The sequence below is a fragment of the Pseudomonas morbosilactucae genome, from assembly GCF_023241715.1.
GTDB lineage: Bacteria > Pseudomonadota > Gammaproteobacteria > Pseudomonadales > Pseudomonadaceae > Aquipseudomonas > Aquipseudomonas morbosilactucae.
The window spans coordinates 1-57,125 of the sequence record NZ_JALQCW010000090.1 but is presented as its reverse complement, the minus strand read 5'-3'; the positions used below and the strand labels follow the sequence as shown (position 1 = coordinate 57,125).

Here is a 57,125-nt window from a genome sequence, read left to right as displayed (position 1 = left end):
GCAGCCCGTAGAAACCGGCGCCGTCCTGGATGACCGCTGGCAGCAGTTCCAGCACATCCGCGCGACGCATCAGCGCCGAACTGAAATTGCCGAGGAAGTTTCGCGGCGACAGTTCGAAAATCGCCAACATGTCATCGCCCTTGAGCACGGCATCGGTCGGCACAAAGCGGCAGTTGGTGATCCGCGACGGCAAGATGAAATTGCCGGCGTCGCCAAAAATCCGCAGGCCGAACACCAAGTTGACCTCCGGATGCTCTGCCAACACCTGCGCTTGCAGCTCAATGCAGGGCGCAAACAGACGATCATCGTCGCAGAGGATCTTGATCAACTCGCCCTGTGCCAACTCCACCGCCCGCAGCACATTGCCTTGCAGGCCGAGCCGCTGCGGATTGCGCACATAACGAATGGGGTGAGGCGCCCCCGCCAGGTCGTCGACGACCTGGCGGATTTCATCACCGGCACTGTCATCACAGACCAGGATTTCCAGGGACGGGTAACTTTGCGCCAAGGCACTTTCCAGGGCCTGGCGGAAGAAACGCGGATTGAACGCCGGGATGACGATACTGACGAGCGGAGTGTGGTTCACGTAGAAAAACTCTCGAGCGGCGAGCCCCTGCCGGTGATCCGGCAAAGGCTCCAGAACCGCTTGGAAAAGACGGTTGGCGGCTCGACAGCGCTATGCGAGGGCAAGCGCTGTTTGACGACGGACTCAGACCTTGTTGAACAGGCCCAATTGCGCGATTTTGCTGAACGCCAGTTGCGAGGCCTGCAGCATGGTTTGCTGCAGGGTCAAGCGGGTCATCACTTCTGCCGGGTCGGAATCACGGATCGCCGACTGGGTCTGGGTGTTGGCCGCACGCAGGCTGGCGTTGGTTTCCACCTGAGTGTCCAGGGACTGGCCGCGACCACCCACCGAACTCAAGCCATTGCTGACCTGATCAGTACCGGCGGCCAAGTTAGCCATCCCCGTATCCAGGGCCGCGACCAGCTTCTGCTTGGCAACCGGATCACCGTTGATGGGTGTCGACAGTGCGGTGCGCAACTGGCTGATGGTATCCAGAATGTTTTGGGTCTGGTGATTGTTCACCGCCACCGAAAACTGGTCATTTTGGTTCGGAGTACCGGTCAGGGTAAAGGTCACTCCGGCGGCGACAACGGTGTCCGGCGGTGTGCCGGTCAACGGACCATTGGCAATCGGCTTGCTCGACGACGTGAGGGGGGACGCGTACAGCTCGAACGTGTCGCCCGCGCCGATCTTCAGAATCGCCCCACCATTCGGGAAGGCTGCGTTGTAGGCCGCAGAATCGGTAACTTCAGTGCTGAGGATCTGCGCCGTGCTCGGGTTACCCGGGCTACGGGAGGCGTTAAAGCTGTCGGGCTTGGCTTCCAGCGTGAAAACCTTGCCATCGAGCACTGTCGCCGGATCATCACCCGTCTGCAGGTTGACGTTCAGTCGAATGTCCACCCCACGGAAGCTCACGGTCTGCGAGTCGGCGCCACCGTCCGCCTTGAAAATCCCGTTGGCGCTGGCATCCGAGGTCACATCATTGAGAGCGGCATCCTGGATCTTCAACTGGTTACCGTTGGTCACGGTGATGGTATAGGGCGCACCGCTACGAAACGCGGAGTTATAGGAGGCGCTGTTGCCAACCTGGCCATCGGACAACACCAGACGCCCGTCATCCACCTGCCCCGTTGGCAGGCTGATCTGGGTACGACTGGTGTTGATTGCCTGCTGGAACACATCCCAGCCGGTGCTGTTGGTGGCCATGGTCATGCCATCGCCCACGGGCAGGCTGAGGCTGGTCTGGTCACCGTTGTAGCTGTAGGTGCCGTCGGAGTTGCGGCTGAACGGCGGGGTATCGCTCTTGGAACCGGCGAAGATGTACTTGCCGTTTTCGTCCTGGGTGTTCATCAGGCTGAGCAGTTGCTCTTCGATCTGACCCAGTTCAGCAGCGTTGGACAGACGGTCGGCATCGGTGAACCCGGCGTTGCCGGAGCTGACCGCCAGCTCACGGGCGCGCTGCAACACGTTGGTGATGCTGGTCATGGCCGCTTCGGCCTGGCCCAGGGTGGCCTTGATGGTAGTGGTGTTGGCGTCGTACTGATTCAACAGCGAGGCTTGCTGGCCCAGTTGCAGCAGGCGCGAGGCACCTACCGGATCATCGGCCGCGGTGTTGACGCGAACCAGGCTGCTGGCCTCTTCGCTGCTCTTGACCACGTTGGCGAAGTTCTTCTGGTAGTTGGCAGCCGAAGACTCGTAAAACTGGGCGGTGGAAATGCGCATGGGTTACGACTCCTTAAAGGCTGTTGATCAGCGTGCTGAAAATTTCCTGCGCAGCCTTGATGATCTGCGAAGAGGCTGTGTAGTACTGCTGGTATTTGACCAGGTTGCCGGTTTCTTCATCCAGGTCGACCCCGGACAGGGAGTCCCGGGCGCTCTTGGCGTTGGCCAGGATGCTCTCGGTGGCGGCGCTGTCGAGCTTGCCCTGGCTGGCCTTGGCGCCGACGTTTTCCACCAGCTTGCCGTAGGCGTCCACCAAGGTGATGCCTTTACTCGCCGAACCAGTGTCCACGGTCTGCTTGGTCTGCAGGTTAGCCAGGGCCAGGCCGTTACGGTTGTCGGTGGAGCCCGCACCGTTAACCGAGATGCTCATGGAATCACCGCTCGCTGGCGAGCCGGCGACGGTCATGGCCACAGTGAAGGTCTTCTGCACCGCTGGAGTGCCGCCATCGGTGATCGGCGCACCGGTGGCATCGACCATGTTGATCTGCAGGTTCAGGGTGTTGCTCTGGCCCGGCACGATGGAGCCGCTGCCCATCAGCGTGCCCTTGGCGTCGTAGTACTTGTAGCCCTGGCTGCCGCTGGCGGCGTCATCGAATACCAGCTTGACCGGACCCGAGTTCTGGATCGCCGTCTGCATCTCAATTTTTGCCGCACTATCGTAGATGTCCACCGGCACCGTCAGCGAAGGCTGGGCGGCGATGGTCAGGGAGCCTTGGGCGCCAGGCAGGATTTCAGCCTTCAACGGCGCGGCGACCGCCAGACGCTTGGCGTCGGTCATCTCGGTCTGGATGGTGGTGGCGGCGTTGCGAGTCGGGGTGATCTTGAAGCTGTCACCGGCAACCGAACTGCCGCTGAACACCATGGAGATACCGTCGATCACCGGCGCCGGGTTCGGCGGTGGCGTCGTGGTGAAGGTGCCCATGTCGGTGCCGTCGGAACGCTTGACCGAATAGTCGGTGGCGGTGGTGAAGGTCACCTGGTAGTCGTAGGTGGTCAGCTTGCCAGTGTCTTCGATGGTGACCGCGAAGTTGCCCGAGGTCGAATCGTTGCCGTTGCTGGCAATGCTGCGCTGGTTGACCAGCGCGGCGCTGTTGATGTCGTTGAACAGGTTGCCGCCAAACTCACCGTTTTTGTCGATGCCTTGGGCCATCTGGCTGTTCATCTGATCGGCGATCACCAGGGCCACGCGCCCCAGTTCATTCATCGCCGGGTCCAGCACTTCACTGCGATAACGCAACAGGCCGCCGATTTCACCGCCGGTGGTCACCGAAGTGATGTCGATGGTGCTGGAGCCGCGATTGAGTTGCAGGGCGGAACGGCTTGGGTCGGTCTTGCCGGCCACCACTTCCAGGGTGTTGGAGGTGTTGCCCATGACCAGCGGCTGGCCGCTGCCCAGGTACAGGTCAACGTTGGAACCGCGCTCCGATACCTGCACCCCAATGAAGGTCGACAGCTGGCGTACGGTCTCGTTACGCGCGTCGAGCAGGTCGTTGGGCATGCCCGAGCCGCTGCTCGATACTTCGGAAATTTTCTGGTTCAACTGAGCCACGGTCGCCGCCAGCTTGTTGACCTGATCGGCCATGCTGGTGAGGTTACCGTTGATGCTCGCGTTCTGCGCATTGAGCTGAGTCGACACCGAGTTGAAGCGGTTGCTCAAGGCCTGGGCGTCGCTGAGCAGCAACTGCCGGGCGGCCTCGTCGGTCGGCTTGGCGTTGAGGTTCTGCACCGAGGCGAAAAATTTGGTCAGGGCGCCGTTGATGCCGGTGCCGCTGTCCGACAACAACTGATCCACCGGCGTGACCTGGCCCAGGTAGGCCGCCGCGTCGCTGTTCAGGGAAGTGGTGGTCTGCAGCTGGGCGTCGATGTAGCTGTTGTACACCCGACGCACATCGGCCAGGGTCGTGCCGCTGCCGATGAAGACGTTGCCATACTGGTTCGAGGCCTTGGTGCCCTGCACGGTTTGCTGACGCGAGTAACCGGCGGTGTCGGCGTTGGCAATGTTGTTACCCGTGGTCATCAACGACGTTTGGCTGGCGGACAGCCCCGACATCCCGATATTGAGCAAACTCATGATTCAGACCTTATAAATTCGTGGAGGCGCTCGCCGCAGCGTAGTTCTGGTAGTTCTTCATCTGTTTGGCTATCTGCGAGATCTTGCTTGCGTAGTCCGGGTCGGTTGCATACCCGGCTTTTTGCAACTCACGTACAAACTGTTCTGGTTTATCGGCAGCCTTCAACACTTCTTGATAGCGATTGTTGCTCTGCAACAAGGTCACCAGGTCATGGAAGCTGTCCTGGTAGGAATCGTAGGAACGGAACGCTGCCGTCTCCTTGACCATCTCGCCATTTCGGAACTCGCTGGTGATCGCCCGGGCCTGCGCGCCCTTCCAACTGCTGCCGGCCTTGATGCCGAACAGGTTGTGACTGCTACTGCCATCCTGCTGACGCATGACCGATTTGCCCCAACCGGTTTCCAGGGCCGCCTGGGCCACCAGGTACCGCGGATCGACACCAATACGCTCGGCCGCTTCCTTGGCCATGGGCAGCATGGTGGCGACGAACTCGTCGGAGGAACTGAAGGCTTTCTTCGCCGGAGCCAACGGCGGCTGGGCCACGGCGCGGCTGTAAATCTGCAGCGAGTTGCGAGATGCGCCACGCCCCAGGGCAGTCAGCGACTCGCCTTTGATCACGGCATCGGTGGCGGCCGTGGTGCGACCTGGCGCGGCATTTTTTGCCGCAGCGTCGGTAGCAGCCGAAGGCACAATGCCCGCCAACAAACGATCCGTCAGCTTGCTTGGCAGGGAAATTCGCCGCTGGTTAAGCAACGCCATATCGTTGTGACTGGTGCCGGAGGTCTGCGGGTCCACCGCACGCGAAGCCCACAGCGGACGCTGGCCGTTAACCCGAGTCAGTGGACCGCCTAAGGCCGTGGTACCCGCGGCAATCGCGGTGGGTGTGGCGACCGGGGCCTCACTGCTGGCTCCCGGCAAGGCCGAAGCAGCGCCTGGCACTGCCGGCTTATTCTTCATCATCTGACGCATCAGCACATTGGCCAGGCCGATACCGCCGCCTTCACGCGACAGCGACACGGCCAGCTGCTGGTCGTACATTTCCTGGTACTGCTTGGCCGCTGGCGTATTGAGCGGGTTGTCCTTGCCCAGGGCCTCGGTGGCCGAGCGCATGGACTTGAGCATTTCCCCCAGGAACAGCGACTCGAACTCCTGCGCCACCTTGCGCATGTTGCCTTCGCTGTTCTTGTCGCCGACCTTGAGCTGGTTAAGCCGGTTGAGGTCGGAGTAAGCCCCCGAATCCCCACTGCCAAGCACACCGCCCTTGCGAATATCCATGACCTCTACCTCAAATCACAATCAGGTCGGCTTGCAACGCGCCAGCCTGTTTCAGTGCCTCGAGGATCGCCATCAAGTCACCTGGCGCCGCCCCCACCTGATTCACCGCTCGAACGATTTCATCCAGAGTGGTGCCGGGGCCGAACTTGAACATCGGCTTGGCTTCCTGCTGAGCGTTGACCCGCGAGCGAGGTACTACTGCGGTCTCGCCATTGGACAGAGGCCCGGGCTGGCTGACGATCGGGTCTTCGGTGATGGTCACGGTCAAGCTGCCGTGGGTCACGGCGGCCGGCGACACCTTGACGTTCTGACCGATCACGATGGTGCCCGTGCGCGAGTTGATGATGACCTTGGCCACTGCCTGGCCTGGATCGATTTCGAGGTTTTCCAGGATCGACAGGTAGTCGACACGCTGGCTCGGGTCCAGGGGCGCCGTGACGCGGATCGAACCGCCGTCGATGGCCTGGGCCACGCCAGGGCCGAGCATGTCGTTGATCTTGTCGACGATACGCTTGGCCGTAGTGAAGTCCGAACGATTGAGGTTCAGGGTCAGGCTGTTGCCCTGATTGAAACCACTGGGCACGGCACGCTCCACCGAGGCCCCGCCGGGAATTCGACCCGCCGACGGAACGTTGACAGTGATCTTCGAACCGTCACGACCCTCGGCATCGAAGCCACCCACCACCAGGTTGCCCTGGGCAATGGCATAGACGTTGCCGTCGATACCTTTGAGCGGCGTCAGCAGCAGGGTGCCGCCACGCAGGCTCTTGGAGTTACCAATGGACGACACCGTGATATCCACCTGCTGGCCCGGCTTGGCAAACGCCGGCAAATCAGCACTGATCGACACCGCCGCGACGTTCTTCAACTGCACGTTGCCGGAACCGGCCGGCACCTTGATGCCGAACTGCGACAGCATGTTGTTGAAGGTCTGCAGGGTAAACGGGGTCTGAGTGGTCTGGTCACCCGTACCGTTGAGCCCCACCACCAGGCCATAGCCGATCAATTGGTTGGAACGTACGCCCGAAATACTGGCGATGTCCTTCAACCGCTCGGCCTGAACGCCCAGGGAAGTGGACAGCAACAACACGGCCGCCATCAGGTGCTTGAAATTCAACGTGGCCACCTAGAAAGGGAAAAGCGGGCTGAGGAAGAAACGGTCGAACCAGCCAGGCTGATTCGCATCGGCAAACGAACCGGTGCCCGAGTAGGTGATGCGCGCATCGGCCACACGGGTCGACGACACGGTGTTGTCGGTGGCGATATCGTCAGCCCGGACCAGGCCGGCAATCCGCACCAGCTCATCACCGGTGTTGAGGGTCATCCACTTCTCGCCCCGCACGGCGATGATGCCGTTGGGCAAGACGTCCGCTACCGTCACCGTGATCGAGCCGGTCAGGCTGTTGCTCTGGGCAGCCTTGCTGTCGCCCTTGGTGGCACGGTTGCCGCTGTAGCCAGCGTTCAAGGTCAGGTCGCCATCGCTCAACGGGTTGTTGGTATTGGGCACGGCGCCAAACAGCGAGGTCAGGCCGATGCTGTTGGTGCTGGTCTTGGTCAGGGCCGAGTTCGCGCCTTTGCTGGCCGCAGTCCTTTCGTTCAGGGTGATGGTGATGATGTCACCGACCCGGAACGCCTTGCGGTCACCGTAGAGGTTCTGCTCAAAACCGGCCTGGTAGATCGACCCGTTGTTGGCGGCCGCAGGCAATGGCGTACGCGGCAACACTGGCGCGTAGTAAGGGTCATTGGGTTTTGGCGGCGGCGAGACACAACCCGCAAGCACGGCAATCCCACTCAGTGCTAGAAGACAAACGTACCGATTCATGACCCTTCCTCACGGTGTTGCAGGCGCGCCATTGAGACTCATGGCCGCCTCAAAGACTTGATTACAGATTCTGCGTTACGAACGAGAGCATCTGGTCGGCGGTGGAGATCACCTTGGAGTTCATCTCGTAGGCACGTTGAGTGGTGATCATGTTGACCATCTCTTCAACGGTGCTGACGTTGGAGGTTTCCAGGGTGTTCTGCAGCGTGGTGCCGAAGCCGTTCAGGCCCGGCGTGCCGATTTGCGGCGCGCCGCTGGCGGCGGTTTCCAGGAACAGATTGTTACCCACGGCTTGCAGGCCGGCCGGGTTGATGAAGTCGGCTGTCTGCAGGTTGCCGATCACCTGGGAAGCCGGGTTGCCGGCGATGGTGATGGACACGGTGCCGTCCTGGCCCACGGTGAAGGTCTGGGCATCGTTAGGCACGACGATCGCAGGCTCCAGGGCGAAACCGTTGGCCGTTACAATCTGGCCGTTGGAGTCGAGGTGGAAAGTGCCGTCACGGGTGTAGGAAGTCGTGCCATCGGGCTGCAGGATCTGGAAGAAACCGCGACCGTTGACCGCCATGTCCAGCGGCTGCTCGGTGGTCTGCAGGCTGCCGGCGGTGAAGTTCTTCTGGGTGCCGACAATGCGCACACCGGTACCCACTTGCAGGCCCGACGGCAGTTCGCTGTCCTGGGTGGACTGAGCACCCGGCTGACGCTTGATCTGGTACAGCAGGTCCTGGAACTCGGCGCGATCACGTTTGAAACCCGTGGTCGACACGTTGGCCAAGTTGTTGGAAATCACGGTCAGGTTGGTGTCCTGGGCGGACAGACCGGTTTTGGCAACCCATAGAGCCGGAAGCATTCGATTCTCCTCGCGCGCCTGTTTTACGGCGCTACGTACTGGTAATTAGCTGATCTGCAAGACCCGAGCCATGGCCTGGTCGTCTTCTTTAGCGGTGTTCATCATCTTGATGTGCAATTCGAATTGCTTGGACAAGGCCAGGACCGAGGTCATCTCTTCCACAGCGTTGACGTTGCTCGACTCCAGGAACCCCGAGACCAGCTGCACGTTGGCATCGACAGGGGCCGGTTGGCCGTCCTTGGTCTTGATCGAACCGTCCAGGCCCTTGGTCATGCTCTTCAGGTCAGGATTGACCAGCTTGATGCGGTCAACCTCGGCCATGACTCGCGGCCCTTCGCCCATGGCGCGGATGCTGATGGTGCCGTCTTGGCCGACTTCGACCTTCTGCTCCGGCGGTACGGCGATCGGACCGCCATTGCCCATCACCGGCATGCCGTTGCCGGCACGCAGCACACCCAAGGCGTCGACATTCAGGCTGCCAGTGCGCACATAGCTTTCCGAGCCATCAGCGCCCTGCACGGCGATCCAGCCATTGCCGCTGACGGCCACATCCAGGTCACGCCCGGTTTCCACCAGGGACCCCGGAGTGAAGTCGGTCGCTGGACGTTCGCTCATGGCGAAGGCCCGCGCCGGAAAGCTGTCACCGAACACCGGCATCGAGCGGGCCTGTTCCAGGTCACGCTGAAAACCGTTGGTGGAGATGTTCGCCAGATTGTTGGCATGAGCCTTCTGCGCCAGTGCGTTCTGGCTGGCGCCGGTCATTGCCACGTAAAGGTACTTGTCCACAGTCTTTCCTCTATCTGCCGGACGTTTGCCGCCCACCGCTGTACTGATGAGCCATAAGCAATAAGCGCACCAACTTGATTTCCATGTGCTCGTACCCAAGCGGGCCAGGCCTTTGCAAGGATCGGGCGATTTTTCAGGCGCACACCCGAGACGGAAAAACGGCGGACTTATGCCGCTTACGGCAAGTAACCTCCCTGATACACAGGGCCGACTCGCCGCCCTCCGCCGCCCTCCGTCACCCTTCGCCTGCCGCCCCCTTGCCCAAGTCATATTCACGCAGCTTGTTGGCGATGGTGGTATGGGACACGCCCAGCCGCTTGCCCAGTTGGCGGCTGCTGGGGTGCTCGGCGTACAAGGCCTCCAGCACGGCCTTTTCGAAACGCCCGACAATCTCATCCAGGCCGCCGTCCAGGGAGAATTCGCCAAGGGGCTGACGCACGCCGTAATCGGGCAAGCGGATGTGCTCGGCCTTGACGGTGCCGCCCTCACACAAAGACACCGCCTGGAACAGCACGTTTTCCAACTGCCGCACGTTGCCCGGCCAGTGATAGTGGCCCAGGCGCTCCAGGGCCGCTGGCGCCAGTCTCGGCAAGGCACAGCCAATCTGCCGGCTGGCCTGATCAAGGAAGTGCTCCACCAGTGGTGGCAAACCGTCAAGGCATTCGCGCAAGGGCGGAATATGCAGGGACAGCACGTTGAGTCGGTGGTACAAATCCTGGCGAAATTCGCCCCGGGCACAAAGCTCCGACAGGTCCACCTGGGTCGCGCAGATCACCCGCACATCCAGGTACACCTCTTCGTCACTGCCCACTCGGCGAAAGCAACCGTCTTGCAGAAAGCGCAGCAGCTTGACCTGCAAGCGCGGGCTCATCTCGCCAACGCCATCGAGAAACAGGGTGCCGCCCGCCGTCAGCTCCAACAGCCCCAGCTTGCCTTCGGCCCGCGCGCCCTCGAACGCCCCCGGGCCGTACCCAAACAACTCGGTCTCGGCCATGGATTCCGGCAAGCCGGCGCAGTTGAGCGCCATCAATGGCGACTGCCCCCGCGGGCTGGCCAGGTGACAGGCACGGGCCAGTAATTCCTTGCCGGTGCCGGTCTCGCCCTCGATCAGCAAGGGCGCGTCCAGCGGCGCCATGCGCCGCGCTTCCCGAACCACCGCAGCCATGACTTTGGAGCTCTGGAAAATGCTGTCGAAGCCACGCAACTCTTGCTTGCGCACGTTATAGATGCGCTCACCGACCCGATCCGCCCGATGCAGCGTCAGCACCGCACCGGCCATGGCCTCGCTGTCATCGTGCTCGGATTGCAAGGGCGCGATATCCGCCAGGAACACGTCACCCTTGACCTTGACCCGCATGCCATTGATCCGCGACTGGTTGGCCCGCACCAGCTGGGGTAAGTCGAAGTCCTCGGCATAACGGGACAGCGGGATACCAGGCACCTCATCGACCCGCACCCCGAGCAACTGCGCCGCCGCCCGGTTGGCGGCAACAATGGAGCCGCCCATGTCAATGGACAGCACCGGAAACTCCAGCGCCCCCAGCAAGGCGTTGAGCTCCATGTGCCGGCGCTCACTGGGCATCAAACCCACACGCTTGACCCCAAACACCCCGGCGATGGACTCGAATTTCGGACGCAGGGCCTGGAACTGCAGGTTGATCAGGTTCGGACAGTACAAATAAATGGCATTGCCGTGCTCACCGCCCACTTCGCCACGAGCCACGTTGATGCCGTACTCCACCAGCAGGTTGAGCATGTCGCGCAGAATGCCGATGCGGTTCTGGCAGTGAACTTTGATACGCATAGAGAGAAGGCCCAAGAGAGTGGGAAGGGACAGGCAAGGGAAAAAGGCAGTCCGACGACCATGTTTTTACGGGACGACGCAGAAAGTCGTCAAGATTACGTGACAGCCATAGCCTTTTCCAAAGCGCCAAGCCTCGACATTCCGGGCATGAGGAGTATTTCGTAACGAAAACTTTACAAAAAACATTCCACGGTACGATCAGGCCACTCAAGACCTGCTGCGCCGAGGGGCACCCTGGGGTATCTCTAGGGTCACACATAACAAGAACGCATCTCGGCAGGAGAGCAGCATGAAGCAGACGCAGTACGTGGCCCGCGAGCCCGACGCGCACGGATTTATCGAGTATTCAGCCGAAGAACACGCGGTGTGGAATACCTTGATCACGCGCCAACTGAAGGTCATTGAAGGCCGCGCCTGCCAGGAGTACCTGGACGGCATCGACAAGCTAGGCCTGCCCCACGAGCGCATCCCGCAACTGGACGAAATCAACCAGGTGCTGGGCGCCACCACCGGCTGGCAAGTGGCCCGGGTGCCGGCGCTGATCCCCTTCCAGACCTTCTTCGAACTGCTGGCCAGCAAACGCTTCCCGGTCGCCACCTTTATTCGCACCCGCGAAGAACTGGACTACCTGCAAGAGCCGGACATCTTCCACGAGATCTTTGGCCACTGCCCGCTGCTGACCAACCCCTGGTTCGCCGAATTCACCCACACCTACGGCAAGCTCGGCCTACAGGCCACCAAGGAAGAACGGGTGTACCTGGCGCGCCTGTACTGGATGACCATCGAATTCGGTCTGCTGGACACACCCCAGGGCCAGCGCATCTATGGCGGCGGCATCCTGTCCTCTCCGAAGGAGACGGTGTACAGCCTCTCCAGCGAGCCAGAGCACCAGGCGTTCGACCCATTGGAAGCCATGCGTACGCCGTACCGTATCGATATCCTGCAACCGATCTACTTCGTCCTGCCCAGCCTCAAGCGCCTGTTCGACCTGGCCCATGAAGACATCATGGCCCTGGTTCACCAGGGCATGCAGGTGGGGCTGCACGCGCCGAAGTTTCCACCCAAACCCAAGGCCGCCTGAACCGGTAGCCCTCCCGCGCTGCCTGCCAACCCCATCATCGCCAACCAGCATTCAACCCAGGAACCCACCATGACCGCTCTCAACCAAGCCCACTGCGAAGCCTGCCGCGCCGACGCACCGCAAGTCAGCGACGAAGAACTGCCGGTATTGATCAAGCAGATCCCGGACTGGAACATCGAGGTCCGCGACGGCGTGATGCAACTGGAGAAAGTCTTCCTGTTCAAGAACTTCAAATTTGCCCTGGCGTTCACCAATGCCATGGGCGAAATCTCCGAAGCCGAAGGCCACCACCCGGGCCTGCTCACCGAATGGGGCAAAGTCACCGTGACTTGGTGGAGCCACTCGATCAAAGGCCTGCACCGCAACGACTTCATCATGGCCGCCCGCACCGATGAAGTGGCCCAGACCGCCGAAGGCCGCAAGTAATACTCTTCAAGGGAATTGCCCGCGCGCCCCTTGAGGATGAAATCCCTTTCATCCCCAAGGGGCGATAAAAAATCTAATTGTCATTTCCAGTGCTGTATCCTGCCCAGGCTTTTTAAAAGCGCGGATCTACCCAGCGATTTAAAAAACAGACCTTGCGAGGAGCAACGAACATGCACGAGATTCCTAATCTCCCCTTCCCAAGCCTGCACGAAACTGAGCAGACAACCCCGCAACAAGCCGGCGCCCAACAGCCCGAGCCGAAATCTGCCGACAGCCGCAAGGCCGACAGCGAAGACTGAAAAAGCACTCCAGACCGTGTGGAAAGCGCTCCTTCATGCGCTTTCCACACCGCCTGAAACACCTGCCAATGAGCCCGACCATGACCGACCACTCCAGCGAAACCCAAGCCAGCGTCCTGATTGGCACCGCGGAAAAAATGATCGACGTCTGGAACCGTCTCAGCAAAGAAAAGCAGGCCGTCCTGCTGGCCCGTTTCGGCACTCAGGAAAACGCCCTTGCCGCCCTGGTCACCACCCAATTGCTGGCACCCGATCAGCCCTGATCGTCTCCACGCACAGAAACATCTGAACAGCGCGTCGATTTCTACCCCAGATTCCCCCCAAGCATCGGTATCATAAGCAGCCTATCTATCCTGCTGCGCCAGTGGACCTTTACCCATGCCAGATACCCAGCGACCCATGGCGGTCACGCTGCAAGTCGTTTCCATCGTCCTTTTCACCTTTATCGGCTACCTGAACATCGGCATTCCCCTGGCCGTATTGCCGGGCTACGTCCACAGCGACCTGGGCTTCGGTGCGGTGATCGCCGGCCTGGTGATCAGCGTGCAGTACCTGGCCACCCTGCTCAGCCGACCCTACGCCGGCAAAATCATCGACAACCTGGGCAGCAAGCGCGCAGTGATGTACGGCCTTGCCGGTTGCGGCCTGAGCGGCGTATTCATGCTGCTTTCGGCATGGCTGCACAACCTTCCGGCACTGAGCCTGGCGTGCCTGTTGATCGGCCGACTGGTGCTGGGCAGCGCGGAGAGCCTGGTGGGCTCGGGCTCCATCGGCTGGGGTATCGGCCGGGTCGGCGCGCAAAACACGGCCAAGGTGATTTCCTGGAACGGTATCGCCAGCTACGGCGCACTGGCCATCGGCGCGCCATTCGGGGTTTGGCTGGTGGACCGGCTGGGACTCTGGAGCATGGGCGTGAGCATCATCCTGCTGGCGGTGATCGGTCTGGCACTGGCCTGGCCTAAAGTCGCTGCGCCCATCGTTGCCGGTGAACGCCTGCCCTTCATGCATGTGCTGGGGCGGGTGCTGCCCCACGGTTGCGGCCTGGCCCTGGGCTCCATCGGCTTCGGCACCATCGCCACCTTTATCACCCTGTATTACACCGCCCAGCACTGGTCCAACGCGGTGCTGTGCCTGAGCCTGTTCGGCGCCAGCTTTATTGGCGCACGGCTGCTGTTCGGCAATCTGATCAACCGCCTGGGCGGTTTTCGTGTGGCCATCGCCTGCCTCTCGGTGGAAACCCTCGGGCTATTGCTGCTATGGCTGGCGCCTGACGCCCATTGGGCCCTGGCGGGCGCAGCCTTGAGTGGCTTCGGCTTCTCCCTGGTGTTCCCGGCCCTGGGGGTCGAGGCGGTAAACCTGGTGCCGGCCTCCAGCCGCGGGGCTGCGGTGGGTGCCTATTCGCTGTTTATCGACCTGTCACTGGGGATTACCGGCCCGCTGGCAGGAGCGATCGCCGCCGGCTTCGGCTTCGCCTCGATCTTCCTGTTCGCCGCCATCGCCGCCCTCAGCGGCTTGCTGCTCAGCCTTTACCTGTATCACCAGGCGCCGAAGTACCGCGAAGAACGCGACGCGCGCTAGAAATCCACCTTGCCGCGACCGGCCTTGATGCTGCCGCGCTTGGTCTTGGATTCCAGGCGACGCTTCTTCGAGCCCAGGGTCGGCTTGGTCGGACGGCGTTTCTTTTCCACCTTGGTGGCACTGAGGATCAGCTCGGTAAGGCGCTCCAGGGCATCGGCGCGATTCTGCTCCTGGGTGCGGTATTGCTGGGCCTTGATGATGATCACGCCGTCGCTGGTGATACGGCTGTCACTCAGGGCCAGCAGGCGTTCCTTATAGAACGGCGGCAAGGACGACGCGGGGATGTCAAAGCGCAGGTGCACAGCGCTGGAGACCTTGTTGACGTTCTGCCCACCGGCGCCCTGGGCACGAATGGCAGTCAATTCGATCTCGGCATCGGCCAGGTGCACGTTGTTGGAAATCACCAGCATGGAACGGGTATCCGTGTTAAGGGCCCACAGGATACGCCAGAAATGACAAACCCGGCCGGGGCCGGGTTTGTCGGGGTAAGCTGAGGCGCTATTTCAGCGAAGTGTTGGCCGCCGATTGTGGGCCCTGGGCACGGCGCGTGTTCTTGATCCAGTAGCAGCCCCACATAAACACCAACCACACCGGGATCGCGTACACGGACACCTGAATGCCCGGGATCATCAGCATGATGCCGAGGATAAACACCACGAACGCCAGGCAGAAGTAGTTGCCGTAGGGGTACCACAAGGCCTTGAACAACGGCGTTTGCCGGGTGCGATTCATGTGCTGGCGGAACTTGAGGTGCGAGTAGCTGATCATCGCCCAGTTGATCACCAGGGTCGCCACCACCAGGGACATCAGCAGCTCCAGGGCATGCTGCGGAATCAGGTAGTTGAGCACCACCGCAATGAACGTCACCACTGCTGATGCAAGGATCGACAGCACCGGCACGCCGCGCTTGTCGATCTTGGCCAGGACCTTCGGCGCATCGCCCTGCTCGGCCATGCCCAACAACATGCGGCTGTTGCAGTAAGTGCCGCTGTTATAGACCGACAGGGCTGCAGTCAGGACCACGAAATTGAGAATCTGCGCCGCGGTGCTGCTGCCCAGCATCGAGAACACTTGGACAAACGGGCTGCCGCTGTAGGCATCGCCGGACGCATTGAGGGTCGCCAGCAGGCTGTCCCAAGGCGTCAGGGACAACAGCACCACCAGGGCGCCGATGTAGAAAATCAAGATGCGATAGATCACCTGATTGATCGCCTTGGGAATCACGGTCTTCGGCTGGTCGGCCTCGGCAGCGGTAAAGCCAAGCATTTCCAGGCCACCGAAGGAAAACATGATGATCGCCATGGCCATCACCAGGCCGCTGACCCCATTAGGGAAGAACCCGCCGTGCTCCCAGAGGTTGCTCACCGAAGCCTGCGGGCCGCCATGGCCGCTGACCAGCAGGTAGCTGCCCAGGGCGATCATGCCGACGATGGCCACCACCTTGATGATGGCGAACCAGAACTCGGCTTCGCCGAAGACTTTGACGTTGGCCAGGTTGATCGCATTGATCATCACGAAGAACACGGCGGCCGAGACCCAGGTCGGCACGTCGGGCCACCAGTAGTGCACGTACTTGCCCACTGCCGTGAGCTCCGACATGCCCACCAGGATGTAGAGAATCCAGCAGTTCCAGCCCGACAGAAAACCGGCGAAGCCGCCCCAGTATTGATGGGCGAAGTGGCTGAAGGAGCCGGCTACGGGCTCTTCGACAATCATCTCGCCGAGCTGGCGCATGATCATGAAGGCGATAAAACCGCAGATGGCATAGCCGAGGATCATCGACGGGCCGGCGGACTTGAGCACCCCGGCAGAGCCGAGGAACAGGCCGGTACCAATCGCGCCACCGAGGGCGATCAATTGGATATGACGATTTTTCAGGCCGCGCTTCAGCTCGCCTGAAGCAGCGTTGGGTCCACTCATGAAGGGGTCTCACGCAAGGGTTGATGATGTTCGATAGACGTTGCTGCCGCAGGACGGCTTAAGCAACGCGGATCAAACCCCAGCGCAGGCACCAGGAGTTCAACGTGTTATGAACGGTCATGCATCAGTTGGGTGACCGTTAAAACGCCGCGCATTGTACACGCCTGAACCCCAGCTGCCAGACGCCGACGCCTCAACCCTCTCGCCCCACCACGCACCCCCAAAAAAAACGCCAACCCTGAGGTTGGCGTTCTTCACTTGCCGCTCGAAGCTCGAAAGCTTACCGCGAGCTTACTCCGGCTTCCGCCGACCAAAGCCCGGGCGCTGGCCGGAACCGGCCGGGGCGCCACGGCGCTTGCCCGACGGTGCGTCCTTGTCCAGCACCAGGCTTGGCCGCTTGGACTTCGGCGCAGGCTTGGCCGGACGCTTGTTGTCCGCTGGACGATCAGCCACCGGCGTACCGCGACCCGACTCGCCACGGCCCGCAGGACGCGGTGTACGTGGGCCACGCTCGCCATCTTGGCGTGCAGCCGGCTTGCGCGCCGGACGCTCGCCTTCGATCTGCGGCTCGCGGGCCGGGCGAGGTGCGCCGGCTGGCGCGCCATTGGCGGGACGCAAAGTCCGCACGCGCTCGCTCTTGCCCACCGGACGCGAGGATTTACGCTGCATACGCTCCAGCTTGTCCTTGCTCTTGGCGTTCAGTTGCGGCATTGCCACCGGGGTCAGGCCGACTTCAGCACTGAGGATATCCACCTCGTACTGAGTCATTTCACGCCAGCGCCCCATCGGCAGGTCGGAATTGAGGAACACCGGGCCGAAACGCACGCGCTTCAGGCGGCTGACCACCAGGCCCTGGGACTCCCACAGGCGCCGTACTTCACGGTTGCGGCCTTCCATCACCACGCAGTGGTACCAGTGGTTGAAACCTTCACCACCTGGAGCCTGCTTGATGTCGGTGAACTTGGCCGGGCCGTCTTCGAGAACCACGCCGGCTTTCAGGCGCTCGATCATCTCGTCGTCGACTTCACCACGCACACGCACTGCGTACTCGCGGTCCATCTCGTAGGACGGGTGCATCAGGCGGTTGGCCAGCTCACCGTCAGTGGTGAACATCAGCAAGCCGGTGGTGTTGATGTCCAGGCGGCCGATGTTGATCCAGCGGCCTTCTTTCGGGCGCGGCAGCTTGTCGAACACGGTCGGACGGCCTTCCGGGTCGTCACGGGTGCAGATTTCGCCGTCGGGTTTGTTGTACATGATCACGCGGCGTACCGATTCGGCAGCCTCTTCACGCTTGATCACCTTGCCATCGATGGAGATGGCGTCATGCAGGTCGACGCGCAGGCCAAGGGTGGCATCTTTGCCATTGACCTTGATGCGGCCCTGGCTGATCCAGGACTCAACGTCGCGGCGCGAGCCGACGCCGATACGGGCGAGGACTTTCTGCAGTTTTTCGCCTGCTGGGCCGATTTCCTGGCTGTCTTTCTGGTCGTTATCACTCATCTGGGCACCTCCCGGTGTGTCGGTTCAGGCGCGAATGGCCTGAAGCGTGGAAAACAGGTCTTGTGGCGAAGGGATCGCCAAAGGGTCGCGAATCATACGCTCATGACAGCGGTTGCGCATCAGAGACTAGCGGATAAGTCGGCACTCAGGCTTTTTTCCGCCGGCCGGTGGCGCGCAGTTTCAGCAGGCGCTGCGCGGCTTCGGCCAGCACCAGGCGGCGTTCGGCCTTGTCGAGTTTCTTCCAGGCCTTGATCTCGCGCTTGCTGCGACCGCAGCCGATGCAGATGTCATCACTGAACTTGCAAAGGCTGATGCAGGGATCCTTGGCACCACTCATCACGCACCTCCGTAGGAACCGGCTGGCCGGCGAAAGCGCCTGCAAGGTTAGTCGTCGAACAGGCGGCGTTCGTTTTCAATAGCTTCGGCCAGGGCCAGGGCTTCAGCCTCTTCTTCACTCAGCTCAGGCTCCAGGGCCGCGACCGCGGCCAGCAGCTTGGCTCGGGCTTCAGCGACACCCAGCACATCGTCCTCGGCATCGACGGGCGCCGGTTGCTCGGGTTCAAACTCTGATTCTGGTTCTGGTTCAGGGGCGGCGACCTCAGTCTCCAGCGGCGGTGTGTCGACCGGTGGCGACGACGGGCTATCGAGGCGGAACTCGGCGTCCGGCTCGAACGGCGCCGACAGGCCATCGCGATGCAGGTCGTCAAAGTCGGTCTTGATCCCTTCCTCCATCGAATCCAGTTCCAGCAGCAGGGTATGGAAACTGGTCTCTTCCTTGGGCTCTTCCGGCTCTGCCGTGGCATCGGCCAGGGCCTGCAGGTGCGCAGGAACCGGCACATCGTCGAACTCCAGTACCGGCTCGGTCTCGATCTCGCGTAACTCCGCCAGGGGCGGCAAGTCGTCGAGGTTCTTCAGGTTGAAGTGATCGAGAAAGGCTTTGGTGGTGGCGAACATCGCCGGCCGACCGGGTACATCGCGATGGCCCACCACGCGAATCCACTCCCGCTCCAGCAGGGTCTTGACGATCTGGCTGTTGACCGCCACGCCCCGCACGTCCTCGATTTCACCCCGAGTGATGGGCTGGCGGTAAGCAATCAGGGCCAGGGTTTCCAGCATGGCGCGGGAATAGCGCTGGGGGCGCTCCTCCCACAGGCGACCCACCCACGGCGCGAACTTTTCGCGCACTTGCAGGCGGTAACCCGACGCCACCTCCTTGAGTTCAAAGGCGCGCCCATCGCAGGACTTGGCCAGCAACGCCAAGGCTTTCTTGAACACAGGCGGCTCAGGACGCTCGGCCTCTTCGAAGAGTTCGAACAGGCGCTCCATGGATTGGGGTTTTCCCGAGGCCAACAGAAAGGCTTCAAGCAGTGGCGCCAGCTCGCGGGGTTCATTCAGATTCATTGTTTCAGCTCGTTATTCGGCTCGCGCCCGCACATGGATGGCGGTAAAGGGCTCATTCTGCACCAGCTCGACCAGGGATTCCTTGACCAGTTCGAGAATCGCCATAAAGGTCACTACCACACCCAGGCGCCCTTCTTCGGCGGTGAACAGTTCGACAAAAGGCACGAAACCACCGCCCTTGAGGCGCTCCAGCACGTCACTCATGCGTTCGCGGGTGGACAAGGCTTCGCGGCTGACCTGGTGACTTTCAAACATGTCGCCACGCCGCAGGACTTCGGCCATGGACAGCAACACCTCTTCCAGGGCCACGTCTGGCAGCAGCTTGCGCGCCCGGGCTTCCGGGGCGTCGAGCTTGGGCACGATGACGTCGCGACCGACCCGGCTCAAGCCGTCGATACCCTCAGCGGCAGCCTTGAAGCGCTCGTACTCCTGCAGACGCCGGATCAGCTCGGCCCGGGGGTCGTCTTCTTCCTCTTCGACCTCGGCCGAACGCGGCAGCAGCATGCGCGACTTGATCTCGGCCAGCATCGCCGCCATCACCAGGTACTCGGCGGCCAGCTCCAGGCGCACCGACTGCATCAACTCGACGTAACCCATGTATTGGCGGGTGATTTCCGCGACCGGGATGTCGAGGATGTTGATGTTCTGTTTGCGGATCAGGTACAGCAGCAAGTCCAGCGGGCCTTCGAAGGCTTCGAGGAAGACCTCCAGGGCGTCCGGCGGAATGTACAGATCCAGGGGCATTTCCATGACCGCCTGGCCATAGACCATGGCAAACGGCAGTTCCTGCTGGGCGCCCGCTTGCTCGTCAACGGCTTCCACTGCGGACATCTAGGCCTCAGCCATGAACGGCGACGGGTCACCACAGCCAACACGAATCACTTCCGGCTCGCCATCGGACAGGTTGATCACGGTGGAGGCCTCGATGCTGCCAAAGCCGCCATCGATGATCAGGTCCACCTGATGCTCCAGCAACTGGCGCATTTCATAGGGGTCGCTCATCGCCTCAGTGTCACCGGGCATGATCAGGCTGACGCTCATCAGCGGCTCGCCCAGCTCGGCCAACAGCGCCAGGGCAATCGGGTTGCTCGGCACCCGCAGGCCGATGGTGCGGCGCTTGGGGTGCAGCAACAGCCGCGGCACTTCGCGGGTGGCGTTGAGAATAAAGGTGTAGGGGCCAGGCACATGGGCCTTGAGCAGCCGGAAAGTGCCGGTGTCGATCTTGGCGAACAGGCCCAACTGCGAGAGGTCGCTGCAGATCAGGGCAAAGTTGTGCTTGTCGTCCAATTGGCGCAGACGGCGCACGCGCTCAATCGCGCTTTTATCGCCCATCTGGCAGCCGATGGCGTACGACGAGTCAGTGGGATACACCACGACGCCGCCCGAGCGGATGATTTCCACCGCCTGCTTGATCAGGCGCGCTTGCGGGTTTTCCGCATGAATCTGGAAAAATTGACTCACATTTTCTACCTGTTCAGACGGCGGCAATAATTGGGTCATGTTTGAACCGACACCACAATGGCGGCAGGTCTTCGGGGAGCGGGCGGTACTCGCCGATCTCGGACCAGCCTCCTGGGCCATGAAAATCACTGCCGGCACTGACCAGCAGACCGAACTCACGAGCAAGGATAGCCAGGCTGCCCACTTGCTCGGCGGGTTGATAACCATTGACCACTTCGATGGCGTGGCCACCCGCTTGAATATAGTCGGCAATCAAACGGCGTCGTTTACTGCGCGTGAAATCGTAATGCCAAGGATGGGCCAAGCTGACCCAGGCCCCTGCCGCCCGCAGCGTCTCGACGGTTTCCTCCAAGGTCGGCCAGTGTTGCTTGACGTCGCCCAGCTTGCCGGCCCCCAGCCATTTGCGGAACGCTTCGGCACGATCCTTGACGTAGCCGGCACGCACCAGGAAATCCGCAAAGTGCGGCCGCGCCGGGGCATTGCCACTGTCCCCCAGCTCCTGTTGGATCGCCCGGGCACCTTCCAGGGCATCGGGCATGCCCTTGAGGGCGAGCTTGCGGCTTATTTCCTCGGACCTTAGCCAGCGGCCATCGTGCAGTTTGGCAATCGCCGCCACCAACGACGGGGCGTTCACGTCAAACCCGTAACCCAGCACATGGATGGTGGCCCCGCCCCAGGTGCAGGACAACTCCACACCATTGACCAGATGCATGCCCAGGGCGTTCGCCGCAGCGCGCGCCTCGTCCAGGCCTTCAAGGGTGTCATGGTCGGTCAGTGCCAGGACTCGCACGCCTTTCTCAAAGGCACGCGCCACCAGAACCGCGGGCGCAAGTGCGCCGTCGGAGGCCGTGCTATGGCAATGCAAATCAACGTTCACGGGACGGTAAAACCTCAAGTCAGCTGGCGCTTTCGCTACCCAGGATGTTTGTTATTATGCCGCCACATCCTGCTTCTGGCTGCCACTGTGAAACAATTCATCGACTTCATCCCTTTGTTCCTGTTTTTCATCGTCTACAAACTCGATCCCCGCGTTGTCGACATTGCCGGTCAGCAACTCAGCGTGGGCGGCATCTACAGCGCCACGGCGGTGCTGATCATCAGCTCGCTGGTGGTCTACGGCGCGCTGTTCATTTCCCAGCGCAAGCTGGAAAAAAGCCAGTGGCTGACCCTCGTCGCCTGCCTGGTCTTCGGCAGCCTGGGCATGACCGTATTGTTCCTGGTGGGCCAAGGCGTCTACCTGTCCCGTCATCTGCATGACACCGAACCCACTACGCCGAAAACCGAGGACTGACATGCTTTACGCAATCATTGCTACAGACGTCGCCAACTCCCTGGAAAACCGCCTGGCCGCACGCCCGGCGCACCTTGAGCGGCTGCAGCAGCTCAAGGGCGAAGGCCGCGTGGTACTGGCCGGTCCGCACCCTGCGGTGGACAGCAATGACCCGGGCGCTGCCGGTTTCAGCGGCAGCCTGATCGTCGCCGAATTCGACTCCCTGGGCGCTGCCCAGGCCTGGGCCGATGCTGATCCGTATATCGCCGCCGGCGTCTATGCCAGCGTAGTGGTCAAGCCGTTCAAGCAAGTCCTGCCGTAAATCCTCTCCAACGCGGTGAACCTTCCAGGTTCATCGCGCTCTCAATCGCTCATTATTCTCGTTTGACGGCCGACAACCTGCCCAACACTCGATTGGAATCAGGAGTTCCGATGCGCCAAGGTCCGTTGTGTCTGCTGTGGGTCATGTTATCGATCGGGGCCGTCGCCCATGCCGAAGAGGCTGTGGATTCAGGCCGTTCGACGCCGCTTTCCCTGAGCGCCGGCAGCCAGATCACCGAGCTGCAGCAACGCTTGAAGGAAAGCGAGCGTCAGCGCGAGGAATTGAGCAAACAACTGCAAAGTGTCGACAACGAACGGGAAAGTGCCCAACTGACGCGCTTGCGTCAGGAGAACCAGCGCCTCAAGCTGCAACTCAAAGAGGCCCAGGCCAGTCCGTTACCGCGCTTGCTGACCGATCAGCAACAGTGGTTCGTCATCGGTGGCGCAGTTGCACTGGTGGCCCTGCTCTGCGGTATCTTCGCCAGCGGTGGACACCGCAAGCGTCGTCAATGGCTAAATTGAGTGATTCATGAGCGACCTGTTACTGATTGATGATGACCAGGAGCTGTGCGAGCTTCTGACCAGTTGGCTGAGCCAGGAAGGCTTTCAGGTCCGTGCCTGCCACGATGGCCTGAGTGCGCGCCGGGCCCTGGCCGAAACCGCCCCGGCGGCGGTGGTGCTGGACGTGATGCTGCCCGACGGCAGCGGCTTGGAACTGCTCAAGCAACTGCGCAACGACCATCCCGATCTGCCGGTGCTGATGCTCTCGGCCCGCGGCGAACCGCTGGACCGCATCCTCGGCCTGGAACTGGGCGCCGACGATTACCTGGCCAAACCCTGCGACCCACGGGAATTGACCGCCCGCCTACGCGCGGTCCTGCGCCGCAGCCATCCGGTGTCGGCGTCGAGCCAGATGGAACTGGGTGACCTGTGCTTCAGCCCGGTGCGTGGCGTGGTCAGCATCGATCAGCAAGACATCACCCTGACCGTGTCCGAAAGCCGGCTGCTCGAAGCCCTGCTCAAGCAACCTGGCGATCCCCTGGACAAGCAGGAACTGGCGCAGATTGCCCTGGGCCGCAAACTGACCTTGTACGATCGCAGCCTGGACATGCACGTCAGTAACTTGCGCAAGAAGATCGGCCCGCACCCTGACGGCCGCCCCCGCATCGTGGCCCTGCGCAGCCGCGGCTACTACTACAGCCTATAACCCCTCCCCGTCGGCGAGCACCCGCTTACTCGCCGGCACCGGCACGCCTTGGCCCTTGGCGTGCCTGCCTTTTGTCAGTGACCGGGCAAATCCTCTTTACTCAAGCTTTACCGTCCACTGACTGCCGCTGACCTTGATCTGCGTAATCTGAACTCATCCGGAACTGACCGGGAACGAGACAAGGAGAAACACCATGCGCAAGACCCTGATCGCTCTGATGTTCGCCGCAGCCCTGCCCACCGTCGCCATGGCCATGCCGGAAGGCCCGGGCCCAATGGGTGGTCCGATGGACGGCCCACGCCACAGCGAACACATGCGGGGCAAAGGTCCCTTCGGCCAACTGGACCTGAGCCGCGAACAACGCGAGCAAATCGGCAAGTTGATGGGCGAGCAAAAACACCAACAGCGGCAACTGGTCGAGAAGTACCTGGAGAAGCTGTCGCCGGCCGACCAGAAGGCCATGAAGGACGAGATCGCGGCCAAGCACCAGAAAACCCAGGCCGATATCCGCGCCCTGCTCAAGCCTGAACAACAGAAAGAGTTCGACGCCATCCAGAAGAAACAGGCCGAGCGTCGTGCGGAATGGGCTGAATTCAAAGCCTGGAAAGCGCAGCAACCGCAAAAAGCGCAATAATGCGCCAGCGTTGATCCCAGCCCAGTGGCCTCCCCCCACTGGGCTTTCTTTGTTTGAGGACTTCCCGTGCGTTCATTGTTCTGGCGCATCCTGGCCAGCTTCTGGCTGGCCATCGCCCTGGTTGCAGGGCTGTCGATCCTGCTCGGCCACATGTTGAACCAGGATGCCTGGATTCTCAGCCGTCACCCGGGCCTCAACACCCTGGCGCAAGAGTGGACCCAAACCTTCGAGACCCAAGGTGAAGAGGCTGCCCAGGAGGTGCTGCAGCAGCGCAAGCGCCAGTACCACATCGACGTGCAAGTGCTCAACGAAAGCGGCGACCCGGTGGTCCGCGGGACCTTCCCCCGGCGAGCCGCGGCCTTCGAGGCCCGGCAGAACGACAATGATGACCGACATTTGCCCTGGCGGCGCCTGACCACCGAGTACACCAGCCCGCAAAGTGGCGACACCTACCTGCTGATTTATCGCATCGCCCACCCGGAACTGGACGCCTGGCATCGCGACAGCCTGATGTGGCCCCTCAGTGCCCTGGCCATCGCCCTGGTGGTGCTGACCCTGTTCAGCCTGCTGGTGACGCTGTCGATCACCCGCCCCCTCAGCCGCTTGCGGGGTGCGGTGCATGACCTCGGCCAAGCCACCTACCAGCAGAACAGCCTGGCGCGGCTGGCCAACCGCCGCGACGAGTTCGGCGTACTGGCCACCGACTTCAATCGGATGGGCGCACGCCTGCAGGGGCTGATCGGCAGCCAGCGTCAGTTGCTGCGGGATGTCTCCCACGAATTGCGCTCCCCCCTGGCGCGACTGCGTATCGCCCTGGCCCTGGCCGAGCGCGCTGGCCAGGAGGAGCGGGAAAAGCTCTGGCCGCGACTGACCCGCGAATGCGACCGCCTGGAAGCCTTGATCAGTGAAATCCTGGTACTGGCGCGGGTGGATGCGGATAACGCCAGCGCCGAGGACATCGACCTCAACGCCCTGATGAACAACCTGCAAAAAGACGCCCAACTGGCCTGCCCGGAACAGCACGTGCGGGTCGATGCCCCGCCGCAACTGCACCTCAAGGGCTGGCCGACCATGATCGAGCGTGCACTGGACAACCTGCTGCGCAACGCCCAGCGCTTTAACCCGAGCGGGCAGCCGATCGAGCTGGAGGCCAAGCGCCAGGGGGACAAGATTTTGCTGAGCGTACGCGATCACGGCCCGGGCGTGGACAGTGAACACCTGGGTCAACTGGGTGAGCCCTTCTACCGCGCTCCCGGGCAAACCGCGCCGGGCCATGGGCTGGGACTGGCCATTGCACGGCGTGCGGCGGAGCGCCATGGCGGCAGTCTGACCCTGGCCAACCACACCCAGGGTGGATTTATCGCCACCCTGGAGCTGCCCCTGGAGCCGGGCGCCGTGGTGTTGAATCCGTGAGATTCAGGTTGGGTGAGGCCCCGGACGGGCTCACCCAACCACCGCCAGAAACACCCGTCAGTTCGCGCCAGACCAGGCGCTGACAAACGCTGCGGTATCTTCCTTGGGGGCAACCCGGGGTTCATTCAGCGGCGTGCCCAAGTACAAGAAGGCGATGATCTCTTCACCGGCCTCCAGGCCCAAGCCCTTGGCCACATGGGCCGAATAGGACAGCTCGCCGGTGCGCCAGACCGCGCCGATCCCCTGAGCGTAAGCCGCCAGCAAAATGCCGTGGGCTGCACAGCCAGCCGCCAGTAACTGCTCGGACTTCGGCACCTTGAAGTGCTCCTGCAACCGGGCCACCACCACAACCACCAACGGCGCGCGCAACGGCATCGCACGAGCCTTGTCCAGCGCGGCCTGGGTCACGTCTGCACCTTGCAACTGCACCGCTTCTGCCAGCAACTCGCCCAGTTGCTCCCGGGCCCGGCCTTCCACGGTCAAGAAACGCCAAGGGCGCAACTGACCATGGTCCGGCGCACGCAAGGCCGCGGCGAACAATGCCTCACGTTGCGCCGCGGTGGGCGCCGGGTCCAGCAAGCGCGGCACGGAAACACGGTTGAGCAAAGCGTCGAGAGCCTCCATCGGCCACCTCCTGAAAAAAATGTCCGGCTATTCTAGGGTATCTGCCGGCGGGGTGCCGGTTTACATGCCCTGCCCCACAGGTAGAATGAGCGCCCTTCCCAACCAGCCCGAGCGGATTTCATGGCGTTGCCGACCTTACGCATCATTGGTTTCATCATCGGCATCTTCTTGATCACCCTGGCCATCGCCATGGTCATTCCGATGGCAACCCTGGTGATTTTCGAACGCACCAGCGACCTGCCGTCCTTTCTCTGGGCCAGCATGATCACCTTTATTGCCGGCTTGGCCCTAGTGATCCCCGGGCGCCCGGAACATGTGCACTTGCGCCCTCGGGACATGTATTTGCTGACGGTCTCCAGTTGGGTGGTGGTGTGCATCTTTGCCGCCCTGCCGTTCCTGCTGACCCAGCACATCAGCTACACCGATTCGTTCTTCGAAAGCATGTCGGGCATCACCGCCACCGGCGCCACTGTGCTCAGCGGCCTGGACAACATGTCTCCGGGCATCCTGATGTGGCGCTCCTTGCTGCACTGGCTGGGGGGCATCGGCTTTATCGGCATGGCGGTCGCGATTCTGCCGTTGCTGCGCATCGGTGGTATGCGCCTGTTCCAGACCGAGTCTTCGGACCGTTCGGAAAAGGTCATGCCGCGCTCGCACATGGTGGCGCGCCTGATCGTCGCCGCCTACGTCGGCATCACCATCCTCGGCAGCCTGGCGTTCTGGTGGGCGGGGATGAATATATTCGATGCCATCAACCACTCGATGTCGGCTATCTCTACCGGCGGTTTCTCGACCTCGGACGCATCACTGGCACACTGGGAACAGCCCGCCGTGCATTGGGTCGCAGTGGTGGTGATGATCCTCGGCAGCCTGCCCTTCACCCTGTATGTCGCCACCTTGCGAGGCAACCGCCGGGCGCTGATCAAGGACCAACAAGTGCAAGGGCTGCTCGGCCTGCTACTGGTGACCTGGCTGGTGCTCGGCACCTGGTACTGGTGGACCACCAACCTGCACTGGCTGGACGCGTTGCGTCACGTGGCGCTGAACGTGACGTCAGTGGTCACCACCACCGGCTTTGCCCTGGGTGACTACAGCCTGTGGGGCAACTTCTCGCTGATGCTGTTCTTCTACCTGGGCTTTGTCGGCGGCTGCTCGGGCTCGACGGCAGGAGGCATCAAGATTTTCCGCTTCCAGGTCGCCTACATCCTGCTCAAGGCCAACCTCAATCAACTGATCCATCCTCGGGCAGTGATCAAGCAGAAGTACAACGGCCATCGCCTCGACGAAGAAATCGTGCGCTCGATCCTGACCTTTTCGTTCTTCTTCGCCATCACCATTTGCATGATCGCCCTGGCCTTGTCCCTGCTGGGCCTGGACTGGATGACCGCGCTGACGGGCGCTGCCAGCACCGTCTCCGGCGTCGGCCCGGGGCTGGGTGAAACCATTGGCCCGGCGGGTAATTTCTCTACCTTGCCGGATGCCGCCAAATGGATTCTGTCCCTGGGCATGCTCCTCGGCCGCCTGGAGATCATTACGGTGTTTGTGTTGTGCATTCCGGCGTTCTGGCGCCACTGACCGGCGCCGGCGACTCCTGCAAACGCGCCCGGTACTCACTGGGCGTGGTGTCGAACCAGCGCCTGAACGCGCGAAAGAAATTGCTCGGATCGGCAAAACCCAGCAAGTAGGCGATTTCCAGCAAGGTCATGCGCGGCTGCGCCAGGTACTGCTCGGCCAGCTCACGACGGGTGTCGTCGAGCAAGGTCTGAAAGCTCGTACCCTCCTCCTGCAACCGGCGCTGCAGGGTGCGCTGGGACAGATGCAGGGTCTGCGCCACCATCTCGCGCTTGGGCTCGCCCTGAGGCAACAGCCGACATAGCACCTGGCGCGCCTGGTGGGTGACCCGGCTTTCGGAAAAACGCGCCAGGTACTCACCGGCAAAACGGTCATGCAGTAAAGCCATGGCTTCATTGGCGGTCGGCAGGGGCGCCTCCATGTCGGCACGCTCGAAGATCAACGCATCGTAAGGCGCGTTGAACAACAGCGGTGCATGAAAGGCCTGCTTGTAGGGCTCCACATCCACAGGCTCGGCCCCCTGCACCAGCACCTTGCGCGGATGCAGCGTACGCCCGGTCAACCAGCCGCACAGCGCCAAGGCACACGCCAGGGAGGCTTCGGCGCTTTGCCGGGTCGGCGGCAGGTGATCGCCATGCACCGTCAGGATCAGGGCATACCCTTCAGGCAGCAGGCGGAAACTCAAGTCGGCGCTTTCGGCGATGATTCGCTGATAGCGCACCAGCCGCTGGAACCCCTCGGCCAGGGTCCGGCTCGACATCAGTGCATAGCCGGCCACGTGAAAGGAGGCCGGCCGCACCACCTTGCCCATGTTCAAGCCAATCGCCGGATTGCCGGAAAGCTCCACCGCACGCTGCCAAAGGCGGGTCATGGAGTCCTGGGGAAAGCGCGCATCGGGGTCGTCCAGCGCCGCGTAATCAAGCCCCAAATGCTTGAACAATGCCCGGCAATCCAGGCCGTCCATTTCCAGGGCTTTGACAATGCCCATGGCCCAGCTTGCAGAAGTCGTTCGTTCGCTCATGGCGTTTTCTTACATGGTGAGCCGCATGCCACGGCCAATATTTCAAGGATACTAAAGTGGCGCCCATTGTCACTGGCGACAACCAACGATGACTCTAGACTCAAATAGGCTGCCCGCAGCCCATCCCGCCAGCAGAACCACCATCCAAGAGAGCGCGGCCGTGGAAAACACCAGACAATTCAACAGCTTCGCCGAGTTCTACCCCTACTACCTGACGGAACACAACAACAGCACCTGCCGTCGCCTGCATTTCATTGGCACCAGCCTGGTGATCTTCATTCTCGCCTTCGCCATTGGCAAGGGGGCCTGGCTCCTGCTGCTGGCCCTGCCCCTGGCCGGCTACAGCTTCGCCTGGATCGGGCATTTCTTCTTTGAAAAGAACCGCCCCGCCACCTTCCAGCACCCGCTCTACAGCCTGCTGGGGGACTTCGTCATGTACCGCGACATGATCCTCGGCAAAGTGCCCTTTTAGGCGTTACCGGACAGCCAGCCATCCCGCGCAGCCTCCGTGGCCGTGGCGCCCGGGCCTGCAGTCGAACCCTGAACAATAAGAGAGTGGCCGATGAGCACGCATGCCCGCTTCACCCATATGCAGGATGGCACCCAGGAAGACTGGGCGATCATTGCCACGGACTTCAGTGCATACGCACGACAATTGCCGGCTCGAATCCTCACCCACCTGAAGTTGCTCGACGGCGATTTTGGCGGTTTCCCGGTGGACCGCCTGACCCATTCACTGCAAACCGCCACCCGCGCCTGGCACGACGGGCGTGATGAGGAATACGTGGTGTGCGCCTTGCTTCACGACATCGGTGACACCCTCGGCAGCTTCAACCACCCGGACATCGCCGCGGCCATTCTCAAGCCCTTCGTGAGCGCCGAAAACCTGTGGATGGTGCAGCAGCACGGGGTTTTCCAGGGCTACTACTTTTTCCACCACCTGGGCATGGACCGGCACCTGCGCGAGCAATTCAAGGGGCACCCGCTGTACCTGCGTACCGCCGAGTTCTGCGCCAAGTACGACGCCGCGGCCTTCGATCCAACCTACGACACCCTGCCCCTGAGCTTCTTCGAACCCATGCTCGAACGCCTGTTCGCCGAACCCAAAAACTCTTTGTACAAGGCGGCCATGGCGTCCAACAGCGCGGCCTGACGACGCTGCTAAGCGGGCTCTTGCACCTTGATCAGATCCGCCTTGCCCTGGGCCTCACGCGCCTGGGCGTCGGCCAGCCGATAAAGTTCGATGGTGCCGTCCCAGTGCTCGATCAACGCGGTGCAGGACTCCACCCAGTCGCCACAATTGAGGTAGTCCACGCCACCGACCTTGCGAATCTCGGCATGGTGAATGTGCCCGCACACCACCCCATGCAGCTCGCGCTTCACGCATTCGTGGGCGATAGCTTCTTCGAAGTCGCTGATAAAGCTGACGGCGGTTTTCACCTTGTGCTTGAGGTAGGCCGACAGCGACCAGTAGCCATAACCGTAGCGCGCACGCCAATGGTTGAGCCAACGGTTGAGGGTCAGGGTGAACTCGTAGGCCGAATCGCCGAGAAAGGCCAGCCAGCGGTGATAGCGCGTGATGACATCGAACTGATCGCCGTGAATCACCAACAAGTGACGACCGTCGGCCGTCACATGCACCGCCTCGTCCACCAACTGGATATTGCCCAGGATCAGCTTCGAATAGCGGCGCAGGAACTCGTCATGGTTGCCCGTCACGTAGATCACTTCGGTGCCACGCTTGCTCATGGTCAGCAGGCGACGAATGACGTTGGTATGCGCCTGGGGCCAGTACATGCCGCCGCGCAGCTTCCAGCCGTCGATGATGTCGCCTACCAGGTAGATGCGGTCGGCGTGATAGCCCTTGAGAAACTGCGAAAGATGCTCCGCCTGGCAATCCCGGGTGCCGAGGTGCACATCGGAAATCCACAAGGTCCGCACCCGTTGTTTGCGGCTGGGTCTGGCGAGTTCGGCACTGGTCATGGGCAGGCTCCTGGATTTTTTGCGAGCTTGCGCCCCAGGGGTTAATAGCCCATGACACAAATACGGCAGTCCCATGACAGCGCCCACGCGCCGGCAGCCGGTGTAAACTGCCCGTCTGCCAAGGAGCGGAAGGCGAAAATCAGAGTATGGGTAAGAGGTCGTTTGCATGAATTAAAGACTAATAGTCATGCGTTCTAGCACATAAAAAGTCTTTGGATCTTTAGACTAATGAAATCCTTCACGCGATGACTAATTAACAGCTAAAAACATATAATCTTCACGCACTACTGGGCACATTCACAACAAGTAAAAATAATTAAACAACTGACTTTCTGTCTCCATATTCCTTACGGTTGCTTATCTAAAAACAGTTGAGACTGTGTTTTTTATTTGAAAACAGCTCAACCTTAACCGACCCCACACTTACATAGAAAAAGCATATCGAGGACTTACTAGCGCATTTTTTGAGTGAATGCGCAATTAGGAAATTACGCGTAAATTGCAAAAAACTCAATGACTAGTGTTTTACCCGATCACCTCCGCCCTTCCCAAGCACCGTCTGCAGCAGTAGCTTAAAATAGAGTCCTATCGTCAGAGACCGAATCATCCGCGCATCAGTTTCAGCCAGTAAGCGTGGAGTTGACATGTCAATTTGCATGACCTGCGCTAACCCAGTTATGCCAGGGCGCACATCATACACGCCACACTTATCCCTCTCTAAAATCAATTCTTCCTGATTAAAAAGATTAGGTCGAGGTCCAACTAAACTCATTTCCCCTCTGAGCACATTCCATAGTTGCGGAAGCTCGTCTAGTTTAGTTTTACGCAAATAACGCCCCATATGCGTAATCGACGCGGACGAAGCCAGATGACTGGCAACAGAGGCGGTACTCAAAGACATAGTACGGAATTTCACCAAAGAAAATGGTTGTTTCCCGCGTCCAACTCGCTGTTGACGAAATAGTGGTGAGCCAGTGTCGAAAAGACCGATTATATAAATCAGCATCAGCACAGGAAAACCAAAAACCAACCCAACTAGAGATAGCACAACATCAAAAAAACGAATCATCAAACACCTACACTCAGAATTCGCAAAAAAACCGAAAAAAGTATGCTCAAGCATGCCTATCTATTGTTATCGGAGTACTTCTTCCCTGCTAAAAATAGCGCATCATGGGCCGATGTGCTTGGATGCCAGCCTAGTAATCGTCTCGATTTCGACGCATCAACCTGCAGTGACGCACATAGCTGCATATACAGAGACCGACGCCCCAACAACGAAGCTCCCGCAGCGAGGATACTACTGGAGACAGGCCACAAGCGCGCTTTACGACCCATGCCTAGCGCTAACAGATTTATAATCTCACCAATAGATAAATCTTCACCATCTGCCGCCAGAAATAGCTCGTTCGCCGCCGCGGGGTGAATTGCACACGTCTCGATCAACGTCACCAAATTATCCAAGGCAATCATACTGCGCTTATCGTCAATTCTTGCGAAAGGTAAAGGCACTCCCGAAGCCACCAAACGGAGCAATCGTGCGAAATTGCCTGGCGCACTCTCAGCGTATACCAACGGTGGGCGTACAACGGTCAACTCCATTTCGGAGCGACTTAAGTCTGCCCAAAGCGCCTGTTCCGCCTCAAATTTAGATAGCGCATAGTCAGAATGTGGAGCTGGCAACGACGCTTCCACAAATGGCTCCTTACCACTACTCGCGCCGTTGACACCAATAGAGCTTAAAAAAACGAAACGACGCACACCTGCTTTCACTGCTTCATTGGCCAGCAGCAACGACAAATCGCGATTCGCTGATCGAAAGCCTTCCAGAGGATTAGGCTCAACATTACGCAATTGGTGCGCTCGTCCAGCCAAATGCACAACACACTCAACCCCCTCCAGGGCTTGAGCCAGCTGTGGCGTATTGTTCAACTCCCCAGGAAAAAAGCGCAGTGCACGCGCTGCTGGAGGACGACGTCCAATTGCACTCACTTGATGCCCTTGGGCTATCAAATGTGCTGCCAGAGCCTGACCAATGAATCCCGATGCGCCCGTTAGCAGAATGCGCCTAGACAAAAGATGTCACCTCAGAAAAAACCAAAAAGGATCATAAGAAGAAGGATAACTTGATCCCGTGGACGCCGCCTTAAGGACATAAAATTTCTTACCAAGAAGCCACGACTGTGAATTTTTTTATCGAAATTTGGCGAAACCAAAGCGCTGATCATTTCGACCTGTTTTCGATACCAACGAGAGCGAATTAAATGAAAGCGCCTTAGATATGCATATAATCCAGTATTGGAACCTACTTGGTTGCCATTGTGCTGTCGATAGAGCATTAAAGGCTTGTGGTCAACATACCATTTGAAATGATTCGCTCGACAAAAAGCGTAGGCGAGCCAATCATGTAAAGAAACCTGTTCAAGACGGTCTCCTACAGCTTCAACAAAACTTTTAAATGCAGAAGCCGCACTAACACTAAACAAGTACGTACATCCTGGACCAGCGGCTTCAAAAAAATGGTCATATTCCCGCTGAGGATATGATTTTTTTATAACTTTTTTCTTGCCGTCAGGCCAAAATGCAATAACATCACTGGAGACCACATCTACCGATTGTATCTGCATAACCTCATATGCGCGAAGTAACTTTCGGGACAACCATATGTCATCCTGATCAGCAAAAGCCACATAATCATACCCTTCAAATGACACCTCCTTAATCATTCGAAAAAAATTTTCTCCCGCACCACCATAACGTTTACCGTAAGGTAACATAAAAACATTTAATTCTCGGTCAGCTAGGCTCGAAACCCATTCGCTAGTCCCGTCACCCGAAAGATCAACGCTTATAAATAACGTCACCTTGACGCCTTCCTGCGCCAAAATGCTTTTGACTTGCTCATCAATCCACTGACGCCCATTGTAAGCGGTCATTAAAACCAAAATTTTCGGTTCGACAGTCGAATACAACTCCATCAAAGCAACCTCAAAAATTAATCACTTTCTATAGGAAAAATCACGAGGCGTCGAAAGCGTAGAAATCCACACCGACGAATCATCCGAGCAATATCCAATGGAAGGCTTAGACAAACCACTATATGCGTTTTTAGTCCCAAGAACTGGCACACCCAACTCTAAAGCCTCAATAACTTTTATCTTAACCCCAGCGGGAGAAAGCATTGGTGCAATCATCAAAGTACTGTTTCCCAGATAACTCTGCGCATCTTCAACAAAACCAAGGTACTTTATTCTAGGATGACTTATTCGTCGCGACTCAGGAGCACTACCTATAACCTCCAATACCAAGTCTGGTACATGAGATAATACCTGCTCAACAAACCACGTCAGAGCTTCAAAATTTTCTCGCCGCAAAAGAGATCCGAGAAATACAACCCTCCGCATATCCTTACCTAACTTACTTAAGTCTTTGGAAAAGTCATTAATCTCTCCAAGCATCGCAGACTGAGCAGAGGTAATTTTTGACAACGGGACTCGATAGAGCCGACGAACTATTTTGGCATCTCGATTAGAGAGTGTTACAACTCGCTCGGCGCGGCGGAGCAAGACGCCCTCAGACCAACGTACCCAGGCCATCAGTTTAAAAGATCGATGACATTGCAGGTCATGACAAATTGCCCAAGCTTTTTTCGAAAACAAAAGCGCGCCAAAGGTTTGGGAGAAGTTAAGATAGGTACGCCCGGTACAAAAAAACACTGAAACAGGAAGAAATCGCGTAAAAATAGGATGAATGAACGGAAGTAATAAGCCTCCCAAAATGGCATAGAAAATTTTTTCCAAGATACTATTTGACCGTTCATGTATCACAATACCCCGATCAACACGTAGAAATTTTATTACGCGTCGTGTAGCCCAACCCCCCCCATCCTTGGACATAATAGGAAGTGAAGAAAAAATATTATCCATTAAGCTCTCAAAAAATTAACGAAAACGATCGAATAAAGCATATTTGAGCAACCGTACAGAACAAAGAATAGTCTGTAAAAATAGACTCTCACCAATTAAAACCTGAACTCGATAAAGCTCTGTGATGACACCAACTCTGTCAGTACCACTCACACCATCTACACCATGTACACCTACTTCAACGTCCGTCTCAACGATATTCGCTCCTCCTTTTATTGCAGACAATACAAAATACTGATCGGCAACAATAGGAAATTTACGAGAGTAGTAGCCATACTGTTCATGAAGGTTCTTACTAATCAAAAGCCCCACTGAGTGAGCAGACACGTAAGTATGATACCCATACTGCCAGCCCCTCACCTTTAAAGGAAAAGAAAGACGTTCGCCAAAACGTACTGCAGCCGTTACAAAATCTACGCCATAAGCATTTTTTGCATACTCACTCAACGCATTCGGATAAATTCTATCATCGGCCCCTAACACAAGATAATATTGCCCCGATGTTTTTCTTATACCGCGATTCAGCGCATCATATATACCAAAATCCTCCTCAGAGGAAATTCGTATATCGAGATTCTCAATTGAGGATAAAAGTTCAAGCGTGCCATCGGTTGAGCCGCCATCAGCCACAACCCATTCAAAGTTTTTATAAACTTGACTACGTAAAGACTCAATCAGTCCAGGCAACTCTTTTACAACATTAAAAGTCGCTGTAACGACACTAATCCTTATACCCTCACAGTCAGACGCTACCATACTTAACCCTTAACTTAAAAAACCTCATATTAATTACCCCCCTTCTCAAAACGACGTAAAATCCAGTCTAAAAATAAACATACTTCTTGAAGAATGATGTTATTTAAAAATCAAACTCCTCCCCTGAAGCAGTCAACCTCAAAAAATTTCCAGTATATAAGGGCTCCAAAAACAGTGGAGCCACATGCCAAAGCTGTTTTCTTACCAGCGAATATCGCTTTGATGCTTGAGGAACCACTGATATGTACGCATCAAACCATCAGAAAGCTCAATGCTATGCGACCAACCTAGGCATTTTAGAGCATCAACATTCATCAGTTTACGTGGCGCGCCGTCAGGTTTGCTAACATCAAATACAATACGCCCCTGATAACCTACCACATTAGCCATCACCTGTGCCAAGTGAGCAATGGTACAGTCCTTTCCCGTACCAACGTTTATATGACTCAACATTGGCCGAGTATATTTCTCATAGATTTCCTGCCCCACATTGGCCACAAAGACCGAAGCCTTTGCCATATCATCAACATGGAGGAACTCACGCATCGGGGTACCAGTTCCCCAAACCAAAACCTCGGAGCTACTGGAAAGTTTAGCTTCATGAAAGCGACGCATCATGGCAGGAATAACATGGGAATTATCAGAGTGAAAGTTGTCATTCTCGCCATAAAGATTAGTTGGCATAACACTGCGATATTGCCGACCATACTGGCGATTATAGCTTTCACATAGCTTGACTCCCGCAATTTTTGCTATTGCATAAGGCTCGTTAGTGCTCTCCAGCAATCCTGTCAAGAGCGCACTTTCTTTCAATGGCTGCTCAGCCAACTTCGGATAGATACACGAAGACCCCAAAAATAGAAGATTATTTACATTTGCTTGGTGAGCAGCATGAACTACATTGCACTGTATCATCAGGTTTTGATAAGCGAATTCAGCTGGGTATGTATTATTGGCATGAATGCCGCCTACCTTAGCTGCTGCCAAATATACTTGGTCAATACGCTCATTTTGAAAAAACGCATGCACTTCAGCTTGGCTAGATAAATCCAATTCATCGCGGCTGCGAGTAATGATGCAATTATAGCCTTGGGCCTGTAGCTGTCTAACAATAGCAGAGCCGACCATACCTCGATGACCGGCGACGAAAATACGGGCGTTTACATCCAAGGACATACTCAATCAACTCTCCACTGATACTGGAATTTCATGCCCATGTGCCTTCAGCAATGCATGACGCTGGGCGGTCTTGAGGTCCTCTCTTACCATTTCCGAACACATTTCCTGCGCAGTGATTTCTGGCACCCAGCCAAGTTTCTCCTTTGCTTTTGTAGGGTCGCCGAGAAGAGTTTCCACTTCAGCCGGACGAAAGTAGCGTGGGTCTACACGAACAACCACATCATTGATACTCAGTCCAGGTGCCTTATCTCCCTCAATAGCAGCCACAATTGCTACTTCATTGACACCCTGCCCCTCAAAACGCAAAACGATACCAAGTTCTCGGGCTGACCATTCGATAAATTGACGTACACTGTACTGCACACCAGTGGCAATCACGAAATCCTCCGGCTGCTCCTGCTGTAACATCAACCATTGCATGCGCACATAGTCCTTAGCATGCCCCCAGTCGCGCAACGCGTCCAGATTCCCTAGATACAGGCAGCTCTCCAACCCTTGAGCAATATTGGCAAATCCACGAGTAATTTTACGTGTAACGAAAGTCTCACCTCGGCGCGGACTTTCGTGGTTGAACAAAATACCATTACAAGCATAGAGGCCGTATGCCTCCCGGTAGTTCACCGTGATCCAGTACGCATACAGCTTAGCAACCGCATAAGGGCTGCGCGGATAAAAGGGCGTGGTTTCCTTCTGTGGCGTTTCCTGCACAAGACCATAGAGCTCGCTAGTAGAGGCTTGGTAGAAGCGAGTTTTCTTTTCCAAGCCAAGAGTACGGATGGCTTCAAGCAGACGCAGCGTCCCCATGGCATCTACATCCGCAGTGTACTCCGGTGCCTCAAAGCTCACCGCCACATGAGACTGAGCCCCGAGGTTATACACTTCATCTGGCTGCACCTCCTGTAGGATACGAATAAGATTGGAGGTGTCGGTAAGATCACCGTAATGTAAGCAAAAGCGGGCGTGCTCAACATGCGGGTCCTGGTAAATGTGGTCGACCCGCTGGGTATTAAATAGCGACGCCCGACGTTTGATGCCGTGTACCTCATAGCCTTTCTCCAGCAGGAGCTCGGCAAGGTAGGAGCCATCTTGGCCGGTGATTCCGGTTATAAGGGCTTTTTTCATTCCATTTCCTTTTCGAGAACAGACTCATAGAGATTAATATATTTTTTTGCAACCACTTCAGAATCAAAACTTGTGACAATTTTTGTTCTAGCCGAGCGAGATATCGACTCATAATCAGGATGCTCAAGCACCCACAAAATCCCTGCAGTCAAATCATGAACTGATGATGGCTGCGCTAAATAACCATTAATTTCATGATCAACTATATCCACAGACCTGTTGTCGCGTAGGCGACAACAGGAGTGCCACAAGCCATGGATTCCGATGCCGTCTGTCCAAAAGCTTCCTGTTTGCTCGGAACAACCATAACATCAACGGCACTGTAGAGCAGCCGTAATGCAACATCATCATGCAAGCGCCCAAGAAAATGAGACCTTTGCTTAAAGCTGCCCCCCGCCAAAGGCCGGCCAGAGCCAAACACAACTAACTCAATGTCATCTGGCAGCCCGTTCAACGCTTGGCTTAGTTCTTCAAATCCTTTTCTTGGATCACTAGTAGCATTCATAGCACCAAATAAAACCAACTTACTATCACATGGTAAATTTAGCAAGTATCGGGCTTGTGCACGATCAAAAGGAGCAAAAACTTTGGTATCAATCGGATTGGGCAAACTAACAACTCTATGACCAGAGAAAGCGACGCTTAAGGCGGCCTCATTAGCAAGCCACTGACTTACTCCAACTACTGTGATATTTTTCTTCTTATTAAAGCTTCGAACTTTTCGTAAAAACACACTACGACTCAGATCGTTGTCTTTCCGCGACTGAAGCACAGGGCAATTACCACACGACTGCTTAAATTCACCACACTCTTCATCATAGTGACATCCGCCCGTAAAAGGCCACATATCATGTAAAGACCAAATTATAGGGGCCTCAATCCTCACCAAATCCTCAATACGCAGCATGCCACCTGCAATCCAGTGAAGGTGAACAACATCAGGATTGAGTCTATTTATCCGATCAACAACTCCACCAAAAGGCACCCAAGCAGGAGAAAAAAGGGTTGCTGTGCGTTTTTTGTAACTTCGAACTGGCAATGAATCCAAAAATGGGCGTAGCCGACTAATAACTTTCTGCACTTTTGAAGCGGGTCCGTGCACGGTATAATCATCACTGTCACGGGATTGAACCAACATATCCACTTCTAGACCTTGAAAAATCAAAGATCGGTGTAAGCGATAAGCAGCCCGTGCAGCGCCGCCTTCAATGTCCGACGAACTTACAATTAGAATTTTCATTTAATAAACGTTATTCCAAAAACCAACCTGCCAATTTTGTTAATTGCACGAATCCAGACAGGTCGATTTTGTTTTTTGTAGAATTTAATAACATTATGAACAGCAAAACTCGACTCAACCCTATCCACAGAAAAATCAACGTCTTTAGAATCATTTAAATCATGTAAAAAATAACTTGAATCACTACCACAATTAACGCCACTACCATCATTCCCAATATTTTGAACATAGGAAACGGAAGGATTTAGACACAATCCCTGATGTTCATAAATTGTGGAGTACCAAAAAACTGCCCATGTATTAATTTCCCCTGAAACATTCCTTTCAACTTGAGGCCAAAAAACACCTGAACCATACAAATCAAAATGGTATTTTTTCTCAGAAGACCATGATCGAACAAGTTTCTCGGGACTTTTCTCAAAGTACGCCCAACGGTCAGCCCAAGTTGCCCACCCCCAACAATTCATAACACGCCAGAGAAACACATCCCCTAAAGCGTCAGTATCAATCGGGTAATTCCAACCAGAAATATGCCACACCTTGCTATCATCGTGATAACAATCGAGAGCCTGATTCATAAATGTTAGAAAAGCTGGACTTGTGACTATATCATCCTCTAGGACTATAACCCTCCCGTACTTTCTAACGACAGAAGTTACACCGTCAATAATATTTTTTGCAAGGCCGAGATTAGCCTCTCGCTCAATCACCGTCAACGACTTAAAACCTGTTATATTCCTTACATAATCTCGAACTGCTGAAACCTGCGACTCAACCTGAGAAGTTCTAGCTCCATCTGAATAAACAAACAAATCACTTTGATTCGCTAATTCATTATCAAGCAATGCTTCAACAGTTCTAACCGTATGATCAAGGCGGTTATAAACAAACAAAACAATCGGAGACGGGTACATTTAAAATGTTACACCTGATGAAAAATTAAAATTAAATACCCAGTGCATTTCCATCTCGATAAAAAATAGTCGTGTTCTTTTTATACAAAAGCCCTGGAGAAACCCCCCAGAAATCAATTTTTCTGAATCCATTATCCAACATAAAAATTATAGCCTCCTGATAACGGTCTCTTTCACTATCATCAAGTACAATCACTCCTTTATCCGACAACGCCCCCAACGAGTTAACAACACAATTAACCCGATCTCGCCCATCTACAACAATAAGATCATACTTATTACCAGAGGTTGCAGCTCGCCGGCAGTATGCACCATTAACCTCAAGACTCTCGAAAGAAACACTTACGTTATCTGGAACTTTTTTTGATATATATTCATACCAATCGGCGTCATGCTCTACCGCATACACTGCAACAACATAACTTGAATAAAAAAAAGTTGAATTGCCCGAACCATACTCAAACAGCTTATCAACACCACAAAGACGATCTTTAATGAAATCTATAAATGGATATGTTACCCAAGGAACAGCTCCGCCATTAACATCAACAGGAATTTTTTTATTAAAACTGTTAACCCAACCAATATCTCTCAAATATCCTGACGAAGCTGACCCAAGCAGAAAAATTGAAAGTTTTGGATTACGAAAAACCTCTATAGCTTTTTTAAAATTCATAAAACTTAGAACCTCAGAATCAATGATTTTGTCTTCATGAAAAAACATGCCCTAGTACGATGATCAAAAAAAATCGTAACCGTAAGCTGCTACTGCTTGTGACACAAGAATTGATATTGCAGCACCCACTACGCCATAAGACGGTATCATTATAAAGTTCAAAATTATGCTTATAATAACACCCGCCAAAACTCTAAAAAAAGACACCATTACCATGCCTTCAATTATTAGCCACTTCCCACTTGCCACACCAAGAAAAACAAAAATCCCGGCCCAAGCGTGAATCATTAAAATATCTGCCGCCTTCTGATACGAGTCTCCATATAAAAAGCTTACTATCCATTCACTTAAAAAAGTCATTGGCAATGCAATTGAAATCCCCAACCAAACCATCAATGTGTAAAGCCTTTGAAGTTGCTGAAGGTAGAGTTCTTCACTAACTTTCCTAGCGTTAATGATCGCAGGAAAAATCGAGCTTGTGATAGCCATTGGGATAAAGTACCAAGCCTCACTCAAACGCACCGCTGCGGCATACTGACCGACAGCTTCTGCATCCAGCATTTCCTTAATCATTATCTGATCAATTCTCATATACAGGGAAACAAAAACGCTTGAAAGAATCAGCGGCCAAGACTCTTTAATCAAATATATCGCCGTATTTTTACTGAATGACCACCGCAAAACCCTTTGCCCAGATCTTTTCTCATAGAAAAAAATCAAACCTATTGAAAGCACCAAAGCATCAAAACTGAACATCATTGCAAATGCTGTTAATGGAGCATTATTTAAAATAAGAATAATTTTTATGAGACTAGACGCCCCCAAAACAACACTATTTGCCAAAGCAACATATTTAGAAAGAACTTTCGACTGATAGTAAAAATCAATCACATTAAAACTCTGAAAAATAGTTGCCGAAACAATAATAAAGACTAGCAATTTGGTATATGCATCATTACTGGTAAACTGCAAAGCCAACCAAATTAATGGAAAGACTAGCACAGCCCCAATTATTTTTAGAACAAATGCAGTTCCCAGCAACTCATCCTCACGGGTTTGGTCTCTTACCAACTCTCGCACTACAACATTATCCAAACCTAAAGTAGCAATGGCCGTGAACAGAAAAACAAAGCTCTGCGCATAACTAAAAAGACCAAACTGCTCCGGCCCCAAATAGCGCGCAATCCAAACACCAACAAATAAGCCGACAAACATGCGCAAAATCTTTTCACCCATGAGCCATGAGGTATTGGCGACATAGCGTCTAAACTCTACATGTTTTTTCAGGAGGCGTATTTGGGATATAAAATTCATTAACTGCCTTGCCATTTAATAGCGAAAATCATTTCGAACCTACTTAAAAACTCAGTCCGCCCCAAATAAATCCCGGGTATATATTTTTTCGGATACATCTTTAACCTCTTCACTTGGGCGGTTAGCGACAATAATTTCGCTGCGCTTTTTGAAGCTAGAGAGGTCCTTGATAACTTCAGAACCAAAGAAGCGCTCTTCACTCAAAGCAGGTTCATAAACAATCACCTCTACTCCTTTTGCTTTGAGGCGCTTCATCACACCCTGAACACTACTTGCCCGCCAGTTATCACTGCCAGCTTTCATGACCAAACGGTAGATCCCTACAGTTTTAGGTTTACGCCGCAAAATATCCTCACTGATAAAATCTTTGCGGGCTCGATTAGCGTCAACAATGGCACCTATAAGCGACTGGGGGACCTGATTATAGTTAGCCAGCAATTGCTTGGTGTCTTTCGGCAAACAATATCCACCGTAACCAAAGCTGGGATTGTTGTAATGCCCACCAATCCTTGAGTCCAAACAAACCCCCTCGATGATCTGACTAGTATCCAAATCATGAGTAGCTGCATAAGTGTCTAGCTCATTGAAGAAGGCTACACGCATCGCAAGATAGGTATTCGCAAATAGCTTAACGGCCTCAGCTTCGGTACTATTAGTAAAAAGTACCGGAACATCCTGCTTGATGGCACCTTGCTGCAAGAGTCTAGCGAAGACATTAGCCCGCTCCGATTGCTCTCCTATAATGATTCTACTGGGGTATAAATTGTCATAGAGGGCCTTGCCCTCGCGTAGAAATTCGGGGGAGAAAATAAGATTTTTTGTATTCAACACCTGACCAATACGGGCTGTATAACCTACAGGCACGGTGGACTTTATAACCATGACCGCTTTAGGGTTGATAGCTATTACATCACGAATAACATTTTCGATGGATTGCGTATTGAAATAGTTACTATCGGGATCATAGTCTGTTGGCGTAGCGATGATGACAAAGTCTGCCCCTTTATAGGCCTCAGCTTTATCCAAAGTGGCGACAAAATTAATCGACTTCAGTGCAAGAATTTTTTGAATATCAGCATCATCGATTGGTGATTCACCGCGATTCAACAACGCCACTTTTTCTGGGACAAGATCAACTGCCACTACTTCGTTGTGCTGGGCAAGAAGAACAGCGTTGGCCAACCCCACGTAGCCAAGACCGGCAACAGCAATTTTCAATGGCTTCTCCCATAAACATCTTCGAAACGCACGATGTCGTCTTCTCCCAGATAACTACCAGACTGCACTTCAATAATTTCCAGCGGAATGGTGCCAGGATTAGAAAGACGGTGAACTTCCCCCAAAGGAATATAAGTACTCTGATTTTCTGTAAGCAGCAGGATCTCACTACCACACGTTATTTCGGCGGTCCCCTGAACCACAATCCAATGTTCGGCGCGGTGATGGTGTTTCTGCAGACTCAAACTGGCACCTGGCTTGACCATTATGCGCTTCACTTTGAAACGACTACCCTCGTCAATGCTGTCATACCAGCCCCAAGGGCGATGAACCTTGCGATGGAGGTTGCGTTCTTCGCGAGACTCTTGGTTAAGTTTGTCCACTATATACTTAACCTCTTGACTACGAGTTCTGTCAGCGACCAGAACAGCATCAGGGGTTTCGACCACTATCAAGTCCTTCACACCAACTAAGGCAACTAGGCGACTGTTAGCGTGCACGAGCGAGTTCCGACTATCACTAATCAGTACATCCCCCTGAAAAGCGTTGCCTTGCTCATCCTTGGGCGATACACCCCAAACCGCATCCCAGGCCCCCAAATCACTCCAGCCAGCATCCAGTGGCACCATCTCGATAGGAAAAATACTGCTTGGGCATTTCTCCATAACTGCGTAATCGACTGATTCACTGGGCACTGCTTCAAACGATGCCCGATCGGGGCGAACAAAGGCACCGTCACTATTCTTTTTAGCCCAAGCGGCTGTCGTAGCCTGAAGAATATCTGGGCGAAAAGTCTCCAAAGCAGCCAGCCATACGGAAGCTTTTAGCACAAACAAGCCCGCATTCCAGTAGTAGCCCCCCTCATTAAGATAGGCTTGGGCAGTCGGCATATCCGGCTTCTCAACAAAGCGCTCAACAGCTGCCACAGTAGCTGCGCAAGGCTTTACTTTGATGTAGCCATAGCCGGTTTCAGGCCTATCGGGAGAAATCCCAAGAATGACGATACTCCCCGTAGCCGCCGAACCAACTGCTTGCTGCATAGCGAGACGAAAAGCGTCATCATCTCCGATGGTTTGATCAGCAGGTGTGACCACGAGAATCGGGTCTGCACCCGCATCACGTGCGGCCAACGCAGCCAGTGTCAGCGCGGGCGCGGTGTTCCGTCCTACAGGTTCAAGAAGAAAAGTGGCACTCTCAACACCTATTTCACGCAATTGCTCCTGCGCCAAAAAGCGATGCTCTTCGTTGCAGACAATATAAGGCATGCCAATGGCGTCACTGATTTTACTATCGCCAAGAAGACGCTTTACAGACTCTTGAAACAGACTGCTATTGCCCACTAAGCAGAGAAACTGTTTTGGAAAACCTGATCGCGAAAGAGGCCATAGACGCGTACCTGAACCGCCACAGAGGACGACCGGCTGGATTTGAGCAGCTACTTTCATAAGGCGTTGAACCTGTTGTAATGGGCACTCGTCAAAAGGCTGGCAGCACCAATTTTATCCTGACAACCCATCAAGCCAAAAACGGAAAAATATAGCATCGAAATGCCCTAGATGTCCCGGATATCTTCGTGCTCATCACGATGAGCGGTGTCGAAAATCAGAGAGATTCAACCTATTGACCAGAGGTGATCAGGCCGAGATCGGGATAGATCCAATCACGGCCTAGACAGCGGTCGTTCATATGCGAGCCGTCGCAAGACTCGTGATCTGACTACTCCTAGATTCAACGCATCCTCTAGACCAGGTGTGCAGCAGCTCTTCTTTGCCGCATTACAAGCTATCTAATAGGCTAAGCAAATGACACAGGTTGTTGCCCCAACCTACGCCAGTAAATACGGCAGTCCCATGACAGCGCCCACACCCCGGCAGCCGGTGTAAACTGCCCGTCTGCCAAGGAGAACGGGATGGGTGCAATCCTCACGCTACGCCACTACAGCCACGACCTGATCGCCCACAGCCATGAACACGCGCAACTGGTGTTCGGCCTGTCCGGGCGCCTGGATTTCGAGGTGGACGGCCTGGGCAGCCAAGTGGTGCAGCAAAGCCTGATGGTGGTGCCCGGCGGCGCACATCATGCCTGTGGCAGCCCCAAAGGCAGCCATTGCCTGGTGCTGGACGTGCCCAGTGACCAATGGCTTGGCCAATCCCTGGGGGATCACGCCGATGCCAGTCGTCGCCTGCTCGACCACCCCGGCCGCCTGCCCCTGGCGCCCGCGCAAAGCCAATTGGTCAGTTGGCTGGCACAAAGCCCGGTGCATGACCCGTTGATCGCCCAGCAAGGCGCGGTCTTGCTGCTGGCCAGCCTCAACGGCAACACCGCGACGAGTATCGGTGGCCGCCGCCTGCCGTATGCGGCGCTCAATGAGCACATCGACCAGTACGCGGCCTACCCACTGCAAGTGGCCGACCTGGCGCGGGTCGCCGGCCTGTCCAGCGCCCGCCTGCATGCACGCTTCATGGCCGAATGTGGGCAGACGCCCATGGATTACATCCGCAGCCGACGCCTGCACAAGGCGGCCGCGTTGCTGCGCGAGTCCGATTGGCCGATTGGCGAAGTGGCCAGCCGGGTCGGCTACAGCTCCCAGAGTGCCTTTGCCGCCGCCATGCTGCGGGAGTTCGGCGCATCCCCGGGCGCCCTGCGCCGTGCCGCGGGAAAGCGCTAGGCCGTCGACAAAACACGCGAGCCTGGCGACAGACGCCCTCCTCGCCGGGCCCGTAGACTGTCCGCCTACCTGTACACACCCTAAAGGGCACTCGCCCCGCTGCATTTAAGGATTGCAATGACTCCGCGCACTGCCCTTGGCGCCCTGCATATCGGCGCGCTGATGTTCGGCCTTACAGGCGTATTCGGCAAACTCGCCGCCGCCTCACCGGCCGTGATCGTGTTTGGTCGCGCCCTCTTCGCGGTGCTGGCCCTGAGCGTCTTCGCCCGCTGGGCCAGCCGCACGTCCTGGCAAGCCATGAACGCAGGCGACCTGCGCCGCCTGCTGCTCAGCGGCCTGCTGCTGGCCGGGCACTGGGTGAGTTTCTTTATCGCGGTGAAAGTCGCGGGTGTGGCCATCGCCACCCTGGGCTTTGCCAGCTTCCCGGCATTCACCGTCATCCTTGAGGGCCTGATCTTCCGCGAGCGGATTCGCCTCAACGAAATGGTCCTTGTGGCCCTGGTCAGCGTCGGCCTGGTCCTGGTCACGCCGGACTTCGATCTGGCCAGCCAGGCCACCAGCGGTCTGCTGTGGGCCGTGGCCTCGGGCCTGCTGTTCAGCCTGCTGTCGCTGAACAACCGCGCCACGTCCTCCCGCGTTCCCGCTGTACAGGCCGCGCTGTGCCAGAACCTGGTGGTCGCCCTGTGCCTACTGGCCTTTGCCGCTCCGGAGCTGAGCACCGTGCGCGCCATCGACTGGCTGTGGATCAGCCTCCTGGGGATTTTCTGCACGGGCCTGGCCCATAGCTTGTTCGTCGCCAGCCTGGCGGTGATCAAGGCGCGCACGGCGGCGGTGGTGTTCGCCCTGGAACCGGTCTACGGGATTACCGTGGCCTGGCTGCTGTTCGACGAGAACCCCACGCTGCGCATGCTGCTGGGCGGCGCGTTGATCATTGTGGCGATCGTGGTCTCGAGTCGGTTATCGGGCAGCGCACAGAAAAACAACGTGGCAGCGGAAGCCAGCGCTCACTGAGTGCGGTCGTTGTGCCCCAGGTCACGCTGGGGGTCGATCTGGTCACGCACTCGCTGCTTGAGCACCTTGGCTTCGGGAAAGCCGCCATCGGCCTTGCGTTCCCATATCTGCACACCGTCGCAGGTGATGCGAAACGTGCCGCCCGTCGCAGGCTCAAGGGCGACCTTGCCGAGGTCGTCACTGAAGGTGCTCAACAACTCCTGGGCCAGCCAAGCGGCACGCAACAGCCACTGGCACTGTGTGCAATAGGTGATGACCACTTCGGGTTTACGTTCAGTCATGGTACGGCGGGCTCATGGGGGCAAGGGCGTCGCTATAATAGCCGGCTTTATCGCTCGCCCCGAGATCCCTGATGCGTCGTTTGTTGACCTGCCTGCTGCTTTGCCTCGTGCCCCTGACCCTGCAAGCCGCCGAGGCGCCACGACCAAAGATCGGCCTGGTGTTGTCCGGCGGCGCGGCCCGTGGCCTGGCCCATATCGGCGTGCTCAAGGCCCTGGAGGAACAAGGCATCAAGCTCGACGCCATCGCCGGCACCAGCATGGGCGCGGTAATCGGCGGGCTGTATGCCTCAGGCTACAAAATCGACGAGTTGGAAAAGCTCGCCCTGGAGATCGACTGGAAACAAGCCCTGTCCGACGCCCCACCCCGGGAAGACGTACCCTTTCGCCGCAAGCAGGATGACCGGGACTTCCTGGTGAAACAAAAACTCAGCTTTCGGGACGACGGCAGCCTGGGCTTGCCTCTGGGAGTGATCCAGGGGCAGAACCTGGCTCTGTTGCTGGAAAGCAAATTCGCCCACGTCAGCGATACCCGCGACTTCGACAAACTACCCATTCCCTTTCGCGCCGTGGCCACTGATATCGCCAGCGGTGAGAAAGTGGTGTTCCGCAAAGGCCACCTGCCCCGGGTGATTCGCGCCAGCATGTCGATCCCGGCGGTGTTCGCACCGGTGGAGCTGGATGGCCGGTTGCTGGTGGACGGCGGCATCACCGACAACATCCCCCTGGATGTGGCCCGGGAGATGGGCGTGGACATTGCCATCGTCGTCGATATCGGCACACCGCTGCGCTCACGCAAGCAATTGAACACCGTGGTGGATGTACTGACCCAGTCCATCACCCTGATGACCCGGCGCAACTCCGAAGAGCAGTTGGCGACACTGCACAAGGATGACGTGCTGATCCAGCCCCCGCTGTCGAGCTTCGGCGTCGCCGACTTCGGTCGCGCCCAGGAAATGATCGACGCCGGCTACCGCGCGACCCGAATACTCGACGCACGCCTGGCGCACCTGCGGCCCAATCCCCGTGTGGACGCGGAACTCGCCGCCGCTCGCCAGCCGAGCCAGCGCACACCGGTCATCACCGCCATCAAGGTGGAAAACGACTCGAAAGTCAGCGATGAGGTAATCCGTTACTACATTCGCCAACCCATAGGCGAACCCTTGGACCTGGTGCGTTTGCAGCGGGACATGGGCACCCTGTACGGCCTCGACTACTTCGAACAGGTGCAATACCGCGTGACCCACAAAGGCCAGGATCAGACCCTGGTGATCAACGCCCGAGGCAAACGCAGCGGCACCGACTACCTGCGCCTGGGCCTGAATCTGTCCGATGACATGCGCGGGGACAGCGCCTTCAATCTTGGCGCCAGCTACCGCATGAACGGCATCAACAGCTTGGGCGCGAGTGGCTGACTCGGGTGCAGATAGGGGATCAACAGGAACTGTACAGCGAGTTCTACCAGCCTCTGGATGCCGGCTCACGCTACTTCATCGCGCCCTTTATCGACGTCGAATCGCAGAACATCGAGGCCGTTCTGGATAACGACCCCATCGCCGAATATCGCCTGGAGCGCTACGGTTTCGGCCTTAACCTGGGGCGGCAGATCGGCACCAGTGGCGAGATCCGCCTGGGTGTCGGCGAAGCCTGGGGCAAGGCCGACGTGCGTATCGGCGAGCAGGACTTGCCCAGCGAGAGCTTCAGCGAGGGTTACTACCAGCTCAAGTACTCCTTCGACTCCCTGGACAACGTCTACTTCCCCCACGCCGGCGAAGACATTGGCCTGACCTTCCGCCAGTTCGAGCCGAACCTGGGCTCTGACAAAGGCTACCGGCAATGGGAGCTCAAACTGGACAAGGCCATGAGTTCGGGGCCCGACACCGTGATTCTCGGCGGCCGCTACGGGCGCACCCTGGATGAAGCCGAAGTGGTGACCTCAAGCTTCGTACTCGGTGGCGCGCGGCAGTTGTCGGGGTTCCGTCAGGACGCACTGTCCGGGCAGAACATCAGCCTGATGCGAGCGGTGTACTACCGGCGCCTGACCCCGCGCTCCTACCTGCCACTGGATTTCCCGCTGTACATCGGCGGTTCCCTGGAACGGGGCCGGGCCTGGAACAATGACAATGAATTCGACAGTGGCTACATCAACGCCGCCAGCGTGTTCCTCGGCTTCGACACACCGTTGGGGCCGCTGAACTTCAGCTATGGCTTGAACGATGACAACCAGAAAGCCCTGTACCTGAACCTGGGTCAGACCTTCTAGAGAACCCGCATAAACGCAAAGACCCCGAGGCGAAGGATGCAAGGTGCGTCATCCGCCTCGGGGTCTTTAGGGGGGCGCCAGACGCTGATCCGCTCCGGCGAGGGCTTGGCCTCAGGACTTTTCCAGGTTGGCCAGAATGGTGTCGTGGACCCGCATGCAAACCCGCAGGTCGTCTTCGTCGACACCGATAAACAGCTCGTGGCGCAAAGCCGTGGCAATGGTTTCGATCTGCTCGATCAACGGCCGGGCCGATGCACACAGCACGATCTTTTTCGCCCGACGGTCTTCCAAAACTGCGTGACGCTGGACCAGGCCCTGAGTTTCCAGACTGTCGAGCAGGCGGGCCAGGGTCGGCCCTTCAACCCCTACGCTTTGCGCCAGTTCACGCTGGGTAGGGGCGTCTTCGAAGCGGGCCAGATGCAACAGCACCAGCCAGCGCGCCTGAGACAGGCCAAGCCCGGCCAGGCGGCGGTCCAGTTCAGCGCGCCAGCCTCGGGACATGTGCGCCAACTGCATGCCAAAACGGTGTTCATCGGTCAACGGCATAGGAAACTCATGATCAGACTGAAAATAGAGGAAAAACTAATTATTAGTCAGCTAAGCATGACCTTTGGTCCGAGGCAAGCGCAGCAATAGACTGAATCGTTACATCTTTAACGCAAGCCACTCAAATTTCGAATTCCGACTGCAACGCCGCCCGAACGCAGTACAACACCCCTTCCGGCACACGGCCTGCGAACAGTTCGGCGACTTCGGCCACCGGTGGCAGCTCGCCTTCACCGTCGAGGAACGCGTCCTGGATTTCACCCAACAGGTCTTCCGGCAAATCCAGGGCTTGTTCCAAGGATAATTGCTGCTGGCCGATCGATTCGGCCAACAAGGTGTAGACGTTCTTTTCCGAGCACTGCAATTGCCCGGCGATCTGAATCGGGGTCATGCCGGCCCGAGCCAGGGTAATGAGTTCGTGACGGATATCGGCCACCACCTTCGGCGCCTCGGCTTGACCGCCGAGCACTTCGAGGAAGGCTGCGCCATAGCGCTCCAACTTGCGCGCCCCCACACCGCTGACCTGGGCCATTTCCGACAGAGACGAAGGCTGGCTGCGGAGCATTTCCAGCAGCGTGGAGTCCGGGAAGATGACATAGGGCGGCACCCCATGCTCTTCAGCCAACTTACGCCGCAAGGCCCGCAGCGCCTCCCATTGCTCGCGCTCTTCGCCACGCACCAATTGGCTGGCCTGGCTGGTGCTGCCTTTGCTGGTGGTCTGCGGCTTCAGGTCACGACGCAGTTCCAGGGTCACTTCACCCTTGAGCAACGGCCGGCAGCTATCACTCAGACGCAAGCCGCCGTAACCCTCCAGGTCGATGTCCGCCAGCCCGCGTGCCACCAATTGGCGAAACAGCGAGCGCCATTCACCTTCAGTGCGCGCCTTGCCGACGCCAAACACCGACAGGTGCTGGTGACCGGAACTGCGGACCTTTTCCGTGTCCTTGCCCAGCAGCACTTCCACCAAGTGACCCACGCCATAGCGCTGGCCAGTGCGGTAGATCGCCGACAGCGCCTGGCGTGCCGGCTCGGTGGCGTCCCAGGTCTGCACGCCGTCGACACAGTTGTCGCAATGGCCGCACGGCTGGGGCATGTCTTCATCGAAATAGGCCAGCAAGGTCTGGCGGCGGCAGCGGGTTTCTTCGCACAACGCCAGCATGGCATCGAGCTTGTGCTGCTCCAGGCGCTTGTGCCGCTCATCGCCTTCGGAGTTCTGCAGCATCTGCTTGAGCATCAGCACGTCTTGCAGGCCGTAGGCCATCCAGGCATCGGCGGGCAACCCGTCACGGCCGGCGCGACCGGTTTCCTGATAGTAGGCTTCCAGGGATTTGGGCAAGTCCATGTGGGCGACAAAACGCACGTTGGGTTTGTCGATGCCCATGCCGAAGGCGATGGTTGCCACCATGATCAGCCCTTCCTCATTGAGGAAGCGCTTCTGGTGATACGCCCGCAACTCATTGGGCAGGCCGGCGTGATAGGGCAATGCCGGGAAGCCCTGCTCACAGAGAAACGCCGCCACCTCATCGACCTTCTTGCGCGACAGGCAATAGACGATGCCCGCGTCGCTGCGCCGCTCGTTGAGGAACGCCAGCAACTGCTTGCGCGGCTGTTCCTTGGGCACAATGCGATAGAAGATATTCGGTCGGTCGAAGCTTGAGAGGAAGCGCTCGGCCTCTTGCAAGTGCAGGCGGGTGACGATTTCTTCACGGGTCCGTTTGTCGGCCGTGGCCGTCAGGGCAATCCGTGGCACGTTGGGGAACATCTCCGCCAACTGCCCCAGTTGCAGGTATTCCGGACGGAAGTCGTGGCCCCATTGGGACACGCAGTGGGCCTCGTCGATGGCAAACAGGGCGATATCCAGGCCCTGCAGGAACGACAGCATGCGCGGCTGCACCAGGCGCTCGGGGGCCAGGTAGAGCATCTTCACTTCACCACGGCGGATCCGCGCAGCCAGGTCACGCTGCTGTTCGGCGCTCAAGGTGGAGTTCAGGGCCGCTGCGGCGACGCCCAACTCCTCCAGGGTGGCAACCTGGTCATCCATCAGCGCGATCAACGGCGAAACCACCACCGCCAGCCCCTCGCGCAACAGCGCCGGGACCTGGAAGCACAGGGATTTGCCGCCGCCGGTAGGCATCAACACCAGCGCATCGCCACCGCTGGCCACGCGCTCAATGATTGCACCTTGGCGACCACGGAAACTGTCGTAGCCGAAGATGTCCTTGAGGACGCGTTGAGCCTGTTCGAGCATGAAAAACTCCAAAAATCGTTGAAATCCCTGGGGGCAGACTGGCCGAAAAGACCGCGGGGTTCACGGACAAATCCGTTAGCGGAGTTTTCCTGAACGGTCGCATCGTCTGCAGGGCATCACAAAACGCGCGAGTATACCCGAGCGCTTCCCGGCAGAGGGCGCCGACAAGGACCGCCGGTAACCTTTAGAACCGCTCAAATCTGCCCGGCTGCTGGCCTGAGCGCTCAAGAAGGCCTAGAATTCAGCATCGTTTATTCCCCAAGGTAGCCCTTCAATGTCCTTCGCTGAGCAACTAACCCGCCTGCAAGTCTTCCTCGACGCCGATGAACTGCATGACGAGGCGCTGGACTACGTGGCCGCTCACGGCTACCTGACCGCGCTGTCGATCTGCTCGGAGACCGTTCCCGATCGCGAATGGATCGACGCACTCTTCGCCGAAGAGCCTCACTACAGCAGTGACACCGAGCGCGAAGCCATCGAATCCACCTTGCTGGCCCTCAAGGCCCACATCGCCCGCCAACTGGCGTCCGACGAGGAATTCGAGCTGCCATGCGAGCTGGACCTGGGCGACGACCCGGATGATTCCGACCTGCGCGGCTGGTGCATCGGTTTCATGGAGGGGGTGTTCCTGCGCGAAGCGGCCTGGTTCGAAACCGCCGAAGAAGAAGTCAGCGAAATGCTCCTGCCGATCATGGTCGGTTCCGGCCTGTTCGATGAGCAGCCTGAGTTCTCTGACATCGCCAGCGATGCCAACCTGATGGACGACATGATTGTGCAAATCCCGGAAGCCCTCACCGCCTTGTACCTGCTGTGCAATGCTCCGGATGAAAAGCCGGCCATTCTCAAGCCGCGCCACCACTGAGTCACGGCCTATGGCCAAGCCCATAGGCAATCACCCCCTGATCCTGCGTTACGTTCTGCTGGCCATCGGCTGGCTGAGCGTAGTGCTGGGGGTGATCGGTATTTTCCTCCCGGTATTGCCCACCACCCCGTTCCTGCTGCTGGCGGCGGCCTGTTTTGCCCGCAGTTCGCCGCGCTTCTATGGGTGGCTGGTGGGGCATCCGCGCCTGGGGCCGTGGATCCGCGACTACCTCGACGGCAACGGCATCCCCCTGAAGGCCAAGGTCTATGCCATCGGCCTGATGTGGCTCAGCATCGGTTTCTCCTGTTACCTGGTGCCCCTGCCCTGGGCCCGGGGGTTCATGCTGACCAGTGCGGTGTTGGTCACGGTCTACATCCTGCGGCAGAAAACCCTGCGCAAACCCTGATCGCCCACCCAAAAAAAGCCCCGAAGACGTTGGAAACACGCCTTCGGGGCTATTGCCCGCGATACTGCCTAAAGCATTGGCCCTTGGGCCCGGCGAGTCACACGGTGTCCACCTTCAACGAGTGATCGTTGAGCATGCCGTTGATGATAGTGGCCGTGTCCGGCCCCCCTGCAATCACCCCGCCCGCCCCCGGCGTCACCCCGTAATGGGTGGCGAGGTCGACCCCGGCCAGGTCGATGGTCTGGGTCGGCGCGGCACCGGCCACCGCACTGACATCGATGCTGGTCACCAAGGACGCACCACTGCCCGTCACCTTGAAGTGCAGGTAGTCATCCAGAGAGGCCGAGGTGGCATTTTCACCTTGCAGCAGTTGCGACAGGTCGAGCTTGTCGGCACCGAGGGTGAAGTCGGTGACCAAGTCATGGCCGCTGTTGCCCTGCAACCACTGGAAGGTGTCGTTACCGGCACCGCCCGTCAGGGTGTTGTTGCCCATTCCGCCGATCAGCAAGTCATCACCCCCGCCGCCATTGAGCACATCGTTGCCCAACCCACCGGTGATCACGTTGGCGTGGTTGTCACCGGTCAGGGTGTCGTTGTAGTTGGAGCCCACCAGGTTCTCGATGTTGATCAGGGTATCGGTGCCCGCGCCCAAGGTGTTCTGCGCCCCCAACAGCCCGAGGTTGACCGTGACTGCGGCGGTCGCGTGAGCATAACTGGCGGTGTCGATGCCTGAGCCGCCGTCGAGCAGGTCGTTGCCCGGCCCACTGAACAACAGGTCATTGCCATTGCCACCATTCAAGGTGTTGTTGCCCGAGCCCGCGGTCAACACATCGTTACCGTCACCGCCATTGAGGACGTTGTCGCCACTGCCAGCCACCAGCACATCATCACCCGAAGTCCCGGTGAGGGTATGCCCGTCCTGATAAGTGATGCTGACCGCAGCTGCATCGCTGCCGCCATGGGTGTCGCTGGCGGTGTAGGTGCCGTGGTAATCCGGGGTGACGTCCGAGGCTCCGGCGTAGTTGATGGTCATGGTCAGTTGGTAGGTTTCCGAGCCACCGGTGTTGCTACCACTGCCATTGGTGATGTTGGTGATATGGATCTGATAGGTACCGGCCACCGCAGCGGTGAAGGTGCCACCATCGGCGATCCCCGTGTAAGCATCACCCATCAGCGCGTATTCCATGGTGACGCGCCCACCGGCCAGGTCGTGATTGAGGTTCAAGGTCTCGCCTTGTTTCAGTTTGACGCTGATCACGTCCTCATCATTGGCGCTGGAATTGCTCACATTGCCCAGGTAGCCGCTGACCACCACCACCGCGGTCATGGCCACGGCGTTGGCATTGAACGAGGCCCGGTCGATGCTGATGGCCTGGTTGCCGGGGCTGTTGCCGTTCCCGGCAAAGCCAATGTTCTGCTGGCTGGTGGCGGTGAATTCCGCGCCCTTGGCCGCCCACCCGGTATTGAATACGGTGGGCGCCGCAGTCAGCGGGTCGCCATTGGCGTCGCTGTCGTTGGCCAGCAAGACATCCCCGGGTACGGTCACGGTGCCAGACAGGATATTGGTGATGATGTGGTCATCCATCGCCACCGGCGCCGCGTTGGGGTTGACCTTGACCACCAGGGTCGAGCTGGCCAGATCACCGTCGTTGTCGCTCACCGTGTAGCTGAAGTTCTCGGTGATGACGCTGCCGGTGACTTTTTGCGAGGTGTAGCTGTAATCCCCGGTGTCGAGGTTTACCACCAGCGTGCCGCCATTGCCGGTGGCAATGCTGATGCTGTTGTTGACGGTATTGAAGGTGCCATTGTTGGTGGTACCGCTGAAGCTCAGCGAACCCTGGTTGCTGTTGCCTTTGGGGTCGTAGGTATAGGTACCGCCGTCGACCACGATCGACTTGATGAAACCGCCGTCGGCACCAAAAGTGCCCCCCTCGCCCAACAGGCTGCCCGTCACCGGGTAACCCTGCACGGTGCCAGCCAGCACCGAATTGAGTTGGTTCAGGTCGGTGACCACCACAGCATTAGTGTTGATGTGGGTGCTGCCGTCATAGGCCAACGGGTCGAGGTTGGCATTACTCACACCGCTGCCCAGGCCGATCGCATAGTTCTTGATGCCGTTGGCGTCGAGGAAGGTTTTCCAGGCAGCCTCATCTGCGGTGCCAATGTCTTGCCCTCCCGTAGGTTTGCCGTCGGAGAAGAAGTACCCGACGTTCTGCGCCCCGGTCAGTTGACCGCTGGTGGCGAACGCGGTTTTCGCCACAGCCACGGCGGCGTCGTAGTTGGTGTTGCCCCCGGCCGTCAGCGACGAAATGATCGTCTTGGCCGTGGCCACATCGACCCAGACCGGCGTCTTGTCCGTAGCGTTGGTGCTGAAGGTCACGATCTGGACTTTGACGTCGCCCATGTTGTCGTACTTGTCGAGCAACGCGCTGATGGCCTGCTTGGCCAGGTCCAGGCGCGACAACCCGGGCACGCCGGACGCGTCGGCCATGCTCCCGGAAACGTCGATCACCAGCAGCAGGTTGGAGTCCACCTCCACGGCAGTCACCGAACGCTCACTGGCCACCGCCTTGGGCACGTCATCGACGATGCTCACCACAATGCTGCCAGTGGTGCTGTTGCCCAGGGCATCGGTGGCTTTGTAGGTAAAGCTTTCGTTCAGGGTATTGGCGCCGTCGTTGGCCATGGGCGAGGTTTTCGGCGCTGACGTCAGGGTGTAGGTGTACGTGCCGTTGGGGTTGAGCAGGATCTGCCCGTAACTGCCCGTAGCACTGCCCACCAGGCTGAAGGTGATGCCACCGGAACCGCCCGTCACCGACCCCACCAGGGTGCCGCTGGCGGTTTCGCTGCTGGCGCTCGGGTCGCTGCCAATCACGGTGCCCGCCGCCAGGTCCTGGCCATCCTTGCTCAGGTCCAGGGCTTTTTCGTAGACGCTGACGTCTTGATCGGTGACCGCCTTGAGGCCGCAATCACTGACATTGATGGTCAGGGTGGTGGTGCTTTCATCGCCGTCGCCGTCACGAACGGTGTAAGTGAAGACATCCGTCGCCCCGGGTGGGCTCACCGAGTTCGGGTTGCTGTGGTACACGGCATGCCCGGCGGCATCCAGGGTCAAGGTGCCGTAGACACCAGTGATGGTGTTGCCCAAGCCGCCGATGGCCGAGGTTGCAGTATTGCTGCCGGCACGCACCCCCACCACCGCTCCGCCGTCGGCGCTGAGCACATCATTGCCAAGCACGCTGACATCAACCGTACCGCCCTCGACGGTATTGGCGACGTCCGCCTTGGCGGTGGGCAGGTCATCGACGATGTTCACATCGAGCACCCCGGAGGACGAACTGCCGTCACTGTCGGTGGCCACCACATTGAAGTGTTCGCTCAGGCTGTTGGCGCCCTGGGCAGTGGGATGGTTTTCATTGTCCGTCAGGGTATAGCGGTAGCTCACCTCGCCAGTGCCGGCGTTGTAACCGGTAATGGTCAAGGTATTGCCCAAGGCCGTGGTCACACTTTGCGGGAAGCCCGCCGCCACGCCGCCGCTGACCACGCTGATGCCGCCAACGCTCAAGGTCTGCAGACCGTCCAGCGCGGTGACGGTAAAGGTGCCGCTCTGAGTCAAGGCTGGAGTGTTAGGCGCACTGCCGTCACTGAGATTCTTCTCGTAGACCGTCAGCTCGCCACCTTTGATGTCCAGGCAGTCGAGAACCACCGGGTCGTCGTTGTTATGCACCTGCAACACCAGGTTCGCAGTGCTGCTGTCGCCGTCCGAGTCAGTCAGGGTGTAGCGAAGGTTTCGTGCCATTGCCGTTGCCGTGCAAGCTTTGAAGTCAGCGTCATTGGTGTTCAACGTGTAGGTGTAGGTGCCGTTGGCATTCAAAACCAGCGTGCCGTAGGTGA

Annotated in this window: 56 protein-coding genes and 1 pseudogene (1 of these 57 running past the window's edge); 19 read left to right on the top strand and 38 right to left on the bottom strand. The window is 57.6% G+C overall.

The features are described from left to right. The 9 genes from M1B34_RS29630 to M1B34_RS29590 form a co-directional block, all read right to left on the bottom strand. Positions 1–586, bottom strand: partial view of a glycosyltransferase gene (locus tag M1B34_RS29630; protein ID WP_268266991.1) — the start only. It extends 2,987 nt beyond the left edge of the window; only the first 586 of its 3,573 coding nucleotides appear in the window; its start codon is at positions 584–586; the stop codon falls past the left edge of the window. Positions 587–709: 123 nt separating this feature from the next. Continuing rightward, positions 710–2,287, bottom strand: a complete 1,578-nt coding sequence (locus tag M1B34_RS29625; RefSeq protein WP_123330061.1) for a flagellar hook-associated protein 3 — start codon at positions 2,285–2,287, stop codon at positions 710–712. 13 nt (positions 2,288–2,300) lie between these two features. Beyond that, on the bottom strand, positions 2,301–4,358 hold the full coding sequence (gene flgK / locus M1B34_RS29620) for a flagellar hook-associated protein FlgK (RefSeq protein WP_268266990.1): 2,058 nt from the start codon (positions 4,356–4,358) through the stop codon (positions 2,301–2,303). 10 nt (positions 4,359–4,368) lie between these two features. Continuing rightward, a complete protein-coding gene (gene flgJ / locus M1B34_RS29615) occupies positions 4,369–5,634 on the bottom strand; it encodes a flagellar assembly peptidoglycan hydrolase FlgJ (protein ID WP_268266989.1) in 1,266 nt (421 codons plus the stop codon). Between the two features lie 10 nt (positions 5,635–5,644). Continuing rightward, positions 5,645–6,733, bottom strand: a complete 1,089-nt coding sequence (locus M1B34_RS29610) for a flagellar basal body P-ring protein FlgI (RefSeq protein ID WP_123334290.1) — start codon at positions 6,731–6,733, stop codon at positions 5,645–5,647. A gap of 27 nt (positions 6,734–6,760) precedes the next feature. Further along, positions 6,761–7,456, bottom strand: coding sequence for a flagellar basal body L-ring protein FlgH (flgH, locus tag M1B34_RS29605; protein ID WP_268266988.1), 696 nt, complete (start codon positions 7,454–7,456; stop codon positions 6,761–6,763). A 61-nt stretch (positions 7,457–7,517) separates the two neighbouring features. Further along, positions 7,518–8,303: a flagellar basal-body rod protein FlgG gene (flgG, locus tag M1B34_RS29600; RefSeq protein WP_123330053.1), complete on the bottom strand. Its 786-nt coding sequence runs from the start codon at positions 8,301–8,303 to the stop codon at positions 7,518–7,520. 45 nt (positions 8,304–8,348) lie between these two features. Next, a complete protein-coding gene (locus M1B34_RS29595; protein ID WP_123330052.1) occupies positions 8,349–9,089 on the bottom strand; it encodes a flagellar basal body rod protein FlgF in 741 nt (246 codons plus the stop codon). 235 nt (positions 9,090–9,324) lie between these two features. Then, entirely contained in the window at positions 9,325–10,893 is a 1,569-nt protein-coding gene (locus M1B34_RS29590) for a sigma-54-dependent transcriptional regulator (protein WP_268266987.1), read from the bottom strand. Positions 10,894–11,182: 289 nt separating this feature from the next. On the opposite strand from M1B34_RS29590, the gene phhA reads away from it, so the two are divergent. From phhA to M1B34_RS29565, 5 genes are all read left to right on the top strand, one after another. Continuing rightward, positions 11,183–11,974, top strand: coding sequence for a phenylalanine 4-monooxygenase (gene phhA / locus M1B34_RS29585; RefSeq protein WP_123330048.1), 792 nt, complete (start codon positions 11,183–11,185; stop codon positions 11,972–11,974). Between the two features lie 69 nt (positions 11,975–12,043). After that, positions 12,044–12,400 carry a 4a-hydroxytetrahydrobiopterin dehydratase gene (locus M1B34_RS29580; protein WP_078470965.1) on the top strand — a complete coding sequence of 119 codons (357 nt, stop codon included), beginning with the start codon at positions 12,044–12,046 and terminating at the stop codon, positions 12,398–12,400. Positions 12,401–12,570: 170 nt separating this feature from the next. Then, positions 12,571–12,699 (top strand): hypothetical protein, encoded by a 129-nt coding sequence (locus tag M1B34_RS29575; RefSeq protein WP_259740358.1) that lies wholly within the window; start codon positions 12,571–12,573, stop codon positions 12,697–12,699. 80 nt (positions 12,700–12,779) lie between these two features. Beyond that, a complete protein-coding gene (locus tag M1B34_RS29570) occupies positions 12,780–12,962 on the top strand; it encodes a hypothetical protein (protein ID WP_123330044.1) in 183 nt (60 codons plus the stop codon). A gap of 115 nt (positions 12,963–13,077) precedes the next feature. Then, the gene (locus tag M1B34_RS29565) at positions 13,078–14,277 is read left to right on the top strand and encodes an MFS transporter (protein WP_268266986.1); all 1,200 of its coding nucleotides are present in this window, start codon (positions 13,078–13,080) and stop codon (positions 14,275–14,277) included. Here M1B34_RS29565 and arfB read toward each other — a convergent pair. The 8 genes from arfB to M1B34_RS29525 form a co-directional block, all read right to left on the bottom strand. Then, on the bottom strand, positions 14,274–14,687 hold the full coding sequence (arfB, locus tag M1B34_RS29560) for an alternative ribosome rescue aminoacyl-tRNA hydrolase ArfB (RefSeq protein ID WP_123330040.1): 414 nt from the start codon (positions 14,685–14,687) through the stop codon (positions 14,274–14,276). The two genes, M1B34_RS29565 and arfB, sit on opposite strands and share 4 nt — an antisense overlap. Before the next feature lie 88 nt (positions 14,688–14,775). Further along, positions 14,776–16,197, bottom strand: coding sequence for an amino acid permease (locus M1B34_RS29555; RefSeq protein ID WP_268266985.1), 1,422 nt, complete (start codon positions 16,195–16,197; stop codon positions 14,776–14,778). 291 nt (positions 16,198–16,488) lie between these two features. Continuing rightward, the gene (gene rluB / locus M1B34_RS29550; protein ID WP_123330036.1) at positions 16,489–17,697 is read right to left on the bottom strand and encodes a 23S rRNA pseudouridine(2605) synthase RluB; all 1,209 of its coding nucleotides are present in this window, start codon (positions 17,695–17,697) and stop codon (positions 16,489–16,491) included. Positions 17,698–17,842: 145 nt separating this feature from the next. Beyond that, positions 17,843–18,034 carry a DUF1289 domain-containing protein gene (locus tag M1B34_RS29545; RefSeq protein WP_123330034.1) on the bottom strand — a complete coding sequence of 64 codons (192 nt, stop codon included), beginning with the start codon at positions 18,032–18,034 and terminating at the stop codon, positions 17,843–17,845. A gap of 47 nt (positions 18,035–18,081) precedes the next feature. After that, on the bottom strand, positions 18,082–19,098 hold the full coding sequence (gene scpB / locus M1B34_RS29540) for an SMC-Scp complex subunit ScpB (protein ID WP_268266984.1): 1,017 nt from the start codon (positions 19,096–19,098) through the stop codon (positions 18,082–18,084). Between the two features lie 12 nt (positions 19,099–19,110). Next, complete coding sequence (locus tag M1B34_RS29535; RefSeq protein ID WP_185039273.1) at positions 19,111–19,809, bottom strand: segregation and condensation protein A; 699 nt, start codon at positions 19,807–19,809, stop codon at positions 19,111–19,113. Between the two features lie 120 nt (positions 19,810–19,929). Next, positions 19,930–20,559, bottom strand: a complete 630-nt coding sequence (locus M1B34_RS29530; protein ID WP_123334288.1) for an L-threonylcarbamoyladenylate synthase — start codon at positions 20,557–20,559, stop codon at positions 19,930–19,932. A gap of 13 nt (positions 20,560–20,572) precedes the next feature. After that, on the bottom strand, positions 20,573–21,436 hold the full coding sequence (locus M1B34_RS29525; RefSeq protein ID WP_123330028.1) for a PHP domain-containing protein: 864 nt from the start codon (positions 21,434–21,436) through the stop codon (positions 20,573–20,575). A gap of 87 nt (positions 21,437–21,523) precedes the next feature. On the opposite strand from M1B34_RS29525, the gene M1B34_RS29520 reads away from it, so the two are divergent. The 6 genes from M1B34_RS29520 (at position 21,524) to M1B34_RS29495 (ending at position 25,404) form a co-directional block, all read left to right on the top strand. Next, on the top strand, positions 21,524–21,850 hold the full coding sequence (locus tag M1B34_RS29520; protein WP_268266983.1) for a septation protein IspZ: 327 nt from the start codon (positions 21,524–21,526) through the stop codon (positions 21,848–21,850). A 1-nt stretch (position 21,851) separates the two neighbouring features. After that, positions 21,852–22,151, top strand: a complete 300-nt coding sequence (locus M1B34_RS29515) for a YciI family protein (protein WP_123330023.1) — start codon at positions 21,852–21,854, stop codon at positions 22,149–22,151. A gap of 110 nt (positions 22,152–22,261) precedes the next feature. Beyond that, the gene (locus M1B34_RS29510) at positions 22,262–22,672 is read left to right on the top strand and encodes an SH3 domain-containing protein (RefSeq protein WP_123330021.1); all 411 of its coding nucleotides are present in this window, start codon (positions 22,262–22,264) and stop codon (positions 22,670–22,672) included. A 7-nt stretch (positions 22,673–22,679) separates the two neighbouring features. Further along, positions 22,680–23,357, top strand: a complete 678-nt coding sequence (locus M1B34_RS29505) for a response regulator transcription factor (RefSeq protein WP_268263388.1) — start codon at positions 22,680–22,682, stop codon at positions 23,355–23,357. A gap of 193 nt (positions 23,358–23,550) precedes the next feature. After that, positions 23,551–23,991, top strand: coding sequence for an LTXXQ domain protein (locus tag M1B34_RS29500; protein WP_123330017.1), 441 nt, complete (start codon positions 23,551–23,553; stop codon positions 23,989–23,991). A gap of 66 nt (positions 23,992–24,057) precedes the next feature. Beyond that, positions 24,058–25,404, top strand: a complete 1,347-nt coding sequence (locus tag M1B34_RS29495; protein ID WP_268266982.1) for a sensor histidine kinase — start codon at positions 24,058–24,060, stop codon at positions 25,402–25,404. Positions 25,405–25,461: 57 nt separating this feature from the next. On the opposite strand, the gene M1B34_RS29490 is transcribed toward M1B34_RS29495, so the two are convergent. Continuing rightward, positions 25,462–26,028 carry a nitroreductase family protein gene (locus M1B34_RS29490; protein ID WP_123330013.1) on the bottom strand — a complete coding sequence of 189 codons (567 nt, stop codon included), beginning with the start codon at positions 26,026–26,028 and terminating at the stop codon, positions 25,462–25,464. A 120-nt stretch (positions 26,029–26,148) separates the two neighbouring features. Between M1B34_RS29490 and M1B34_RS29485 the strand changes: the two genes are divergently transcribed. Beyond that, positions 26,149–27,603, top strand: a complete 1,455-nt coding sequence (locus M1B34_RS29485) for a TrkH family potassium uptake protein (RefSeq protein ID WP_123330011.1) — start codon at positions 26,149–26,151, stop codon at positions 27,601–27,603. Here the strand turns inward: M1B34_RS29485 and M1B34_RS29480 are convergent. Beyond that, positions 27,560–28,621: an AraC family transcriptional regulator gene (locus M1B34_RS29480; protein WP_123330009.1), complete on the bottom strand. Its 1,062-nt coding sequence runs from the start codon at positions 28,619–28,621 to the stop codon at positions 27,560–27,562. The two genes, M1B34_RS29485 and M1B34_RS29480, sit on opposite strands and share 44 nt — an antisense overlap. Before the next feature lie 160 nt (positions 28,622–28,781). Here M1B34_RS29480 and M1B34_RS29475 point away from each other — a divergent pair, with 160 nt between their 5' ends. Both M1B34_RS29475 and M1B34_RS29470 read left to right on the top strand, forming a co-directional pair. Then, positions 28,782–29,093 (top strand): Mpo1-like protein, encoded by a 312-nt coding sequence (locus M1B34_RS29475; RefSeq protein ID WP_123330007.1) that lies wholly within the window; start codon positions 28,782–28,784, stop codon positions 29,091–29,093. A 90-nt stretch (positions 29,094–29,183) separates the two neighbouring features. Further along, positions 29,184–29,774 carry an HD domain-containing protein gene (locus M1B34_RS29470; protein ID WP_123330005.1) on the top strand — a complete coding sequence of 197 codons (591 nt, stop codon included), beginning with the start codon at positions 29,184–29,186 and terminating at the stop codon, positions 29,772–29,774. Positions 29,775–29,782: 8 nt separating this feature from the next. Here the strand turns inward: M1B34_RS29470 and M1B34_RS29465 are convergent, their stop codons facing one another. From M1B34_RS29465 to M1B34_RS29395, 15 genes are all read right to left on the bottom strand, one after another. Beyond that, positions 29,783–30,604 carry a UDP-2,3-diacylglucosamine diphosphatase gene (locus M1B34_RS29465; protein ID WP_123330003.1) on the bottom strand — a complete coding sequence of 274 codons (822 nt, stop codon included), beginning with the start codon at positions 30,602–30,604 and terminating at the stop codon, positions 29,783–29,785. Between the two features lie 517 nt (positions 30,605–31,121). Beyond that, positions 31,122–31,673 carry a sugar transferase gene (locus tag M1B34_RS29460; protein ID WP_268266981.1) on the bottom strand — a complete coding sequence of 184 codons (552 nt, stop codon included), beginning with the start codon at positions 31,671–31,673 and terminating at the stop codon, positions 31,122–31,124. Between the two features lie 56 nt (positions 31,674–31,729). Further along, the gene (locus M1B34_RS29455) at positions 31,730–32,680 is read right to left on the bottom strand and encodes an NAD-dependent epimerase/dehydratase family protein (protein WP_268266980.1); all 951 of its coding nucleotides are present in this window, start codon (positions 32,678–32,680) and stop codon (positions 31,730–31,732) included. A gap of 11 nt (positions 32,681–32,691) precedes the next feature. Then, positions 32,692–33,582, bottom strand: a complete 891-nt coding sequence (locus M1B34_RS29450) for a glycosyltransferase (protein WP_268266979.1) — start codon at positions 33,580–33,582, stop codon at positions 32,692–32,694. A gap of 21 nt (positions 33,583–33,603) precedes the next feature. Further along, positions 33,604–34,530, bottom strand: a complete 927-nt coding sequence (locus tag M1B34_RS29445) for a glycosyltransferase (RefSeq protein ID WP_268266978.1) — start codon at positions 34,528–34,530, stop codon at positions 33,604–33,606. A gap of 15 nt (positions 34,531–34,545) precedes the next feature. After that, positions 34,546–35,286: a glycosyltransferase gene (locus M1B34_RS29440; RefSeq protein WP_268266977.1), complete on the bottom strand. Its 741-nt coding sequence runs from the start codon at positions 35,284–35,286 to the stop codon at positions 34,546–34,548. A gap of 201 nt (positions 35,287–35,487) precedes the next feature. Further along, positions 35,488–36,462: a GDP-L-fucose synthase gene (gene fcl / locus M1B34_RS29435; protein WP_268267008.1), complete on the bottom strand. Its 975-nt coding sequence runs from the start codon at positions 36,460–36,462 to the stop codon at positions 35,488–35,490. A gap of 6 nt (positions 36,463–36,468) precedes the next feature. Further along, positions 36,469–37,587: a GDP-mannose 4,6-dehydratase gene (gene gmd, locus M1B34_RS29430; protein WP_268266976.1), complete on the bottom strand. Its 1,119-nt coding sequence runs from the start codon at positions 37,585–37,587 to the stop codon at positions 36,469–36,471. Continuing rightward, the gene (locus M1B34_RS29425) at positions 37,584–37,799 is read right to left on the bottom strand and encodes a hypothetical protein (RefSeq protein ID WP_268266975.1); all 216 of its coding nucleotides are present in this window, start codon (positions 37,797–37,799) and stop codon (positions 37,584–37,586) included. Before M1B34_RS29425 ends, gmd begins: the two co-directional genes overlap by 4 nt. Further along, entirely contained in the window at positions 37,790–38,827 is a 1,038-nt protein-coding gene (locus tag M1B34_RS29420) for a glycosyltransferase (RefSeq protein ID WP_268266974.1), read from the bottom strand. Before M1B34_RS29420 ends, M1B34_RS29425 begins: the two co-directional genes overlap by 10 nt. Beyond that, on the bottom strand, positions 38,824–39,741 hold the full coding sequence (locus M1B34_RS29415; RefSeq protein WP_268266973.1) for a glycosyltransferase family protein: 918 nt from the start codon (positions 39,739–39,741) through the stop codon (positions 38,824–38,826). The genes M1B34_RS29420 and M1B34_RS29415 overlap by 4 nt, the downstream gene beginning before the upstream one ends. A gap of 31 nt (positions 39,742–39,772) precedes the next feature. Beyond that, complete coding sequence (locus M1B34_RS29410; RefSeq protein WP_268266972.1) at positions 39,773–40,417, bottom strand: class I SAM-dependent methyltransferase; 645 nt, start codon at positions 40,415–40,417, stop codon at positions 39,773–39,775. A 63-nt stretch (positions 40,418–40,480) separates the two neighbouring features. Further along, positions 40,481–41,731, bottom strand: a complete 1,251-nt coding sequence (locus M1B34_RS29405; RefSeq protein WP_268266971.1) for a flippase — start codon at positions 41,729–41,731, stop codon at positions 40,481–40,483. A gap of 51 nt (positions 41,732–41,782) precedes the next feature. Then, positions 41,783–42,949 carry a nucleotide sugar dehydrogenase gene (locus M1B34_RS29400; RefSeq protein ID WP_268266970.1) on the bottom strand — a complete coding sequence of 389 codons (1,167 nt, stop codon included), beginning with the start codon at positions 42,947–42,949 and terminating at the stop codon, positions 41,783–41,785. After that, entirely contained in the window at positions 42,946–44,394 is a 1,449-nt protein-coding gene (locus M1B34_RS29395) for a mannose-1-phosphate guanylyltransferase/mannose-6-phosphate isomerase (RefSeq protein WP_268266969.1), read from the bottom strand. The genes M1B34_RS29400 and M1B34_RS29395 overlap by 4 nt, the downstream gene beginning before the upstream one ends. A gap of 464 nt (positions 44,395–44,858) precedes the next feature. Here M1B34_RS29395 and M1B34_RS29390 point away from each other — a divergent pair, with 464 nt between their 5' ends. After that, entirely contained in the window at positions 44,859–45,617 is a 759-nt protein-coding gene (locus tag M1B34_RS29390) for a helix-turn-helix transcriptional regulator (RefSeq protein ID WP_268266968.1), read from the top strand. Positions 45,618–45,734: 117 nt separating this feature from the next. Further along, positions 45,735–46,628 carry a DMT family transporter gene (locus tag M1B34_RS29385; RefSeq protein ID WP_123329998.1) on the top strand — a complete coding sequence of 298 codons (894 nt, stop codon included), beginning with the start codon at positions 45,735–45,737 and terminating at the stop codon, positions 46,626–46,628. Here M1B34_RS29385 and M1B34_RS29380 read toward each other — a convergent pair. Beyond that, entirely contained in the window at positions 46,622–46,909 is a 288-nt protein-coding gene (locus tag M1B34_RS29380) for an Rdx family protein (protein WP_123329996.1), read from the bottom strand. The genes M1B34_RS29385 and M1B34_RS29380 overlap by 7 nt on opposite strands. Before the next feature lie 71 nt (positions 46,910–46,980). On the opposite strand from M1B34_RS29380, the pseudogene M1B34_RS29375 reads away from it, so the two are divergent. Continuing rightward, positions 46,981–49,169, top strand: a pseudogene (locus M1B34_RS29375) (patatin-like phospholipase family protein). A gap of 111 nt (positions 49,170–49,280) precedes the next feature. Here the strand turns inward: M1B34_RS29375 and M1B34_RS29370 are convergent. Further along, on the bottom strand, positions 49,281–49,715 hold the full coding sequence (locus M1B34_RS29370) for a MarR family transcriptional regulator (RefSeq protein ID WP_123329991.1): 435 nt from the start codon (positions 49,713–49,715) through the stop codon (positions 49,281–49,283). A 121-nt stretch (positions 49,716–49,836) separates the two neighbouring features. Next, the gene (recQ, locus tag M1B34_RS29365) at positions 49,837–51,963 is read right to left on the bottom strand and encodes a DNA helicase RecQ (protein ID WP_123329988.1); all 2,127 of its coding nucleotides are present in this window, start codon (positions 51,961–51,963) and stop codon (positions 49,837–49,839) included. 274 nt (positions 51,964–52,237) lie between these two features. On the opposite strand from recQ, the gene M1B34_RS29360 reads away from it, so the two are divergent. Both M1B34_RS29360 and M1B34_RS29355 read left to right on the top strand, forming a co-directional pair. Beyond that, on the top strand, positions 52,238–52,825 hold the full coding sequence (locus M1B34_RS29360; protein ID WP_123329984.1) for a UPF0149 family protein: 588 nt from the start codon (positions 52,238–52,240) through the stop codon (positions 52,823–52,825). After that, the gene (locus M1B34_RS29355) at positions 52,788–53,231 is read left to right on the top strand and encodes a YbaN family protein (RefSeq protein WP_425273555.1); all 444 of its coding nucleotides are present in this window, start codon (positions 52,788–52,790) and stop codon (positions 53,229–53,231) included. Before M1B34_RS29360 ends, M1B34_RS29355 begins: the two co-directional genes overlap by 38 nt. Positions 53,232–53,328: 97 nt before the next feature. Here M1B34_RS29355 and M1B34_RS29350 read toward each other — a convergent pair whose 3' ends face one another. Beyond that, positions 53,329–57,075 (bottom strand): type I secretion C-terminal target domain-containing protein, encoded by a 3,747-nt coding sequence (locus M1B34_RS29350; protein WP_482827991.1) that lies wholly within the window; start codon positions 57,073–57,075, stop codon positions 53,329–53,331. Between the last annotated feature and the right edge of the window lie 50 nt (positions 57,076–57,125).

What these genes read in the sequence shown, in the direction of transcription:
- M1B34_RS29470 (WP_123330005.1), top strand. Translation starts at nt 29,184, where the DNA reads ATGAGCACGCATGCCCGCTTCACCCATATGCAGGATGGCACCCAGGAA.
- M1B34_RS29485 (WP_123330011.1), top strand. Translation starts at nt 26,149, where the DNA reads ATGGCGTTGCCGACCTTACGCATCATTGGTTTCATCATCGGCATCTTC.
- phhA (WP_123330048.1), top strand. Translation starts at nt 11,183, where the DNA reads ATGAAGCAGACGCAGTACGTGGCCCGCGAGCCCGACGCGCACGGATTT.
- M1B34_RS29460 (WP_268266981.1), bottom strand. Translation starts at nt 31,673, where the DNA reads ATGATTCGTTTTTTTGATGTTGTGCTATCTCTAGTTGGGTTGGTTTTT.
- M1B34_RS29610 (WP_123334290.1), bottom strand. Translation starts at nt 6,733, where the DNA reads ATGGCGGCCGTGTTGTTGCTGTCCACTTCCCTGGGCGTTCAGGCCGAG.
- flgK (WP_268266990.1), bottom strand. Translation starts at nt 4,358, where the DNA reads ATGAGTTTGCTCAATATCGGGATGTCGGGGCTGTCCGCCAGCCAAACG.
- M1B34_RS29545 (WP_123330034.1), bottom strand. Translation starts at nt 18,034, where the DNA reads ATGAGTGGTGCCAAGGATCCCTGCATCAGCCTTTGCAAGTTCAGTGAT.
- gmd (WP_268266976.1), bottom strand. Translation starts at nt 37,587, where the DNA reads ATGAAAAAAGCCCTTATAACCGGAATCACCGGCCAAGATGGCTCCTAC.
- M1B34_RS29360 (WP_123329984.1), top strand. Translation starts at nt 52,238, where the DNA reads ATGTCCTTCGCTGAGCAACTAACCCGCCTGCAAGTCTTCCTCGACGCC.
- M1B34_RS29370 (WP_123329991.1), bottom strand. Translation starts at nt 49,715, where the DNA reads ATGCCGTTGACCGATGAACACCGTTTTGGCATGCAGTTGGCGCACATG.
- M1B34_RS29490 (WP_123330013.1), bottom strand. Translation starts at nt 26,028, where the DNA reads ATGGAGGCTCTCGACGCTTTGCTCAACCGTGTTTCCGTGCCGCGCTTG.
- rluB (WP_123330036.1), bottom strand. Translation starts at nt 17,697, where the DNA reads ATGAGTGATAACGACCAGAAAGACAGCCAGGAAATCGGCCCAGCAGGC.
- M1B34_RS29355 (WP_425273555.1), top strand. Translation starts at nt 52,788, where the DNA reads ATGAAAAGCCGGCCATTCTCAAGCCGCGCCACCACTGAGTCACGGCCT.
- M1B34_RS29405 (WP_268266971.1), bottom strand. Translation starts at nt 41,731, where the DNA reads ATGAATTTTATATCCCAAATACGCCTCCTGAAAAAACATGTAGAGTTT.
- M1B34_RS29500 (WP_123330017.1), top strand. Translation starts at nt 23,551, where the DNA reads ATGCGCAAGACCCTGATCGCTCTGATGTTCGCCGCAGCCCTGCCCACC.
- M1B34_RS29575 (WP_259740358.1), top strand. Translation starts at nt 12,571, where the DNA reads ATGCACGAGATTCCTAATCTCCCCTTCCCAAGCCTGCACGAAACTGAG.
- M1B34_RS29480 (WP_123330009.1), bottom strand. Translation starts at nt 28,621, where the DNA reads ATGAGCGAACGAACGACTTCTGCAAGCTGGGCCATGGGCATTGTCAAA.
- M1B34_RS29420 (WP_268266974.1), bottom strand. Translation starts at nt 38,827, where the DNA reads ATGAAAATTCTAATTGTAAGTTCGTCGGACATTGAAGGCGGCGCTGCA.
- M1B34_RS29440 (WP_268266977.1), bottom strand. Translation starts at nt 35,286, where the DNA reads ATGGTAGCGTCTGACTGTGAGGGTATAAGGATTAGTGTCGTTACAGCG.
- M1B34_RS29450 (WP_268266979.1), bottom strand. Translation starts at nt 33,582, where the DNA reads ATGGAGTTGTATTCGACTGTCGAACCGAAAATTTTGGTTTTAATGACC.
- M1B34_RS29565 (WP_268266986.1), top strand. Translation starts at nt 13,078, where the DNA reads ATGCCAGATACCCAGCGACCCATGGCGGTCACGCTGCAAGTCGTTTCC.
- M1B34_RS29515 (WP_123330023.1), top strand. Translation starts at nt 21,852, where the DNA reads ATGCTTTACGCAATCATTGCTACAGACGTCGCCAACTCCCTGGAAAAC.
- fcl (WP_268267008.1), bottom strand. Translation starts at nt 36,462, where the DNA reads ATGTCCTTGGATGTAAACGCCCGTATTTTCGTCGCCGGTCATCGAGGT.
- M1B34_RS29380 (WP_123329996.1), bottom strand. Translation starts at nt 46,909, where the DNA reads ATGACTGAACGTAAACCCGAAGTGGTCATCACCTATTGCACACAGTGC.
- M1B34_RS29510 (WP_123330021.1), top strand. Translation starts at nt 22,262, where the DNA reads ATGCGCCAAGGTCCGTTGTGTCTGCTGTGGGTCATGTTATCGATCGGG.
- M1B34_RS29390 (WP_268266968.1), top strand. Translation starts at nt 44,859, where the DNA reads ATGGGTGCAATCCTCACGCTACGCCACTACAGCCACGACCTGATCGCC.
- M1B34_RS29465 (WP_123330003.1), bottom strand. Translation starts at nt 30,604, where the DNA reads ATGACCAGTGCCGAACTCGCCAGACCCAGCCGCAAACAACGGGTGCGG.
- flgJ (WP_268266989.1), bottom strand. Translation starts at nt 5,634, where the DNA reads ATGGATATTCGCAAGGGCGGTGTGCTTGGCAGTGGGGATTCGGGGGCT.
- M1B34_RS29555 (WP_268266985.1), bottom strand. Translation starts at nt 16,197, where the DNA reads ATGAGTGGACCCAACGCTGCTTCAGGCGAGCTGAAGCGCGGCCTGAAA.
- flgG (WP_123330053.1), bottom strand. Translation starts at nt 8,303, where the DNA reads ATGCTTCCGGCTCTATGGGTTGCCAAAACCGGTCTGTCCGCCCAGGAC.
- scpB (WP_268266984.1), bottom strand. Translation starts at nt 19,098, where the DNA reads ATGAATCTGAATGAACCCCGCGAGCTGGCGCCACTGCTTGAAGCCTTT.
- M1B34_RS29580 (WP_078470965.1), top strand. Translation starts at nt 12,044, where the DNA reads ATGACCGCTCTCAACCAAGCCCACTGCGAAGCCTGCCGCGCCGACGCA.
- M1B34_RS29385 (WP_123329998.1), top strand. Translation starts at nt 45,735, where the DNA reads ATGACTCCGCGCACTGCCCTTGGCGCCCTGCATATCGGCGCGCTGATG.
- M1B34_RS29445 (WP_268266978.1), bottom strand. Translation starts at nt 34,530, where the DNA reads ATGGATAATATTTTTTCTTCACTTCCTATTATGTCCAAGGATGGGGGG.
- M1B34_RS29395 (WP_268266969.1), bottom strand. Translation starts at nt 44,394, where the DNA reads ATGAAAGTAGCTGCTCAAATCCAGCCGGTCGTCCTCTGTGGCGGTTCA.
- M1B34_RS29570 (WP_123330044.1), top strand. Translation starts at nt 12,780, where the DNA reads ATGACCGACCACTCCAGCGAAACCCAAGCCAGCGTCCTGATTGGCACC.
- M1B34_RS29590 (WP_268266987.1), bottom strand. Translation starts at nt 10,893, where the DNA reads ATGCGTATCAAAGTTCACTGCCAGAACCGCATCGGCATTCTGCGCGAC.
- M1B34_RS29415 (WP_268266973.1), bottom strand. Translation starts at nt 39,741, where the DNA reads ATGTACCCGTCTCCGATTGTTTTGTTTGTTTATAACCGCCTTGATCAT.
- recQ (WP_123329988.1), bottom strand. Translation starts at nt 51,963, where the DNA reads ATGCTCGAACAGGCTCAACGCGTCCTCAAGGACATCTTCGGCTACGAC.
- M1B34_RS29410 (WP_268266972.1), bottom strand. Translation starts at nt 40,417, where the DNA reads ATGAATTTTAAAAAAGCTATAGAGGTTTTTCGTAATCCAAAACTTTCA.
- flgH (WP_268266988.1), bottom strand. Translation starts at nt 7,456, where the DNA reads ATGAATCGGTACGTTTGTCTTCTAGCACTGAGTGGGATTGCCGTGCTT.
- M1B34_RS29505 (WP_268263388.1), top strand. Translation starts at nt 22,680, where the DNA reads ATGAGCGACCTGTTACTGATTGATGATGACCAGGAGCTGTGCGAGCTT.
- arfB (WP_123330040.1), bottom strand. Translation starts at nt 14,687, where the DNA reads ATGCTGGTGATTTCCAACAACGTGCACCTGGCCGATGCCGAGATCGAA.
- M1B34_RS29625 (WP_123330061.1), bottom strand. Translation starts at nt 2,287, where the DNA reads ATGCGCATTTCCACCGCCCAGTTTTACGAGTCTTCGGCTGCCAACTAC.